We start from the raw sequence: 57,671 nt of genomic DNA on the forward strand, positions 1-57,671 counted from the left end.
GAAGTTAACCGTCAACGACTTGCCCATCTGTTCTGCTTCGAACGCCGCGTTATCCAGCACTTCACTCCACAACTGGTTGGCTTTGATGGTCTCACTCACCAGCGCGTTTTTCTGCTGATTACGTGACATCACCAACAGATCGTTAATCATGCTGTCCAGACGTTGCGCTTCGGTTTCAATACGCTCCAGTTCCTTGCTTTCACCGCTACGACGGCGCAGTAACGCCGTACCCAGTTGCAGACGCGTCAGCGGGGTGCGCAGCTCGTGAGAGATATCAGAAAGCAGACGCTGCTGAGAGGTCATCATGCGCTCCAGCGCGGTGACCATCTGGTTAAAACTGGCACCTGCGGCAAGGAATTCCTGTGGCCCCGCTTCCAGTTCCGGGTGCTGACGTAAGTTTCCCTGGGCAACTTCATCGGCCGCGTTTTTCAGCTTACGCGCCGGTTTTGCCAGACTCCAGGCCAACCACAACAGCAGCGGCGTACTGACCAGCATGGTGACAATCAGCAGTAATAGCGGGCGGTCAAACAGTAAGTTAATGAAATCGGATTGAGAACTGCTGGCCGGACGAATCAGATAAAGTTGGTAATTATCTTCGCCATCACGCACGGAGAACGGACCGACCAGTTCCACGCGGCCATACTTTTTCTTCTGCGGATGATCGGCGTTATCGGCCTGACCAATAAAGTTACGAATGATCTGCATTTCGCTGCGTTCAGCGCCGATCACGCGGCCCTCGGTGGTCACCAATAACAAACGCTGTCCTGGCGGTGCCCACTTATCAATCGCCCGGAACAGACGCCGCCACCACATTAAATCGTTGGGCGGATCGTTCGCCAGTTCCGCTTCAACATGCTGCTCAATCATCAGCCCCTGACGCTGTTCGCTATCCAGAAGCTCGGTCATCTGGCGTGAATCGAGCTTGGGTAACATCAAAACCAACATCAACACCAGCGCCAGCGTCAGCCAGAAGATGGCGAAGATGCGCGCGGTTAAGCTGCCTATCATGAAGCAGAAACCATCAGATAGCCGCGACCACGCAAGGTTTTAAACCACGGGTGACCATCTTTACGATCCGGCAGTTTACGACGCAGGTTGGAAATGTGCATATCGATAGCGCGGTCGAAAGGCGTCAGGCGTTTGCCCAGCACTTCCTGGCTTAAATGTTCACGGGAAACCACCTGACCCAGATGCTGTGCCAGCAAATAGAGCAGGGTAAACTCAGTACCGGTTAACTCCAGCGTTTGCCCGTCGAAGCTGGCTTCCTGACGGCCTGGATTCAGCACTAAGGCATCAACTTCCAGTGTCGGTGAACCGTTGTCGTTGTTTTGCTGTTGTTCGCTCCAGTGCGAACGGCGCAGGATCGCGCGAATACGTGCCACCAGCTCACGATCATTAAACGGTTTCGGGAGATAGTCATCTGCGCCCAGCTCAAGGCCGAGAACGCGATCAAGTTCACTGCCGCGCGCCGTCAACATAATGACAGGCGTCTGGTGTGTCTGGCGAAGTGCTTTTAATGTGTCGATACCATTTTTCTTCGGCATCATTACGTCAAGCAAAAGTAAATCAATGCTGTCGTCCAGAAGATCAAGCGCCTGTTCCCCATCGTGGGCAACAATCACGTTGAAGCCTTCCATCTCGAGCAGCTCCTTTAATAGGGAAGTCAGCTCTCGGTCATCATCAACTAACAGGATTTTATTCATTGTTTAAATACCTCCGAGGCAGAAATTACGTCATCAGACGTCGCTAATCCATGACTTTACGTTGTTTTACACCCCCTGACGCATGTTTGCAGCCTGAATCGTAAACTCTCTATCGTTGAATCGCGACAGAAAGATTTTGGGAGCAAATGATGCGCATAGTTACCGCTGCCGTCATGGCCTCAACGCTGGCAGTCAGTTCATTAAGCCACGCTGCTGAAGTCGGTTCAGGCGATAACTGGCATCCGGGTGAAGAACTTACGCAGCGCAGTACGCAGAGCCATATGTTCGACGGCATAAGTTTAACCGAACATCAGCGTCAGCAGATGCGAGATCTTATGCAACAGGCCCGGCACGAACAGCCTCCTGTTAATGTTAGCGAACTGGAGACAATGCATCGCCTTGTCACCGCAGAAAATTTTGATGAAAACGCTGTGCGCGCACAGGCAGAAAAAATGGCGAATGAGCAAATTGCTCGTCAGGTTGAGATGGCAAAAGTCCGCAACCAAATGTATCGCCTGTTAACGCCGGAGCAGCAAGCGGTTTTAAATGAGAAACATCAACAACGAATGGAGCAGTTGCGTGACGTGACGCAATGGCAAAAAAGTTCATCGTTGAAGCTATTGAGTAGTAGCAACTCACGTTCCCAGTAGTAAACCCTGTTTTCCTTGCCATAGACACCATCCCTGTCTTCCCCCACATGATGTGGGGGTTTTTTTTATCCTCAATTTGCTTGCTGCTTAATGCATTGCAGATGATTTGCTTCCGTTATACTAGCGTCAGTTGATAGCGGGAGTATTTATGAATCAATCTTATGGACGGCTGGTCAGTCGGGCGGCGATTGCTGCAACGGCGATGGCTTCACTGCTATTGCTGATTAAAATTTTTGCATGGTGGTATACCGGGTCGGTGAGTATTCTCGCCGCGCTGGTGGATTCGCTGGTGGATATCGGCGCGTCGTTGACGAATTTACTGGTGGTGCGATATTCCCTGCAACCTGCCGACGATAATCACTCGTTTGGTCACGGTAAAGCTGAGTCCCTCGCGGCGCTGGCGCAAAGTATGTTTATCTCCGGTTCAGCACTATTCCTGTTTTTGACGGGTATTCAACATCTGATATCTCCAACACCGATGACAGATCCAGGCGTCGGGGTTATCGTGACAATTGTGGCGCTAATTTGTACGATTATCCTTGTCTCGTTTCAGCGGTGGGTGGTGCGCCGGACGCAAAGCCAGGCGGTGCGGGCTGATATGCTACATTACCAGTCTGATGTTATGATGAACGGCGCAATTCTGCTGGCGCTGGGGTTGTCCTGGTACGGCTGGCATCGCGCCGATGCTCTGTTTGCATTGGGAATCGGCATCTATATTTTATATAGCGCGTTACGCATGGGATATGAGGCGGTACAGTCATTACTGGATCGCGCATTGCCTGATGAAGAACGGCAAGAAATTATTGATATCGTGACTTCCTGGCCGGGTGTTAGCGGCGCTCACGATCTTCGCACGCGGCAGTCAGGGCCGACCCGCTTTATTCAGATTCATTTGGAAATGGAAGACTCTCTGCCTTTGGTTCAGGCACATATGGTGGCGGATCAGGTAGAGCAGGCTATTTTACGGCGTTTTCCGGGATCGGATGTGATTATCCATCAGGACCCCTGTTCCGTCGTACCCAGGGAGGGTAAACGGTCTATGCTTTCATAATCAGTATAAAAGAGAGCCAGACCCGCATTTTGTGTATAAAATACCGCCATTTGGCCTGACCTGAATCAATTCAGCAGGAAGTGATTGTTATACTATTTGCACATTCGTTGGATCACTTCGATGTGCAAGAAGACTTCCGGCAACAGATTTCATTTTGCATTCCAAAGTTCAGAGGTAGTCATGATTAAGAAAATCGGTGTGTTGACAAGCGGCGGTGATGCGCCAGGCATGAACGCCGCAATTCGCGGGGTTGTTCGTTCTGCGCTGACAGAAGGTCTGGAAGTAATGGGCATTTATGACGGCTATCTGGGTCTGTATGAAGACCGTATGGTACAGCTAGACCGTTACAGCGTTTCTGACATGATCAACCGTGGTGGTACGTTCCTCGGTTCTGCGCGTTTCCCGGAATTCCGCGACGAGAACATCCGCGCCGTGGCTATCGAAAACCTGAAAAAACGTGGTATCGACGCGCTGGTGGTTATCGGCGGTGACGGTTCCTACATGGGTGCAATGCGTCTGACCGAAATGGGCTTCCCGTGCATCGGTCTGCCTGGCACTATCGACAACGACATCAAAGGCACTGACTACACTATCGGTTTCTTCACTGCGCTGAGCACCGTTGTAGAAGCGATCGACCGTCTGCGTGACACCTCTTCTTCTCACCAGCGTATTTCCGTGGTGGAAGTGATGGGCCGTTATTGTGGCGATCTGACGTTGGCTGCGGCCATTGCCGGTGGCTGTGAATTCGTTGTGGTTCCGGAAGTTGAATTCAGCCGTGAAGACCTGGTAAACGAAATCAAAGCGGGTATCGCGAAAGGTAAAAAACACGCGATCGTGGCGATTACCGAACATATGTGTGATGTTGACGAACTGGCACATTTCATCGAGAAAGAAACCGGTCGTGAAACCCGCGCAACAGTGCTGGGCCACATCCAGCGCGGTGGTTCTCCGATGCCTTACGACCGTATTCTGGCTTCCCGTATGGGCGCTTACGCTATCGATCTGCTGCTGGCAGGTTACGGCGGTCGTTGCGTAGGTATCCAGAACGAACAGCTGGTTCACCACGACATCATCGACGCTATCGAAAACATGAAGCGTCCGTTCAAAGGCGACTGGCTGGACTGCGCGAAAAAACTGTATTAATGATTTCGGAAAAAGGCAGATTCCTTTAGCCTGAAACCGATGACAGAAGCAAAAAGGCCTGATGCGCTTCGCTTATCAGGCCTACGTGAATTCTGCAATTTATTGAATTTGCAAACTTTTGTAGGCCGGATAAGGCGTTCGCGCCGCATCCGGCATGGACAAAGCGCACTTTGTCAGCAATATGAGGCGGATTTCTTCCGCCTTTTTAATCCCCCAACATATACCCGCAAGTTATAGCCAATCTTTTTTTATTCTTTAATGTTTGGTTAACCTTCTGGCACGCTTTGCTCATCACAACACAACATAAGAGAGTCGGGCGATGAACAAGTGGGGCGTAGGGTTAACATTTTTGCTGGCGGCAACCAGCGTTATGGCAAAGGATATTCAGCTTCTTAACGTTTCATATGATCCAACGCGCGAATTGTACGAACAGTACAACAAGGCATTCAGCGCCCACTGGAAACAGCAAACTGGCGATAACGTGGTGATTCGTCAGTCACACGGTGGTTCAGGCAAACAAGCGACGTCGGTAATCAATGGTATTGAAGCTGATGTTGTCACTCTGGCTCTGGCCTATGACGTGGACGCGATTGCGGAACGCGGGCGGATTGATAAAGAGTGGATCAAACGTCTGCCGGATAACTCCGCACCGTACACTTCCACCATTGTTTTCCTAGTGCGTAAGGGCAATCCGAAGCAGATCCATGACTGGAACGATCTGATTAAACCGGGTGTTTCGGTGATCACGCCTAATCCGAAAAGCTCTGGTGGCGCGCGCTGGAACTACCTGGCAGCCTGGGGCTACGCGCTGCATCACAACAACAACGATCAGGCAAAAGCACAGGATTTTGTTCGGGCACTGTATAAAAACGTCGAAGTTCTGGATTCTGGCGCGCGCGGCTCCACTAACACCTTTGTCGAGCGCGGGATTGGCGATGTACTGATTGCCTGGGAAAACGAAGCTCTGCTGGCAGCGAATGAACTGGGGAAAGATAAATTCGAAATTGTCACGCCGAGTGAGTCTATCCTCGCAGAGCCAACCGTGTCGGTGGTCGATAAAGTGGTTGAGAAAAAAGGTACTAAAGAGGTGGCGGAAGCCTACCTGAAATATCTCTACTCGCCAGAAGGTCAGGAAATTGCCGCGAAAAACTACTACCGTCCGCGCGACGCTGAGGTAGCGAAAAAGTACGAAAATGCGTTTCCAAAGCTGAAGTTATTCACCATTGATGAAGAGTTCGGCGGCTGGACGAAAGCGCAAAAAGAGCATTTTGCTAACGGCGGTACGTTCGATCAGATCAGCAAACGCTGATTTCTCCAGGATAATTATCAAACCCGGTGGTTTCTCGCGACCGGGTTTTTTATTTGTCACGATTTTGCGTTACCCTTGCATCTCTTTGAGGTACAGGGAAAAAAAGATGAAAAAAGCGGGTCTTCTTTTTTTGGTGATGATAGTTATCGCCGTTGTGGCTGCCGGTATTGGTTACTGGAAATTAACCGGTGAAGAGTCGGATACATTACGTAAGATTGTCCTTGAGGAATGTTTGCCCAATCAGCAGCAAAATCAAAATCCTTCGCCATGTGCGGAAGTCAAACCCAATGCCGGATACGTTGTTTTAAAAGATCTTAATGGCCCACTGCAATATCTGTTGATGCCAACGTATCGTATTAACGGAACTGAAAGTCCTTTGTTGACCGATCCTTCAACGCCGAACTTCTTTTGGTTGGCCTGGCAGGCGCGTGATTTTATGAGCAAAAAATACGGTCAGTCGGTTCCCGATCGCGCGGTTTCTTTGGCGATCAACTCCCGCACCGGGCGTACGCAAAACCATTTTCATATTCATATCTCTTGTATTCGTCCTGATGTGCGCGAACAACTGGATAAAAATCTGGCGAACATCAGCAGCCGCTGGTTGCCACTGCCAGGTGGTTTGCGCGGGCATGAATACCTGGCGCGTCGGGTAACGGAAAGCGAACTGGTACAACGCAGCCCATTTATGATGCTGGCAGAAGAAGTACCTGAGGCGCGGGAACATATGGGAAGCTACGGGCTGGCGATGGTGCGGCAGAGTGATAATTCGTTTGTTTTGCTGGCGACACAACGAAATCTACTGACGCTGAACCGTGCTTCAGCCGAGGAAATCCAGGATCATCAGTGTGAGATTTTGCGTTAAGGCGAGGAGTTAAGGAAAGTAAGTGCCGGATATGAAATCCGGCACCTGTCAGACTTAAGCCTGTTTAGCCGCTTCTGCAGCTTTAACGATCACTGCGAAAGCGTCAGCTTTCAGAGAAGCACCGCCAACCAGCGCGCCGTCGATGTCTGGCTGAGCAAACAGTTCTGCAGCGTTAGACGCGTTTACAGAGCCGCCGTACTGGATGATCACTTGTTCAGCGATGTTAGCGTCAACTTTAGCGATGTGGTCACGGATGAATTTGTGAACAGCCTGTGCCTGCGCCGGAGTTGCAGATTTGCCAGTACCGATTGCCCATACTGGTTCGTAAGCGATTACCGCACCTTCGAATGCTGCAGCACCCTGAGTTTTCAGTACCGCGTCGATCTGACGTGCACAAACTTCTTCAGTTTTGCCCGCTTCGTTTTCAGCTTCGGTTTCACCGATGCACAGAACCGGAGTCAGACCCTGCTCTTTCAGCACCGCGAATTTTTTCGCGATCAGTTCGTCAGACTCTTTGTGGTAAGTACGACGTTCAGAGTGGCCGATGATGATGTACTGTGCGCCGATGTCTTTCAGCATAGCAGCAGAGGTTTCACCGGTGAATGCGCCGGACAGGTTCAGGTCCACGTTTTGCGCACCCAGCATGATGTGGCTGCCTTCAGCTTCGCGCTTCGCCATATCGATGTACATTTCCGGTGGTGCGATTGCAACCGCACAGCCAGCAACACCTGCCAGCTCTTTACGCAGGTTAGAAACCAGCTCGTGAACCATGTGGCGGCTGCCGTTCAGTTTCCAGTTACCCATCACTAAAGGATGTCGCATTTTAATTCTCCACGCTTATAAGCGAATAAAGGAAGATGGCCGCCCCGCAGGGCAGCAGGTCTGTGAAACAGTATAGAGATTCATCGGCACAAAGGCTTTGCTTTTTGTCATTTATTCAAACCTTCAAGCGATTCAGATAGCGCCAGCTTAATCGGTTCAACAGCGAAGGTCAGCCCCTTTTCGCCGTTGTCCGCGACAACATAACGCAGTGCACCTTCTGTCTCGGTGTAATAACGTTTGTTTTTCCCGGCCGTTAGTAGCGACTGCAGTTTTTTCTGGCTTTGTGTTTTGGTCATTAATGGGGTGAGTGTGCGGATCACCGCTGCCATGTATTCCTGAGCTTTCGCTTTCGCGGCTTTTTGCTCTGGCCCCTGGATGGGTAGCCAGGTCATTTGAATGCTTTTGATTTTTAAGGTACCGCGCTCCAGCGCTGTAGAAGCATACAAGTTCTCGTTAATTTTACTGGCAGCACGAGTGAGATTGGCTTTGTCGGGACTGCTGTCGATGGCACGAAATTCGTTCAGTGGCAGGCTGGGATTCTGGCTGTTAAAGTCTTCTCGAAACTGGCTGATGGAGAGATCGAAAGTAGGGGCTCCAGCCAGCAGATAAGGCGCGGTCGTTGCCGTATCTGGTGTTTGTGCATGCGCCGTTGTTGTAACGGTTAATGCAGAACATAAGAGAAAAAACAGCGTACACCCTGGCTTCATTGACAGTACCTTTTGTTATGACTGGCTCCGATTAAAACGATATCTGTCGCCCTTGTCAAAAGGGTAGAATCCTGGAAAAGACAACCATCAAGGAACTTACATGACCATACAGCAATGGTTATTCTCATTTAAAGGGCGTATTGGACGCCGTGATTTCTGGATTTGGATAGGCCTGTGGTTCGCAGGCATGCTGGTGCTTTTCTCACTGGCGGGTAAAAATTTACTCGATATTCAGACCGCGGCGTTTTGCCTTGTGTGCTTGTTTTGGCCAACAGCGGCAGTAACCGTTAAGCGCTTGCATGATCGCGGGCGTTCCGGCGCATGGGCATTTCTGATGATTGTGGCGTGGATGCTGCTGGCGGGTAACTGGGCGATTTTACCGGGTGTCTGGCAATGGGCGGTGGGGCGTTTTGTCCCGACGTTGATTCTGGTGATGATGCTTATCGATCTTGGTGCGTTTGTTGGCACACAAGGCGAAAATAAATATGGTAAAGATACCCAGGATGTGAAGTATAAAGCCGACAATAAATCAAGTAATTAACCTTTAATATATCTCTTACTGCTATTTTTTTCCGGGATTGTTATTTCCACGATGCAAATGACAATGCCCGGAAAATCCTTCTGAGCTCTTCACCTTAAGCAATATCAAAAAAAATGGTAATCCATAAGATCATTACTTGTTTGTTCTTCCCTTAACGGCGCATTATTCTTAAGTCGTAATCGACAGAGAGGCGAATATACAGAGGTGCCCTATGAAAGATGTCGTAGATAAATGCAGTACTAAAGGATGTGCGATTGATATCGGTACGGTGATTGATAACGACAACTGTACCAGTAAGTTTTCGCGCTTTTTTGCCACCCGCGAAGAAGCAGAGTCCTTTATGACCAAACTGAAAGAGCTTGCCGCCGCTGCATCCTCTGCAGATGAAGGGGCCAGCGTGGCCTATAAGATTAAGGATCTGGAAGGGCAAGTTGAGCTTGATGCGGCCTTCACCTTCTCATGCCAGGCCGAGATGATTATTTTTGAGTTATCACTGCGTTCGTTAGCTTGATGGAGTTGCTTTAGAAGGAGTTAAACATGGCTTATAAACACATTGGCGTGGCAATTTCCGGGAATGAAGAAGATGCCTTACTGGTGAATAAAGCCCTGGAGCTCGCCAGACATAATGACGCTCATCTGACGTTAATTCATATTGATGATGGCTTAAGCGAGTTGTATCCGGGTATCTACTTCCCTGCAACAGAAGATATTCTTCAATTGTTGAAGAATAAGTCGGATAACAAGCTGTATAAACTGACGAAAAATATTCAATGGCCGAAGACAAAACTGCGTATTGAACGCGGAGAAATGCCGGAAACACTGCTGGAAATTATGCAAAAAGAGCAGTGCGACCTCCTTGTCTGTGGTCATCACCACTCATTTATCAACCGTTTGATGCCGGCATATCGCGGGATGATCAATAAGTTGAGTGCGGATTTGCTCATCGTGCCGTTTATCGATAAGTAACCGCTTACCAGTAATGCTCCGCTGTCATATGGCCCGGTCGGCGACGTAAATGTTTCGTCATCTGCCGGGTCTCTTTCAGTAACTGTTGCGTATCGCGCACCATCTGTGGATTGCCGCACAGCATCACATGGCTGGTTTCTTTATTCATCGGCAGGCCAACCGCGCTTTCCAGTTCACCACTTTCAATTAACGCTGGTATCCGTCCGGTGAGCGACCCCGCTGCCGTTTCCCGACTGACCACCGTCTGAATGCGCAGTTTGCCTTCGTAGCGTTTTTCCAGTTCTTGCATCAGTGGCAAATAGCTTAAGTCGGCGGCATAACGTGCGGCGTGAACCAGGACCAGATTTTTGAAGCGATCTAAATCTTTGCCCAGTTGCAGAATCGATAAATAAGGGCCAATCGCTGTACCGGTTGCCAGCATCCATAGCGTTTCGCAATCTGGTACTTCATCCAGAACAAAGAAGCCAGCTGCTTCGCTAACCACCTGCACTTCATCGCCCGGTTTCAGTGCCGCCAATCGTGGGCTTAATTTGCCATCGGGGACGGTGACCAGGTAAAACTCCAGATCGGGATTATCGGGCGAGTTAACATAGGAGTAGGCGCGCTGGACGCGTTCACCGTCGATTTCAAGGCCAAGCTTGGTAAATTGCCCGGCGGTAAACGGAAGCACGGGGGCGTGAACGGTGAGACTAAACAGGGCGTCGGTCCAGTTCTGCACTTTAGTGACTTTGCCTGTTACCCAATCAGCCATGTTTTTCTCCTGTTTTGATTGACTTGCCTTATCTTCGTTCTCCGAACAAAAAAATTCCAGTCCCGAAGGACTGGAAGGCTCAATCGATCAAATCACTCAGAGAATGTGCACCTGCATTTCCGGGTCTTTGCGATCCAGATAGTGGATGGACTGAATGCGGCGAATAGTGCGTGACTTGCCGCGGATCAGCAGCGTTTCGGTAGTCGCGATATTGCCTTTGCGGCTAATGCCTTCCAGCAGATCGCCTTTGGTAATACCGGTGGCAGAAAAGATGACGTTATCGCTGCGTGCCATATCGCCCAGACGTAATACTTTACCGGCTTCGATGCCCATTGCTTTGCAGCGTGCCAGCTCCTGCTCGCCAATGCGACGATTCTCTTCGTTGTCGCCTTTGACGTCATGACGCGCCAGCAGACGACCGTTCATGTCACCATCTAATGCGCGGATCACCGCCGCAGAAACCACGCCTTCCGGCGCGCCACCAATACCGTACAGCACGTCAACTTCGCTGTCTGGCATACAGGTGAGAATTGAGGCCGCAACGTCGCCATCCGGAATAGCAAATACGCGTACGCCGAGTTGCTGCATTTCAGCGATAACGGCATCGTGGCGTGGTTTAGCCAGAATCGTTACCGTCAGTTCGCTCAACGGTTTGCCGAGCGCCGCCGCTACATTGCGCAGGTTATCCGCCAGCGGCAGGTTCAGATCAATGGTGCCTTTGGCTCCCGGTCCGACGATCAGCTTCTCCATATACATATCTGGCGCGTTGAGGAAACAGCCTTTATCGCCTACTGCCAGCACCGCCAGCGCGTTAGCCTGGCCCATCGCCGTCATGCGCGTGCCTTCAATCGGATCAACAGCAATATCTACCGCGTCGCCGCGACCAGTACCGACTTTTTCACCAATGTAGAGCATCGGTGCTTCGTCGATTTCACCTTCACCAATGACGATGGTGCCGTCAATGTTGACCTGGTTGAGCATAATACGCATGGCGTTTACCGCCGCGCCGTCCGCGGTGTTTTTATCGCCGCGTCCTAACCATTTGTAGCCAGCCAGCGCCGCAGATTCGGTGACGCGGGAAAATTCGATGGCAAGTTCTCGTCTCATAGCAAACTCTAAGCAGTAAGGAATGGCGCGAAGTGTAGCACAGGGGAAGGGCGGGATTATTGATGTGTGCGGGGTTGCCCCCGCACGATTCAGGACTACCGGATGCGGCATAAACGCTTCATCCGGCATTTACATTACTCGTCGTGTTCTTCCCACGCCATCGCGCGTTTGACCGCTTTTTTCCAGCCTGCGTAACGGTAATTACGCTCAGTGGTTTCGATGCCTGGACGGAACTCGCGCTCAATCACCGCTTTCTCTTGCAGCTCGTCGAGGTTCTGCCAGAAGCCAACCGCCAGACCAGCAAGATAGGCCGCACCCAATGCGGTGACTTCGCGCACTTCCGGGCGCTCAACGCGCGTACCGAGAATATCGGACTGGAACTGCATCAGGAAATTGTTCGCTACTGCGCCGCCATCCACGCGCAGCGCGTGCAGACGAATACCGGAGTCGGCCTGCATTGCTTCCAGTACGTCACGCGTCTGATAAGCAATAGACTCCAGCGTCGCGCGGATAATGTGGTTAGCGTTCACTCCACGCGTTAAGCCGAAAATCGCCCCGCGCGCATACGGATCCCAGTATGGCGCACCCAGCCCGGTAAATGCCGGAACCACATATACACCATTGGTGTTTTGCACTTTGGTGGCGAAATATTCGGAATCGTACGCGTCGTTAATCAACTTCATCTCATCGCGCAGCCACTGAATGGATGCGCCCGCCATAAACACCGCACCTTCCAGCGCATAGTTCACTTCGCCAGTCGGGCCGCAGGCGATGGTGGTCAGCAGGCCGTTTTCTGATTTCACCGCTTTCTCGCCAGTGTTCATCAGCATAAAGCAGCCAGTGCCGTAGGTATTTTTCGCCATCCCTTCTTTCACGCACAACTGACCAAACAGCGCCGCCTGCTGGTCACCGGCGATCCCGGAGATTGGAATACGCGTGCCGCCTTTGCCGCCAATGTTAGTCTGACCGTATACTTCGGAAGAACGACGCACTTCTGGCAGCATCTCACGCGGAATATCCAGCACCTCCAGCATTTTGTCGTCCCAGTCCAGGGTATGGATGTTGAACAACATGGTACGAGAGGCGTTGGTGTAATCGGTCACATGGACACGGCCCTGAGTCATTTTCCAGATAAGCCACGTATCAACCGTACCAAACAGCAATTCACCACGACGCGCACGCTCGCGAGAGCCTTCCACATGGTCGAGGATCCACTTCACTTTGGTGCCAGAGAAGTACGGGTCAATCACCAGACCGGTATTGCTGCGGATATAATCTTCTAAACCGTCACGTTTTAAATGCTCGCAGATTTCTGCGGTACGACGGCACTGCCAGACAATGGCGTTATAGATAGGCTTGCCGGTTTCTTTTTCCCAGACAATAGTGGTTTCACGCTGGTTCGTAATACCGATAGCTGCAATTTGATCGGAACTGATATCGGCTTTCGCCAGCACTTCTACCAGCGTGGAGCTTTGGGTGGCCCAGATTTCCATTGGGTCGTGTTCTACCCAGCCTGGTTTTGGGTAGATTTGCTCAAATTCGCGCTGCGACACGCTAATGATATTGGCATCGTGATCCATTACGACCGCGCGGGAGCTGGTGGTGCCCTGGTCGAGCGCAACGATATATTTTTTTTCAGTCATGTTTAATTGTCCCGTAGTCATATTACAGCGAAGCTTTTTGTTCTGAAGGAGTTGTGGTCTCCTTTTCTTCCACAACACAGATATCGCAAGGCAAATGGCGACCAATCAGTTTGCGGTAGGCAAATGCACCTACAATCGCGCCAACGATAGGGCCAAAAAGCGGCACCAGGAAGTAAGGAATATCTCTGCCGCCGGTAAAGGCGACATTGCCCCAGCCCGCCAGCCAGGCAAAGACTTTCGGACCGAAGTCACGCGCTGGGTTCATGGCAAAACCCGTCAATGGGCCCATAGATGCGCCAATGACCGCAATCAGTAGACCAATCAGCAAGGGAGCCAAAGGGCCGCGTGGTACACCGTTGCCATCGTCCGTTAACGCCAGGATCAGCCCCATCAGAATAGCGGTAATCACCATCTCAACTGCGAAAGCCTGCACAAAATTGATATGAGGATTCGGGTAAGTAGAGAAAGTGCCAGCCAGATCAACACTTTCAACGCTGCCGCGAACAATGTGATGAGTCTGTTCGAAGTCGAAAAATAAATTGTAGTAAAGCCCGTAAACTAAAGCCGCAGCGCAGAAAGCGCCGGCAACTTGTGAAACGATAAAAGGAATAACTTTGCGCTTGTCGAAACAGGCAAACAGCCACAATGCAATGGTAACAGCGGGGTTAAGATGCGCGCCGGAAACCCCTGCGGTCAGGTAGATGGCCATTGCCACCCCCAGTCCCCAAATGACACTGATTTCCCACTGACCAAAAGACGCACCAGCGACTTTTAGTGCTGCAACGCAACCCACCCCGAAAAAAATCAACAACCCGGTACCGAGGAATTCAGCAATGCACTGGCCTTTCAAGGTTGATGTTTGACTCATAATCGGATCCTGAAGAGTTAATGTTTGTTGTATGCGTGAAAGTCACGGACCTCCACGATGCTTGTAGGCATGCTGTAAACTTATCGTTAACGAGCAAAAACGAGAAATATCGAACTTAAAATGTGTGTGCTTCGTCATAAAATGAGCGTTATCGCGCCATTTATTCCATCTGATTGTACATGATGCATGTTTGTTAGATCATTCGCGCAACAAATTTATTAACATTTTCGATTGATGTGGATTATGTCACCAGGAGAAGGATGAAAAGTGTGGCAAACCGTAATCTGCAAGGCGTGCCGCTGGACAGCGATGGCGCGGCTTCATACAATCGGAGCTAACTAAAGTGCGCTCGTATTTATTAAGGCGTCACCGGTAATCGGGACGAGGATTTTTATCCATCAACGCCTTGCAATTCAGGAGAGGTATGACAATGTCATTAGAAGTGTTTGAGAAACTGGAAGCAAAAGTACAGCAGGCGATTGATACCATCACTCTGTTGCAGATGGAAATCGAAGAGCTGAAAGAAAAAAACAACTCACTGTCGCAGGAAGTTCAAAATGCCCAGCATCAGCGCGAAGAGCTGGAGCGTGAGAACAACCATCTGAAAGAACAGCAGAACGGCTGGCAGGAACGTCTGCAGGCCCTGCTGGGTCGCATGGAAGAGGTCTGATTACGCTTCATCTTCCGCGTAATTTCTTTACTGTGTAGGCCAACAGGTAACGCAGAAAAAAGGCACCTTGCGGTGCCTTTTCTATCATTCAATATCCAACGGATCTTCAGAAAGAATAATCCCGGTATTGTCGGCATAAAGATGGTCGCCGGAGAAGAAGGTGACACCGCCAAAATTGACGCGGACATCGCTTTCGCCAATGCCTTCGCCAGCGGCACCAACCGGAATTGCCGCCATCGCCTGGATGCCGATATCCAACTCTTCCAGGTCATCTACCTGACGCACCGCGCCGTAAATGACCAGACCTTCCCATTCATTTTGTACTGCCAGACGCGCCAGTTCAGCATCGACCAGTGCGCGACGAACAGAACCACCGCCATCGACGACAAGAACACGACCACGGCCATTCTGTTCGAGCAGATCGTACAGCAACCCGTTGTCCTCGAAACATTTTACCGTGATTATTTGTCCGCCAAACGACGCCCGTCCGCCAAAGTTGGAGAACAGCGGTTCCACGACGTTAACATCTTCTTGATAGATGTCACAAAGCTCGGAAGTATCGTATTTCATAGGCTTAACATTCAGTTGCTGCGAGAATTTTCAGTATATCGCGCTATGTGGGCTGTTGGCAAAATCATCAATTGTTAATTGATATTTGTCAGTTATGCTGCCCACTGGCTTAGGAATATCCCTAAAACAAACAGCAGGTTAGTCAGTAACGCTCCCTTGACAGTGCGTTCCAGCATCGGTCGCATCGCCACCGGGTCCATTTCCCGCATCACATAACGGGCTTGCTTCACCAGCAACGGTGCCGCCAGCAGAAACAGCCAGCCCCACAGGCTATGCAGCGAAAAGAGATTAAACAGCGCCAGGCACACCAGAGAGCCCATCAGCAGGCAGGCATGATAACGACGCGCGTTCACTTCACCTAAGCGCACCACCAGCGTGTTTTTGCCATTTTCGCGGTCGCTATTGATATCACGCAGGTTATTAATGTTCAGTACTGCCGTTGCCAGCAGGCCGCATGCGGTCGCCGGAAGGATCAGCGCCGGAATCAATGTATGAGCCTGTAAATACCAGCTGCCCATGACGCTCAACCAGCCAAAGAAAACCAGTACGGAAATATCACCCAGACCGATATAACCATAAGGACGATTGCCCACGGTGTAGGTGATAGCGGCAATGATCGACAACCCACCAAGAATCAGGAAACCGACAAAATCGGCCAACGTATGGCACGCCACTGCAACCAGTGCCAGCCCGGAGAGACAGATGAGCACGACGGTAATAATGAGCGCCCGTTTCATCTCTTGCTGGGTAATGACCCCTTTTTGCATGCCGCGTAGCGGTCCGATACGGTCAGGTTTATCGCTGCCTTTTACCGCATCGCCGTAATCATTGGCGAGGTTAGAAAGGATCTGTAATAGCCCGGCGGTAATCAGTGCCAGCAGGGCGACCAGCGGATCGAAGTGACCTTGCCACCATGCCAGCGCCGTCCCGACGATAATTGCAGCAAAGGCGAGGGGGAGGGTTTTAGGTCGTAAACTTTCCAGCCACGCCTGAGTTCGGCTAATTTGTTGTTCAGTCATAATACGCGCCAATAAAAATGGGGCCTTTCAGCCCCATCAAACAATGATGAAAATGATTGAACGCGATTATAGGATAAAACGGCTCAGATCTTCATCTGCCACCAACGCATCCAGATGTTTGCTCACATAATCTGCGTCAATAGTGATGGTTTGACCGCTTAAATCGCTGGCGTCGTAGGAAATCTCTTCCATTAAACGCTCCAGAACGGTATGTAAACGACGAGCACCGATGTTTTCGGTAGATTCGTTCACCTGCCATGCCGCTTCCGCGATGCGCTTAATACCGGAGTCGGTAAACTCGATATTTACGCCTTCAGTCGCCATCAGTGCTTTGTACTGCACGGTAATAGAGGCATTCGGCTCGGTCAGAATACGCTCGAAGTCGCTGGTGGTCAGTGCCTGCAGCTCAACGCGGATTGGCAGACGACCTTGCAGTTCCGGGATCAGGTCAGACGGTTTCGCAATCTGGAACGCGCCAGAAGCGATAAACAGAATGTGGTCAGTTTTGACCATCCCGTGTTTGGTGGAAACGGTGCAACCTTCTACCAGCGGCAGCAGGTCACGCTGAACACCTTCACGAGAAACATCCGGACCGGAAGACTCGCCGCGCTTACAGATTTTGTCGATTTCGTCGATAAACACGATCCCGTGCTGCTCAACAGCGTCGATAGCGTCTTGCTTCAGCTCTTCCGGATTCACCAGTTTCGCCGCTTCTTCTTCAATCAGCAGCTTCATGGCGTCTTTGATTTTCAGCTTACGTGCTTTTTGCTTCTGGCCGCCCAGGTTCTGGAACATGGACTGCAGCTGGCTGGTCATCTCTTCCATGCCCGGAGGAGCCATAATTTCAACGCCCATCGGTGCTGCGGCAAGATCGATCTCGATTTCTTTGTCATCAAGCTGGCCTTCACGCAGTTTCTTGCGGAATGCCTGACGAGCAGCGGACGGTTCCTGCTGCTGTTCGGTCTGTCCCCAGTTGTTTTTAGCAGGTGGGATCAGCACGTCGAGAATACGTTCTTCTGCCAGTTCTTCAGCGCGATAACGGTTTTTCTCGATAGCCTGGACGCGTACCATTTTCACGGCGGCATCGGTCAGATCGCGAATAATAGAATCCACTTCCTTACCGACATAGCCCACTTCGGTGAATTTGGTCGCTTCAACTTTGATGAACGGCGCATTCGCCAGCTTAGCCAGACGACGGGCGATTTCAGTTTTACCGACACCGGTCGGGCCGATCATCAGGATATTTTTCGGGGTCACTTCATGGCGCAGCTCTTCGTTGAGCTGCATGCGACGCCAGCGGTTACGCAGAGCAATCGCCACGGAACGCTTGGCGTTGTCCTGGCCGATGATGTGCTTATCCAGTTCGCTGACGATTTCGCGTGGGGTCATTTCAGACATGGGAGATCCTTACGCTTTGTAGCTTAATTCTTCGATGGTGTGGAAATGGTTGGTATAGATGCAAATGTCGCCTGCAATATCCAACGCCTTTTCAGCAATTTCACGGGCGCTAAGTTCAGTGTTTTCTAACAGCGCGCGCGCCGCAGCCTGGGCGTAAGGGCCGCCGGAGCCGATAGCAATAAGATCGTTTTCTGGCTGCACCACGTCACCGTTACCGGTGATGATAAGCGATGCAGTTTCATCCGCGACTGCCAGCAGTGCTTCAAGTTTGCGCAGCATGCGATCGGTACGCCAGTCTTTCGCCAGCTCAACGGCGGCTTTGACCAGATGGCCCTGATGCATTTCCAGTTTACGTTCAAACAGTTCGAACAGCGTAAAAGCATCCGCAGTACCGCCCGCAAAGCCCGCGATGACTTTGTCGTTGTACAGACGGCGGACCTTTTTCACGTTGCCTTTCATTACGGTATTGCCCAACGTGGCCTGACCATCACCAGCGATGACCACATGGCCGTTACGGCGTACGCTTACTATAGTTGTCACGAGCTGACCCCTTGGTTACGAATACAGAGTACAAACCCCGTACAAAAGTACGGGGCATAATGCAATTATAGATGGGGGGGATTTTGAGGGTTTCAACCCCCGGCGGCGAGCCGAATGCAGTTTGTATGACCCGCCATCTTCAAGCGATTGAGGGTGCTGTCTGCGTTCTCTTTGCCTTTCACCGGGCCAATGACCACACGATTCCAGCCATTGTTGGTGGTGATCTTCGAGTCAAAGCCTTCAAACGCCAGCTGAGCACGTACCGTCTCTGCCTGTTCCGCGCCTCTGAACGAACCGCACTGCACCATCCAGCGGCGTTCGTCTTTTTTCTCCGCCGTCGGTTTTGGCGCGTCAGCGGCACGAGCAACCGGCGCAGCTTGCTGCGGCTTCGACTGCGCGGTCGTGTGCGCAGGAGTTTGCAGCAGATCCTGGTACGGCTGCTGAGTAGAAGCCGGTTTAGACTGGCGCGGTTGCGCCTGTACCGGTGCGGCTTGCGACGTACGCGTCTGCTGCTGCCAGCTTTGTTCAGTCGTACGCGACTGCTGAGCCAGGCGTTGCTGCTCCGCTAATTGCTGCGCCTGACGCTGGCGCTGTAGCGTTTGCTGACGCTGTTCCGGCGTCTGCTCATTCCACGGAACTTCAACCAGCTGCGTTGGCTGCTGGCGCATATCAGCCTGCATTTGCTCAAGGAGCTGGCGTTGCTCTGGTGTTAGTTGCTCCGGCGTTTTCACTTCACCACCGGCAGAAGGTTCTGTAGGCGCACGCACACCCGGCTGGCGACTTTCCAGCTCTTTGATGTAGCGCCAGCGTTCTTCTGGTTTTGGTGGTAGTCCGTTTCCGGTCACTTTCTGGCTTTGCAGCGTCTCGGACTCTTCTTTCTTGTGATGCGTAATGAAGTACAGACCACCGATAAAGGTCACAAGAACGGCGGCAGCAATAGCGACCATAGCGGGAGAAACCGCAGGCAGATTTCGTTGCTTTTTCCGTGAGGTGCTCTTTTTTCGCCGCGAAGGTGCCGGTTGGCTGCGGCGTACATAATCTCGTTGTGCCACTATCGTTTCGCTGTATTTATTCGTTCGTCAGCCCGCCATGTTACTTAAGCGGCGGGCCTTTGACCAGTCACGGCAGTCTTAAAGGTTTACTTTAAGGTAACGCGCGTGTTGATCCCCGGATGATAAGTTCGCAGTCCATTAAACGAGAGCCACTGCCAACGTGTTGCCCCTGCATTTGATCAAGCAATAACAGCATAGCTTCCCGACCGATTTCGTAACGCGGCTGCGCGATGGTTGTCAGCGGCGGATCACAAAATTGCGTCAGGTCGATGTTATCAAAACCGATTATGGAAAGGTCTTCCGGGACTTTCAGCCCCTGGCGTTTTGCCTGAGAAAGAGCGCCGAGCGCCATCACATCGCTATGGCAGAAGACAGCAGTAGGCGGTTGTGGAAGATCAAGCAGCTGTTGCATTGCTTTGCTTCCGGCTTCGAAGGTGAAGTCGCCACGGGCGATGTATTGCGGATCAACCATAATGCCGCAGCGACGCAGCGCCTGAACGTAGCCTTGCAGGCGGTAGTGACACAGCGGCATCTCTTCGGGACCGGCTATACAGCCAATCCGTTTATGCCCTTGCTCATATAAATAATTTACTGCATCAAATGCGGCGGTCAGATTGTCGATATGAACTGTAGGCAGCTCCAGTTCCGGTGCAAATTCGTTCGCCATCACTATCGGCGGCAGATTACGCTGTTCCTCAATGCTGGCATCAAACGGCAGCCTTGAACCCAGCAGCAACATGCCATCAATTTGCTTGGTGATGATCAAATCGATAAAGGTTTTTTCCTGCTGATTTTGATGCGCACAGTCGCCAATCAGCACCAGATATCCGTGATTTGCCGCCGTAACTTCGATACCGCGAATAATTTCGCTAAAGAAGGGATCGCAGATATCCGGGACAATCACCAGAATGGTGCGGGATTCATTACGCTTGACGTTGCGCCCCATAGGCTGCGGTAAATAACCCACTTCCCGGGCCGCTTTTTCAACCCGATTACGGGTGGCCTGGGAGACTTTATCGGGATTCATTAATGCTCGGGAGACAGTCGCTGTAGAGACTTTTGCCTTGAGGGCAACGTCTTTCATGGTCGCGGCAGTTTCCTGCTTCTTCGCTTTCACACTCACTCCTCGCCTGGCACGTCAGGCGTACTACATCCATGTTTACTTCACATCGGCAACATTTTTAGCAGATAGCGCGTGAAAACGGTTACAGAATTTTCATGAAAAGTGTGATGAATATTGAATTTTTCGATCCGCCTCGCATCGTTTGCGCATTAGCCCTCGATGGGATCGACATCCAGCACCCATTTCACCTTACGGGAATCCGGTATTGTATTAATAAGCGCCAGCGTACCATTGATGATGTGCTGTAATCGCACGCGGGAAGGGTGCTGCAACAAAATTTGCCAGCGCCAGCGACCACCACGCTTAGGGGCCAGTGCCGGAACCGGACCGAGAACCCACAGTTTGTCGTCTGCCAGCGGACTGGAGAGGATCAGATTACGCAGTTGTTGCAGGAACAGCGGCGCATGCTGATTGTTATGATCTTCCGCACGCACAATCACATGGCTGGTCCACGGCGGCAGCTGCATCATCCGTCGCTCAGCCAGCGCCTGTTCGGCAAAGGCGTCGTAGCCTTTATAGAGCAACGTTTGCAACAGAGGATGTTCCGGATGGTGCGTTTGCAGCACAACTTCGCCCTGTTTACCCGCACGCCCGGCACGACCGGCGACCTGGGTGTAAAGCTGGGCAAAACGCTCTGCCGAGCGAAAATCGGCAGAAAACAGCGCGCCGTCCACATCCAGTAACGCTACCAGCGTCACATCCGGAAAGTGGTGACCTTTCGCCAGCATTTGCGTGCCGATCAAGATCCTCGCGCCGCCGCGATGCACTTCCGCCAGTTGTTGTTCCAGCGCTCCTTTGCGGCTGGTGGTATCGCGGTCGATACGAGAAATGGGCACACCAGGGAATAACGGCGCGAGCGTCTGTTCAAGCTGTTCGGTGCCCAGCCCCACGGGTACCAGGTGCGTGGAACCGCAGGAAGGGCACTGGCGCGGCACCGGGCGTTGGCTGTCACAGTGGTGACAGCGCAAATGCTGTTGCGCCTGATGCAGCGTGTAGTAGTGATCGCAACGTGGACATTCGGCAATCCAGCCGCAGTCGTGGCACAGCAAGGCAGGCGCAAAGCCACGGCGGTTAAGAAAGAGGATAACCTGGTTGTCGGCCTGTAAATGCTGGCGCATACGGGTGATTAACGCCGGAGCCAGCCCCGCCTGCACCTTCTGACCTTTTAAATCCAGCACGTGTTGAATTGCCGGACGCGCATTCCCCGCCCGACGCGTCAGGCGCAGCAGGCGGTATTTTTTCTGCTGGACGTTGCATAACGTTTCCAGTGCGGGTGTTGCGGAGCCAAGAATAATCGGGATTTGCTCGCTGTGCGCACGATAAACCGCCAGGTCGCGGGCATGATAGCGCCAGCCTTCCTGCTGCTTGTAGGAACTGTCGTGCTCTTCATCAATGACAATCACACCGAGATTTTTAAACGGCGTAAACAGCGCGGAGCGGGTGCCGATGACAATCGCCGCCTCGCCATTTTTCGCTTTCAACCACGCCGAAAGACGCTCGCTGTCGTTCAGGCCGGAATGCAGAACTTCCACCGGGGCATTAAAACGTTCACGAAAACGGGCGATAGTTTGCGGTGTCAGGCCGATTTCCGGCACCATCACCAGCGCCTGTTTGCCCTGAGCGAGCACGTTTTCCAGTACACTGAGATAAACCTCCGTTTTACCGGAACCGGTAACGCCCGCCAGCAGCCAGGCAGAAAAAGTATCTGCCGCGCTATGAATTGCGCCAACGGCGGTGGCCTGTTCGGTATTCAACCGCAACCGCTCACCAGAAACGGCATAGTTCGTTCGCCAGTCGCTAAACTCTGGTGTTTCACTTGCTAAATCACACAGACCTTTTTTGCGCAGTGCCTGCAATGCGGCATCATTAAATTCGAGCGTGGCAACCTGATCGCGCCAGATTTTGCCTTGCCGTAACGCTGCCAGCGCCTGTTGTTGCTTTGGCGAGCGTTTCAGGCTGTTCAGATCCACCGCCTGGCCTTGTTCAGTGGTAAACCAGTACCACATCGGCGCGTTCGCCGCAGGCCGCCCCTGGCGTAGTAAAATCGGCAAGGCATGAAACAGCACATCGCCAATTGGATGATGATAGTAATCTGCCGCCCAGAGCAGTAATCGCCAGACGGAGTGAGTAAATACCGGCTCAACGTCCAGCACTTCAACTACCGCTTTCAGCTCGTTAAGCGGCAGCTCGCTGACATTGCTAACTGACACCACAACCCCGATGCGCTCCTGCTGTTTGCCAAACGGCACGCGCACGCGACACCCGGCTTTGACCGTCATGCCTTCTGGCAGCAGATAGTCAAAGGTACGAGGAAGCGGAACGGGCAAGGCAACGTGGGCAACGGGCATAGCATCATCCTGACTTGAAATTCGGTGGGTTAGTATACACATTGCCGTAGAAGAGTGCGGATCAGTTTGCATACGCTGGTTAATTTCTGTATGATTTCGCGCCTTCGTACGAAATGATCGTATTGAAGCTATACTTTTAACATCGCGTGGTGTCTGGCGTTAGGGCTGGAAGAGCGACGCGGCCTTAAACCGAGGTTTTCCCATGAAAAAAGATATTCACCCGAAATACGAAGAAATTACTGCTAGCTGCTCTTGCGGTAACGTAATGAAAATCCGCTCCACCGTTGGTCATGACCTGAACCTCGACGTGTGCAGCAAGTGCCACCCGTTCTTCACTGGCAAACAGCGTGATGTTGCTACCGGTGGCCGTGTTGACCGCTTCAACAAGCGTTTCAACATCCCGGGCAGCAAATAAGACCGGATTTCCGAAAAAAGCGCCGCACGGCGCTTTTTTTGTGCCTGAATTTTGGTCGTATTACCACGAAAACAGCGGCCACTCTTTGGCGACCGTGGTGAGTTGTGGCGCATCGAAAACGGCTTGTGGTGAAACTACCGTTTCCTCAAGCGGAATATTCTTGCCGTAACGTTCTTTGAGCTTTGCCTGAACTTGTGGGCTGCTCAGGTCGAACTCTTTCAGCTTCTGCTGTTCGCCCACGCGCATTCCCAGCGCATTCTGGTAAACCTTCCACACCACTTCCGAACAGTACTGGCGATCGTCGCTCCACGAGAAGCTGAAATCGTACGGTTTGCCGAGATAACGTTTTGCCGTTTGCGCCAGTTTTTGCTGTTGTTTAACACTCAGTCCGCCTTCAACGCGGCGAACAACGTATTTGCCCTTTTCACCATGGGCAATCCACTGCTTGAGCGGGGTGTATTTCACCGGGCCGACCGCTTCAAAAACGTAGGGCTTTTTGTTACGCATCACCAGCATACCGGTGTGGCTGTAATCGGAATGGGTCGCCAGTTGGATCGCTTTACTTTGCGATGAGCGAGAGATTTGAAAGATGATGTCGCCAGTTTGCGGCTGCCAGGCAAAGGCAGGCACAGAAACCAGCAGGCTGAGGATCAGTAGCCTGATTTTCATCGTTAAACGTCCTTGTATGAAAAAAGCGGCTGGTTAACTCCGCGCCGCTCTTTTCCGCTTTAGTATTCCCACGTCTCCGGGTTAATCCCCATCTCACGCATGATCTCTTTTGCCGCTTCCGGGATTTCGTCGCTGCGCTCTTTACGCAGATCGGCATCATCCGGCAATGGTTGCCCGGTAAAGGCATGCAGAAACGCTTCGCACAGCAGCTCGCTGTTGGTAGCGTGACGCAGGTTGTTCACCTGACGACGCGTGCGTTCATCGGTGAGGATTTTTAACACCTTAAGAGGAATGGAAACCGTAATCTTTTTGACTTGTTCACTCTTCTTGCCGTGCTCAGCGTATGGGCTGATATATTCGCCGCTCCATTCAGCCATGAGATACTTAATCCTCTTCGTCAATAAATTGAGACCAGACCACACAATTTATGTGGGTACTGACCGTAAACCCGCATAGTTTACCGTACAGGCGTTACCGTGACATCGTGTAATGCACCTGTCGGCGTGATAATGCATATAATTTTAACGGCTATTTGGGATTTGCTCAATCTATACGCAAAGAAGTTTAGATGTCCAGATGTATTGACGTCTATTAACACAATGTTTACTCTGGTGCCTGACATTTCACCGACCAAGCCCAGGGAACTTCATCACATGACGCGTAAACAGGCCACCATCGCAGTGCGTAGCGGGTTAAATGACGACGAACAGTATGGTTGCGTTGTCCCTCCCATCCATCTTTCCAGCACCTATAACTTTACCGGATTTAATGAACCGCGCGCGCATGATTACTCGCGGCGCGGCAACCCAACGCGCGATGTGGTTCAGCGTGCGCTGGCAGAACTGGAAGGTGGTGCCGGTGCCGTACTTACTAATACCGGCATGTCCGCGATTCACCTGGTAACGACCGTCTTTTTGAAACCTGGCGATCTGCTGGTTGCGCCACACGACTGCTACGGAGGTAGCTATCGCCTGTTCGACAGTCTGGCGAAACGCGGTTGCTATCGCGTGTTGTTTGTTGATCAAGGCGATGAACAGGCATTACGGGCAGCGCTGGCAGAAAAACCCAAACTGGTACTGGTAGAAAGCCCAAGTAATCCATTGTTACGCGTCGTGGATATTGCGAAAATCTGCCATCTGGCAAGGGAAGTCGGGGCGGTGAGTGTAGTGGATAACACCTTCTTAAGCCCGGCATTACAAAATCCGCTGGCATTAGGTGCCGATCTGGTGTTGCATTCATGCACGAAATATCTGAACGGTCACTCAGACGTGGTGGCCGGCGTGGTGATTGCTAAAGATCCGGACGTTGTCACTGAACTTGCCTGGTGGGCAAACAATATTGGCGTGACGGGCGGCGCGTTTGACAGCTATCTGCTGCTACGCGGTTTGCGAACGCTGGTGCCGCGTATGGAGCTGGCCCAGCGCAACGCGCAGGCGATTGTGAAATATCTGCAAACCCAGCCGTTGGTGAAAAAACTGTATCACCCGTCGCTGCCGGAAAATCAGGGGCATGAAATTGCCGCGCGCCAGCAAAAAGGCTTTGGCGCAATGTTGAGTTTTGAACTGGATGGCGATGAGCAGACGCTGCGTCGTTTCCTGGGCGGGCTGTCGTTGTTTACGCTGGCGGAATCATTAGGGGGAGTGGAAAGTTTAATCTCTCACGCCGCAACCATGACACATGCAGGCATGGCACCAGAAGCGCGTGCTGCCGCCGGGATCTCCAAGACGCTGCTGCGTATCTCCACCGGTATTGAAGATGGCGAAGATTTAATTGCCGACCTGGAAAATGGCTTCCGGGCTGCAAACAAGGGGTAAAAATGAGTGTGATTGCGCAGGCAGGGGCGAAAGGTCGTCAACTGCATAAATTTGGTGGCAGTAGTCTGGCTGATGTGAAGTGTTATTTGCGTGTCGCGGGCATTATGGCGGAGTACTCTCAGCCTGACGATATGATGGTGGTTTCCGCCGCCGGTAGCACCACTAACCAGTTGATTAACTGGTTGAAACTAAGCCAGACCGATCGTCTCTCTGCGCATCAGGTTCAACAAACGCTGCGTCGCTATCAGTGCGATCTGATTAGCGGCCTGTTACCCGCCGAAGAAGCCGATAGCCTCATTAGCGCTTTTGTCAGCGATCTGGAACGCCTGGCGGCGCTGCTCGACAGCGGTATTAACGACGCGGTGTATGCGGAAGTGGTGGGCCACGGCGAAGTGTGGTCGGCGCGCCTGATGTCTGCGGTACTTAATCAACAAGGGCTGCCAGCGGCCTGGCTTGATGCCCGCGAGTTTTTACGCGCTGAACGCGCTGCGCAACCGCAGGTTGATGAAGGACTTTCTTACCCGTTGCTGCAACAGCTACTGGTACAACATCCGGGCAAACGTCTGGTGGTGACCGGGTTTATCAGCCGTAACAACGCCAGTGAAACGGTGCTGCTGGGGCGTAACGGTTCCGACTATTCCGCGACACAAATCGGTGCGCTGGCGGGAGTTTCCCGCGTAACCATCTGGAGCGACGTCGCCGGGGTATACAGCGCCGACCCGCGTAAAGTGAAAGATGCCTGCCTGCTGCCGTTGCTGCGTCTGGATGAGGCCAGCGAACTGGCGCGTCTGGCGGCTCCCGTTCTTCACGCCCGTACTTTACAGCCAGTTTCTGGCAGCGAAATCGACCTGCAACTGCGCTGTAGCTACACGCCGGATCAAGGTTCCACGCGCATTGAACGCGTGCTGGCCTCCGGTACTGGTGCGCGTATTGTCACCAGCCATGATGATGTCTGCTTGATTGAGTTTCAGGTGCCCGCCAGCCAGGATTTCAAACTGGCGCATAAAGAGATCGACCAGATCCTGAAACGTGCTCAGGTGCGCCCACTGGCGGTTGGCGTACATAACGATCGCCAGTTGCTGCAATTTTGCTACACCTCAGAAGTGGCCGACAGTGCGCTGAAAATCCTCGACGAAGCGGGATTACCTGGCGAACTGCGCCTGCGTCAGGGGCTGGCGCTGGTGGCGATGGTTGGGGCGGGCGTAACCCGTAACCCGCTGCATTGCCACCGCTTCTGGCAGCAACTGAAAGGCCAGCCGGTCGAATTTACCTGGCAGTCGGATGACGGCATCAGCCTGGTGGCAGTACTGCGCACCGGACCGACCGAAAGCCTGATTCAGGGGCTGCATCAGTCCGTCTTCCGCGCAGAAAAACGCATCGGCCTGGTATTGTTCGGCAAGGGCAATATCGGTTCCCGCTGGCTGGAACTGTTCGCCCGTGAGCAGAGCACGCTTTCGGCGCGTACCGGCTTTGAATTTGTGCTGGCAGGCGTGGTGGACAGCCGCCGCAGCCTGTTGAGCTATGACGGGCTGGACGCCAGCCGCGCGTTAGCCTTCTTCAACGATGAAGCGGTCGAGCAGGATGAAGAGTCGCTGTTCCTGTGGATGCGCGCCCATCCGTATGATGATTTAGTGGTGTTGGACGTTACCGCCAGCCAGCAGCTTGCTGATCAGTATCTCGATTTTGCCAGCCACGGTTTCCACGTCATCAGTGCCAACAAACTGGCAGGAGCCAGCGACAGCAATAAATATCGCCAGATCCACGACGCCTTCGAAAAAACCGGGCGTCACTGGCTGTACAATGCCACTGTCGGTGCGGGCTTGCCGATCAACCACACCGTGCGCGATCTGATCGACAGCGGCGATACTATTTTGTCGATCAGCGGGATCTTCTCTGGCACGCTCTCCTGGCTGTTCCTGCAATTCGACGGTAGCGTGCCGTTTACCGAGCTGGTGGATCAGGCGTGGCAGCAGGGCTTAACCGAGCCTGATCCGCGTGATGACCTTTCCGGCAAAGACGTGATGCGCAAGCTGGTGATTCTGGCGCGTGAAGCGGGTTACGACATCGAACCGGACCAGGTACGTGTTGAATCGCTGGTGCCCGCCCATTGCGAAGGCGGCAGCATCGACCATTTCTTTGAAAATGGCGATGAACTGAACGAGCAGATGGTGCAACGACTGGAAGCGGCCCGCGAAATGGGGCTGGTGCTGCGCTACGTGGCGCGTTTCGATGCCAATGGCAAAGCGCGTGTGGGCGTGGAAGCGGTGCGTGAAGACCATCCGCTGGCATCACTGCTGCCGTGCGATAACGTCTTTGCCATCGAAAGCCGCTGGTATCGCGATAACCCTCTGGTGATCCGTGGGCCTGGCGCGGGGCGCGACGTCACCGCAGGGGCGATTCAGTCGGATATTAACCGCCTGGCGCAGTTGTTGTAATTTCAGGAAACTAATAATGTCCGGTACGCATGTCTTCGGGTCTATGGGTTATAATGTAATTTATTGAATTATCATAGGGTTATAGGCCGGATGAAGCGTTTACGCCGTATCCGGCAAGAAGCAATAAGTACGTTGTTAGCCTACATCTGCAATCCGGTCTGTTTTGCATACCGGATTTTCTTTTTCTTACCATCCTGAATTTTTTTCAACTTCCCTGATTTTTCCTCACCATCATTGGTCATTTTTCGGTTGACGCCCTTCAGCTTTTCCTTCATCTTTACATCTGGACGTCTAAACGGATAGATGTGCACAACACAACATATAACTACAAGCGATTGATGAGGTAAGGTATGAGCTTTTTTCACGCCAGCCAGCGGGATGCCCTGAATCAGAGTCTGGCAGAAGTCCAGGGGCAGATTAACGTTTCGTTCGAGTTTTTCCCGCCGCGTACCAGTGAAATGGAGCAGACCCTGTGGAACTCCATCGATCGCCTTAGCAACCTGAAACCGAAGTTTGTGTCGGTGACCTATGGCGCGAACTCCGGCGAGCGCGACCGTACGCACAGCATTATTAAAGGCATTAAAGATCGCACTGGTCTGGAAGCGGCACCGCATCTTACTTGCATTGATGCGACGCCCGACGAGCTGCGCACCATTGCACGCGACTACTGGAATAACGGTATTCGCCATATCGTGGCGCTGCGTGGCGACCTGCCGCCGGGAAGTGGTAAGCCAGAAATGTATGCTTCTGACCTGGTGACGCTGTTAAAAGAAGTGGCAGATTTCGATATCTCCGTGGCGGCGTATCCGGAAGTACATCCAGAAGCGAAAAGTGCCCAGGCCGATTTACTCAACCTGAGACGAAAAGTGGATGCCGGAGCCAACCGCGCGATTACTCAGTTCTTCTTCGATGTCGAAAGCTACCTGCGTTTTCGCGATCGCTGCGTCTCGGCAGGCATTGATGTGGAAATCATTCCGGGAATTTTGCCGGTTTCGAACTTTAAACAGGCGAAGAAATTTGCCGACATGACCAACGTGCGTATTCCGGCGTGGATGGCACAAATGTTCGACGGGCTGGATGATGATGCTGAAACCCGCAAGCTGGTGGGCGCGAATATCGCCATGGATATGGTGAAGATTTTAAGCCGTGAAGGAGTGAAAGATTTCCACTTCTATACGCTTAACCGCGCTGAAATGAGTTACGCGATTTGCCATACGCTGGGTGTTCGACCTGGTTTATAAGTATTGTGGCTTTTGTAAAAATCACACAGTGATCACAAATTTTAAACAGAGCACAAAATGCTGCCTCGAAATGAGGGCGGGAAAATAAGGTTATCAGCCTTGTTTTCTCCCTCATTACTTGAAGGATACCAAGCTAAAACCTTTTTTATAAAGCATTTGTCCGAAATCAGACATACTCATAAGGGCTTAATTACGATCAATTTGATCTACATCTCTTTAACCAACAATATGTAAGATCTCAACTATCGCATCCGTGGATTAATTCAATTATAACTTCTCTCTAACGCTGTGTATCGTAACGGTAACACTGTAGAGGGGAGCACATTGATGAGCACGTCAGACGATATCCATAACACGACAGCCACTGGCAAATGCCCGTTCCATCAGGGCGGTCACGACCAGAGCGCAGGTGGGGGCACAACCACGCGCGACTGGTGGCCAAATCAACTCCGTGTTGACCTGTTAAACCAACATTCTAATCGTTCTAACCCACTGGGTGAGGACTTTGACTACCGCAAAGAATTCAGCAAATTAGATTACTACGGTCTGAAAAAAGATCTGAAAGCCCTGCTGACAGAATCTCAGCCGTGGTGGCCTGCCGACTGGGGCAGCTACGCCGGTCTGTTTATTCGTATGGCCTGGCACGGCGCGGGTACTTACCGTTCAATCGACGGGCGCGGCGGCGCGGGTCGTGGTCAGCAACGTTTTGCACCGCTGAACTCCTGGCCGGATAACGTAAGCCTCGATAAAGCGCGTCGCCTGTTGTGGCCAATCAAACAGAAATATGGTCAGAAAATCTCCTGGGCCGACCTGTTTATCCTCGCGGGTAACGTGGCGCTGGAAAACTCCGGCTTCCGTACCTTCGGTTTTGGTGCCGGTCGTGAAGACGTCTGGGAACCGGATCTGGATGTTAACTGGGGTGATGAAAAAGCCTGGCTGACCCACCGTCATCCGGAAGCACTGGCGAAAGCGCCGCTGGGCGCAACCGAGATGGGCCTGATTTACGTTAACCCGGAAGGCCCGGATCACAGCGGCGAACCGCTTTCTGCGGCAGCAGCTATCCGCGCGACCTTCGGCAACATGGGCATGAACGACGAAGAAACCGTGGCGCTGATTGCGGGTGGTCATACGCTGGGTAAAACTCACGGTGCCGGTCCGACATCAAATGTAGGTCCTGATCCAGAAGCTGCACCGATTGAAGAACAAGGTTTAGGCTGGGCGAGCACTTACGGCAGCGGCGTTGGCGCAGATGCCATTACCTCTGGTCTGGAAGTAGTCTGGACCCAGACGCCGACCCAGTGGAGCAACTACTTCTTCGAAAACCTGTTCAAGTATGAGTGGGTACAGACCCGCAGTCCGGCTGGCGCAATCCAGTTCGAAGCGGTAGACGCACCGGAAATTATCCCGGATCCGTTCGATCCGTCGAAGAAACGTAAACCGACGATGCTGGTGACCGACCTGACGCTGCGTTTTGATCCGGAGTTCGAGAAGATCTCTCGTCGTTTTCTCAACGATCCGCAGGCGTTCAATGAAGCCTTTGCCCGTGCCTGGTTCAAACTGACGCACAGGGATATGGGGCCGAAATCTCGCTACATCGGACCGGAAGTACCGAAAGAAGATCTGATCTGGCAAGATCCGCTGCCGCAGCCGATCTACAACCCGACCGAGCAGGACATTATCGATCTGAAATTCGCGATTGCGGATTCTGGTCTGTCTGTCAGCGAGCTGGTATCGGTAGCCTGGGCGTCTGCTTCTACCTTCCGTGGTGGCGACAAACGCGGTGGTGCCAACGGTGCGCGTCTGGCATTAATGCCGCAGCGCGACTGGGATGTGAACGCCGCAGCCGTTCGTGCTCTGCCTGTTCTGGAGAAAATCCAGAAAGAGTCTGGTAAAGCCTCGCTTGCGGATATCATCGTGCTGGCAGGTGTGGTTGGCGTAGAGAAAGCCGCAAGCGCCGCAGGTTTGAGCATTCATGTACCGTTTGCACCGGGTCGCGTTGATGCGCGTCAGGATCAGACTGACATTGAAATGTTCGAACTGCTGGAGCCAATTGCTGACGGTTTCCGTAACTATCGCGCTCGTCTGGACGTTTCCACCACCGAGTCACTGCTGATTGATAAAGCACAGCAACTGACGCTGACCGCGCCGGAAATGACCGCGCTGGTGGGCGGGATGCGTGTACTGGGTGCCAACTTCGATGGCAGCAAAAACGGCGTCTTCACTGACCGCGTTGGTGTATTGAGTAATGACTTCTTCGTGAACTTGCTGGATATGCGTTACGAGTGGAAAGCGACCGACGAATCGAAAGAGCTGTTCGAAGGCCGTGACCGTGAAACCGGCGAAGTGAAATACACAGCCAGCCGTGCGGATCTGGTCTTTGGCTCTAACTCTGTCTTGCGTGCGGTGGCGGAAGTTTACGCCAGCAGCGATGCCCACGAGAAGTTTGTTAAAGACTTCGTGGCGGCATGGGTGAAAGTGATGAACCTCGACCGTTTCGACCTGCTGTAATCTGACCTTCTTCAGCGACTGTCTTTCAGGCAGTCGCTGAAGTTTCTTTACCGGCGTATAGTGTCCACAGGAAAACTACACACTGGATCTCTCATGTCTGCCGCAGGAAAGAGCAACCCACTGGCAATCAGTGGCCTGGTTGTGCTCACACTTATCTGGAGTTATAGCTGGATTTTCATGAAGCAAGTCACCAGCTACATCGGTGCCTTCGACTTTACCGCCTTACGCTGCATTTTCGGCGCTCTCGTTTTATTCATCGTCCTTTTATTACGTGGTCGCGGAATGCGCCCGACACCGTTTAAATACACCTTAGCCATTGCCCTGTTACAAACCTGTGGGATGGTTGGCCTGGCGCAGTGGGCGCTGGTCAGTGGAGGAGCGGGGAAGGTGGCGATCCTGAGCTATACCATGCCGTTCTGGGTGGTGATTTTCGCCGCGTTGTTTCTCGGTGAACGCCTGCGACGTGGGCAATATTTTGTGATTCTGATTGCCGCCGTTGGCTTACTGCTGGTGTTACAACCGTGGCAGCTCGATTTCTCTTCGATGAAAAGTGCCATGCTGGCAATCCTCTCCGGTGTTAGTTGGGGGGCGAGCGCGATTGTCGCGAAACGCCTATACGCCCGCCATCCGCGCGTGGATTTATTGTCGTTAACATCCTGGCAGATGCTTTATGCGGCGCTGGTGATGAGTGCGGTCGCTTTACTGGTGCCGCAACGTGAAATTGACTGGCAACCCACCGTGTTCTGGGCTCTGGCCTACAGTGCGATTCTGGCGACGGCGCTGGCGTGGAGCTTATGGTTGTTTGTATTGAAAAACTTGCCTGCCAGTATTGCCAGCTTAAGCACACTGGCCGTTCCCGTTTGCGGCGTACTCTTTTCCTGGTGGCTGCTCGGTGAGAATCCGGGGGCCGTTGAAGGTAGCGGTATTGTGCTGATTGTGCTGGCACTGGCGCTGGTGAGCCGTAAGAAAAAAGAAGCTGTCAGTGTAAAAAACATCTGAATTTTTTCTTCATGTGGGGCGATCGCTTATTTAACAAAATACCGATAGTGCCCCACCATCCGCCAGCTAAACAGCACGTCTTCTTCCTGCGCGCCTGCGCCAATGTTATGTATCACCAGCGGCGTACCGTCGCGGGCGAAGCCATCTGACACCACCCCAATATGCGCCAGCCCGTTATCTAATCGCCAGGAGACAATATCGCCCGCTTGATAATCACCGGGGTTCTTGCTGGTGGGGCGTGTTTTATCGTGGCGGGTAAACCAGGTTTCCAGATTAGGCACCCGACGGTGATCGATGTTGCTGTCCGGGCGCTTTAACTGCCATTTTTGCGGGTACTCAGCAAAATTCTTCGCCATATCTTCGTGAACCAGTTTCTGCAAATCGACCTTCTGGCTGCGCAAGGCGCGGATCACCACATCGGAACATACGCCGCGTTCTTGCGGGACATCACCGCCAGGATAGGTAAGCTGCACATACGCCGGATCGTAAAATAGCGTGCCGTCGATTTGCTGTCTGGCACCGTCTGCGATGGCAAGGTTGGTGTTGGCCTGGATTTGTACCACGGTTGGTGGAACGGCCGGAGATTTTAAGGAGTTGCTGGTAAATGCCGTTAGCAGGCTGACCAGCGCCAGTGAAGCTTTCATCTGTTCCGTCCGTGAAAATAAGAGTCACAGATTCGACCTTCCGGGCTAACGATTGTTCTGTAGAGAAAATGTCCAGAAGCGGATAAAAAATTCCTGAACAACGTGGGAGTTTCAGACGGGTGATAACGTATAAAAAGTGCTCGAACAGTCCCCTCTCCCCTTTGGGGAGAGGGTTAGGGTGAGGGGAACAGGCCAGCTCCGGGGCGAATATTTACCCTCACCCCGACCCTCTCCCTGAAAGGGCGAGGGGGAAAAACATGCCCGCAGTGACGAGTGAGCCACTTTGCCTGCACTCTCAAACTCCCGGACAAGCCGGGAGTTTGGAGTAGGTTATTCCCACTCTTGCAGGAAACGCTGACCGTACTGGTCGGCTACCAGCAGTGCGGCGTAAACCTGATCTGGCGTCGCGCCGCCAGGCATGTTGTGAATGGTTTCACCTTCTGCACATGCCGCTTCTGCCACAATTCGCATTTTCGCCGGGACATCTTCTTTAATATCCAGTTGAGCGAGAGTTATTGGCAAACCTACCGCATGGCTAAGGGCAGCTACGGTTTCGATTTCCTCCACCGGCGCATTTTCCAGAACCAGCTGCGTCAGCGTACCAAATGCCACTTTTTCACCGTGGTAATAGTGATGCGCGTCCGGGATAGCGGTCAGGCCGTTATGCACCGCGTGAGCCGCCGCCAGCCCGCCGCTTTCAAAACCAACGCCGCTCAAATAGGTGTTCGCTTCAATCACGCGCTCCAGCGCCGGAGTCACTACATGCTGTTCGGCGGCAAGCATCGCTTTTTCGCCTTCTTCCAGCAGAGTGTTGTAGCACAGTTCTGCCAGTGCCAGCGCCGCCTGGGTACACTTGCCGCCCGCCATAGTGGTAGCGCCGCTACGGGAACAGGCGCGTGCTTCAAACCAGGTTGCCAGCGCATCGCCGATACCCGCCGCTAACAGACGTGCAGGTGCGCCAGCGACGATTTTGGTGTCGACAATGACCATATTCGGGTTATTTGGCAACATCAGATAGCGGTCAAATTCACCATCATCGGTGTAGATAACAGACAATGCGCTGCACGGTGCGTCGGTAGAGGCGATAGTCGGTGCGATCGCTACCGGAACACCCATGAAATGTGCCAGTGCTTTGGCAGTATCGAGAGTTTTTCCGCCACCGATACCGAGAATTGCGCCACACTGCGCAGTCTCCGCGATGCCACGCAGACGGTCGATCTCATTTTGCGAACATTCACCGCCAAACGGCGCAATTTCTACTACCAGTCCAGCATCTTTAAAGCTTTTCTCGACAGTGGATTGAGCAAAACCTAAAACAAATTTGTCACCCACCACTAACCAGCGTTCTGCCAGCGGCTTCAGGTATTCGCCCAGACGATTAATCACATCAGCGCCCTGGATGTATTTACCCGGTGATTGAATAATGCGGTCCATAATTGCTCCTTTAGAGATGAGTAGTGCCAAATGCGGCATTCCAGTCGTGTTCGAACTTCTCTATAGCTGACTCTACCGCAGGGGTGTTGAGCATTTGTTGCGCTACATCTAAGGGCAGGGTGATGGATTCACATCCTGCCAGTAAACAGTCCAGCGCCTGACGCGGCGTTTTAAAGCTGGCCGCCAGCACCATGCTTTCTGGTGCGTGCATTTCTAACAGCGCTTGCAGCTCCTGAACCGTACGAATGCCGTCTCCGCCCTGGGCATCTACGCGGTTAACATACGGAGCAACGTATTTTGCCCCTGCCAGTGCGGCTAATAACCCTTGTGCGGCGCTATATACAGCGGTGCCAAGTGTAGTAATACCCTCTTTTTTCAGTATTTTAATTGCTGCCAGACCTTCGGAAGTCACCGGGATTTTCACCACAATACCCGGAATGGCGTCGCGCAGGCGTTTCGCTTCTTTCACCATACCCTGCGCGTCGCGGCTCATGGTCTGAGCAAACAGAATTCCCTCATCACCGATCGCTTTTTGAAGGCGCGGCAGCACTTCCCAGATGGACTCCTTGCTGGCAGCGATAATGCTCGGGTTAGTTGTCACCCCGGCAATCGGGAATATGCGTGCCAGACGTTCGACTTCTGCGACGTTAGCGGTGTCCAGATACAGTTCCATGATGTTTCCTTTTACAGTTCCAGTTCATGTTGCAGCAGGCTGGCGATAGCGTCGGCAGAGGCGGCGTTAACCAGCGCATTACGGAATTCTTCGTGCATGATGCGACGAGCGAGGCGCGAGAAAATGCGCATATGTTGATCGCCCGTGGCGTGTTTGTTCAGGGTTAACATAATGATGAATTGCGCTTCATCATCGCCCCAGCGCACCGGCGCTTGCAAACGCGCTACGCTGATGGTGGATTGCTCAATGTGTTCTGATTTGCTGTGGGGAATGGCAAAACTAAAGCCCAGACCGGTAGAGAAAACGGCCTCGCGCGCCCACAAGTCGGCTTCCAGTTTACGCGGATAGCGACAGCGGCCCGCCAGCAGCAGGTTATCGGTCATGCCTTTGAGCACTTCTTCTTTGCTGCGCCAGTCGCTTTCCAGTGTGATGCACTCGGCGGTGACCAGCGGTGCGTCTTGTTGGGTCATGCGGAATTGCGCCAGCAGGTGTTCCACTTCCAGCGAAGTACGGCAGGCCATTGCCTGGTTGAGCAACTTGCGGCACTCACGGCTATCAAGTTGCGCCATCCGCGCTTTCGCCGCCGGAATTGATGGTGCGCTCATGCTGAGTTCATCCAGCCCTAAACCGACCAGCAACGGCAGCACGGAACCTTTCGCTCCCAGTTCACCGCACAGACCAATCCATTTGCCCTGGCGATGCACCGCCTGCACGGCGTAATCGAGCGCCCGCAAGAAGGCCGGATTCAGGCTGTTGTAGTGACGAGTCACCTTAGCGTTATCGCGATCCACTGCCAGTAGATATTGCGTCAGGTCATTACTACCAATACTAAAGAAATCAATCTCTTCGCAGCATTGATCGATGATGAACATCACCGACGGCACTTCCAGCATAATGCCGAGCTGGATCTTCTCATCAAACGGAATGTGTTCGTTACGTAGTTGCTGTTTGGCTTCTGCCAGTTTTTCTTTTACCCATAAGATCTCTTCCATTGAGGAGATCATCGGGATCATGATTTTCAGGCTGCCGTGAGCAGAGGCGCGCAGGATCGACCGTAGTTGTGTGGTAAACAACGACGCGTATTCTTCATAAATACGCACCGCGCGATAACCGAGGAACGGGTTTGCCTCTGCGGGAATATTCAGATAATCAACGGGTTTGTCACCGCCAATATCCATAGTGCGCACAATAATGCTGCGTCCGTTGGCGGACTCCAGCGCCTGACAAAAAATGTTGTACAGCTCGCTTTCGCCCGGTGCACTGGTGCGATCCATATAGAGCATTTCAGTGCGGAATAAACCAACGCCTTCCGCACCATTGCCGAATGCGGCCTGCGCTTCCACGGAGTGAGCGATGTTAGCGGCAATTTCAATGCGGATACCGTCTGCGGTACGGGCTTGTTGGGTCAGCCAGACACGCTGTTGCTCACGCAGGGCGTCCTGTACGCGGGCTTCCTGCTGATAATAACGAGCTACGGCTTCCCCTGGCTCAACCACAATCGCCCCAGCGTTGCCGTCGATATAAATCGTTTGATGCTGCCACGGAGTGAGGGCATCAATATCCACACCAACCAGCGTCGGAATGTTGAACGAACGGGCAAGGATCACCGTATGTGAGGTGGTGCCGCCGCTTTTGAGCAACAATCCTTTGAGGTGATTTTTATCCAGTTCGAGGAACTGGCTGGGGGTCAGTTCATCCGCCATACAAATGGCGGGCTGCGTCAGTTTGCCCGGTGCCGGGAAGCGTTGCTCACCGTAGATTTGCTGGAGTAACTGGAAGCAGACGTCGCGTACGTCCAGGGCGCGTTCTTGCAGGTAGCTGCTGCTGGAACGGGAAAACTCTTCGCAGAAGTGGTGTGCACTGGCGACAATCGCTTCGGCACAGCTTAATCCGGCGCTGACACCTGCCAGTAAATGTTCGCGCAGGGAAGTATCGCCAGCCAGGGATCGGTGCGCTTCCAGAATCGCGCTGGTAGCACCGTCGCTATCCAGCAGACGAAACTCTATGTTTTTCAGTACCAGCGTCAGACCGTTTTCCAGTGCGGATTGTTCGGCGTCAACGCCTTTGGCTGCGGGAAGATTACCCAGCGCATTGAGATCTAAAGAAGAGATCGGCGTCAGAATGCCGCCTGCGCTACCGCTGCACACGGTGCGGGCACGGATAATTTGCGGATTCAGATTGGTCAGTGAAACCGGCAGTGGTTCCAGTTCGTCAGATTTTACTTCCGCCAGCGGTGCGTCGCAGTGGGGGAATTCATCGCGCAGCCATTGGCTTAAACGCTGGTGCGCTTCCTGTTCGTCGGCCCCGGAAATCAGTAACTGGCAGTTATCGCCCACCAGCGTATCGGTGCCAATCAGCGCAAGGGCGCTTTTGGCGTTGCCCTTGCGGTCAGTGCGCAGGTTATGCCACTCAATTTGTGATGAAAAAGTATTACACAGCGTTTCAACGTGGCTTGCCGGACGCGCATGGACGCCGTTAGGTAGCTCACAAATAAATTCCACAATCAGGGCCATTGCCTTTCTCCCGGTACGGTTTTCTGTTTACAGGATAAGAGCGCACGGCAACGGCCTACCATGTGACAAATCTGCCAAAAGCTGGACAAATGTAATGTAACCGTCAATTTGCGACGCGTCTCACAAGACGCCGTTTTGCGGTGTACTTCCGGATTATCGCAAGTTATGAGGCGGATCGCATTTTTGTACTGATATTACAAAAGTCCAGTAAATGGCCTTTTTATCCACTGTTTGCTCCGCCTGCGATTGCCTATTGTTTCTTCCATCAAAAATATGGACATGGGCTTTCGCAAGCCCGGGAGCAGCTTATGAATGAGTTGGTGCAGATCCTGAAAAATACCCGTCAGCATTTAATGACGGGCGTTTCACACATGATTCCCTTCGTGGTATCGGGCGGTATTTTGCTGGCGGTTTCCGTCATGTTGTATGGCAAAGGCGCAGTGCCGGATGCCGTAGCCGATCCGAATCTGAAAAAACTGTTTGATATCGGCGTTGCAGGTTTGACGCTGATGGTGCCTTTCCTCGCCGCTTACATCGGTTATTCCATTGCAGAACGTTCTGCGCTGGCTCCATGCGCTATCGGTGCCTGGGTTGGTAACAGCTTTGGCGCGGGCTTCTTTGGTGCGCTGATCGCCGGGATTATCGGCGGCATCGTGGTGCATTACCTGAAGAAAATTCCGGTGCATAAAGTTCTGCGCTCGGTGATGCCAATCTTCATCATTCCAATCGTCGGCACACTGATTACCGCTGGCGTCATGATGTGGGGGCTGGGCGAGCCGGTGGGGGCGTTGACCAACAGCCTGACCCAGTGGCTTCAGGGGATGCAGCAGGGCAGCATTGTTATGCTGGCGGTGATCATGGGTCTGATGCTGGCGTTCGATATGGGCGGCCCGGTTAACAAAGTGGCCTATGCCTTCATGCTGATTTGCGTTGCTCAGGGTGTTTATACCGTGGTGGCTATTGCTGCCGTGGGGATTTGTGTTCCACCGCTGGGGATGGGGCTGGCGACGCTGATTGGTCGTAAAAATTTCTCCGCAGAAGAGCGCGAAACCGGCAAGGCGGCACTGGTGATGGGCTGTGTTGGGGTTACTGAAGGGGCGATTCCTTTCGCCGCTGCCGATCCGCTGCGTGTCATTCCTTCCATCATGGTCGGTTCAGTTTGTGGTGCGGTAACTGCGGCGCTGGTCGGTGCGCAGTGCTATGCAGGCTGGGGTGGTCTGATTGTGCTGCCGGTGGTTGAAGGTAAGTTGGGTTACATCGCGGCAGTGGCTGTCGGGGCGGTTGTGACGGCAGTCTGCGTGAACGTGCTGAAAAGCCTGGCGCGTAAAAATGGGTCTTCAACTGAAGAGAAGGAAGACGACCTGGATCTGGATTTTGAAATTAATTAATTGAGGAACGAGCCATGACGAAAATTATCGCAGTAACCGCATGTCCTTCAGGTGTTGCCCATACTTATATGGCGGCAGAGGCGCTGGAAAGCGCCGCGAAAGCGAAAGGCTGGGAAGTGAAAGTAGAAACCCAGGGGTCGATTGGTCTGGAAAATGAACTGACTGCGGAAGACGTGGCAAGCGCCGATATGGTGATTTTGACCAAAGATATCGGCATCAAATTTGAAGAGCGTTTTGCTGGCAAGACTATCGTGCGTGTCAACATCAGCGACGCGGTAAAGCGTGCTGACGCCATTATGAGCAAAATTGAAGCTCACCTGGCACAAACCGCTTAAGTTCTTATCCCGCCCGCAAGGGCGGGTTCGCTTTCCCACAGGAGTTCCTCATGACGAATCGTATCTCTCGCCTCAAAACTGCACTGTTTGCCAATACCCGTGAAATCTCGCTGGAGCGGGCGTTGCTTTATACCGCCAGCCATCGGCAAACCGAAGGGGAGCCGGTGATAATGCGTCGGGCGAAAGCAACAGCGTATATCCTTGAACACGTTGAAATTTCGATTCGTGATGAAGAACTGATTGCCGGTAACCGCACCGTAAAACCACGCGCCGGGATTATGTCGCCGGAAATGGACCCTTACTGGCTGCTGAAAGAGCTGGATCAATTCCCGACGCGTCCGCAGGACCGCTTTGCTATCAGCGAAGAAGATAAACGTATCTACCGCGAAGAGTTGTTCCCGTACTGGGAAAAACGTTCGATGAAAGATTTCATCAACGGGCAGATGACGGATGAAGTAAAAGCCGCGACCAGCACGCAGATTTTCAGCATCAACCAGACGGATAAAGGCCAGGGGCACATTATTATTGATTACCCGCGCCTGCTGAATCACGGGCTGGGGGAGCTGGTGGCACAGATGCAGCAACATTGTCAGCAACAGCCGGAGAATCACTTTTATCAGGCAGCGCTGTTACTGCTGGAAGCCTCGCAGAAACATATTTTGCGTTACGCCGAACTGGCGGAAACGATGGCGGCAAGCTGCACTGATGGCCCGCGTCGCGAAGAACTGCTGACCATTGCGGAGATCTCCCGCCATAACGCCGAACATAAGCCGCAGACGTTCTGGCAGGCGTGCCAGTTATTCTGGTACATGAACATCATTCTGCAATACGAATCCAACGCCAGTTCGCTATCGTTGGGGCGCTTCGACCAGTATATGTTGCCGTTCTATCAGGCATCATTAACCCAGGGCGAAGATCCGGCATTCCTGAAAGAACTGCTCGAATCTTTATGGGTGAAATGCAACGACATCGTGCTGTTGCGCTCCACCAGTAGCGCGCGTTATTTCGCAGGTTTCCCTACCGGCTATACCGCACTGCTCGGCGGGTTAACCGAGAACGGACGTAGCGCGGTGAACGTGCTTTCGTTCCTTTGCCTTGACGCTTATCAAAGCGTGCAATTACCGCAACCGAACCTCGGCGTGCGCACTAACGCCTTGATCGACACGCCGTTCCTGATGAAAACCGCAGAAACCATTCGCCTCGGCACCGGTATTCCGCAAATCTTTAACGATGAAGTGGTGGTGCCAGCGTTCCTCAACCGTGGCGTTTCGCTGGAAGATGCGCGCGACTATTCCGTAGTGGGCTGTGTGGAATTATCTATTCCCGGCAGAACCTACGGCTTGCATGACATCGCGATGTTTAACCTGCTGAAAGTGATGGAAATCTGCCTGCATAAAAATGAAGGCAACGCTGCGCTGACTTATGAAGGTTTACTGGAACAGATCCGCGCCAAGATCAGCCACTACATCACCCTGATGGTTGAGGGCAGCAATATTTGTGATATCGGCCATCGCGACTGGGCACCTGTACCGCTACTCTCGTCTTTTATCAGCGATTGTCTGGAAAAAGGCCGCGATATTACTGACGGCGGCGCGCGTTATAACTTCTCCGGCGTACAGGGGATCGGTATCGCCAACCTGAGCGATTCTCTCCATGCGTTGAAAGGGATGATTTTTGATCAACAGCGTTTAAGTTTTGACGAATTGCTGTCGGTATTAAAAGCCAACTTCGCAACGCCAGAAGGCGAAAAAGTCCGCGCTCGCTTAATTAACCGCTTCGAGAAATACGGTAACGATATCGACGAGGTGGATAACATCAGCGCCGAACTGTTACGCCACTACTGCAAAGAAGTGGAAAAATACCAGAACCCGCGCGGCGGCTACTTCACGCCAGGATCGTATACCGTTTCTGCTCACGTCCCGTTGGGATCGGTGGTTGGCGCGACGCCAGACGGTCGTTTTGCCGGGGAACAACTGGCAGACGGTGGCTTGTCACCCATGCTGGGTCAGGATGCACAAGGGCCAACGGCGGTACTGAAATCAGTCAGTAAGCTCGATAATACGCTGCTGTCTAACGGTACGTTGCTGAACGTGAAATTCACTCCGGCGACCCTGGAAGGTGAAGCGGGATTACGCAAACTGGCTGACTTCTTACGGGCATTTACCCAGCTTAAGTTGCAGCATATTCAGTTTAACGTGGTGAACGCCGACACGTTACGGGAAGCGCAACAGCGCCCACAAGATTATGCCGGGCTGGTGGTGCGCGTTGCCGGATACAGCGCCTTCTTTGTCGAATTGTCGAAGGAGATCCAGGATGACATCATCCGCCGGACAGCGCATCAGCTGTAACGTTGTGGAAATGCGCCGCGATGATGTGGCGCGCATTTTCAACATTCAGCGTTATTCACTGAATGACGGCGAGGGCATTCGTACGGTGGTCTTTTTTAAAGGCTGTCCGCATCTTTGCCCATGGTGTGCTAATCCGGAGTCGATCTCCGGCAAAATCCAGACGGTGCGCAGAGAGGCGAAATGTCTGCACTGCGCGAAATGTTTGCGTGATGCGGATGAATGCCCCTCCGGGGCATTTGAACGGATTGGCCGCGATATCAGCCTTGACGCTCTGGAACGGGAAGTGATGAAAGATGACATTTTTTTTCGCACGTCCGGCGGTGGCGTCACGCTTTCTGGCGGCGAAGTGTTAATGCAGGCGGAGTTTGCGACCCGTTTTTTACAGCGACTGCGGCTATGGGGTGTGTCATGCGCCATCGAAACTGCCGGAGACGCGCCAGCCAGCAAGCTGTTACCGCTGGCGAAATTGTGCGATGAAGTGTTGTTCGATTTAAAAATTATGGATGCGGCTCAGGCTCGGGATGTGGTGAAGATGAACCTGCAACGCGTGCTGGAGAATCTGCGTTTGCTGGTGAGTGAGGGTGTCAACGTGATCCCGCGTTTACCGCTGATCCCTGGTTTCACACTCAGCCGGGAGAATATGCAGCAGGCGCTGGATGTACTGATCCCGCTGAATATCAGGCAGATCCATCTGTTACCGTTTCATCAGTACGGCGAACCGAAATACCGCCTGCTGGGGAAAACATGGTCGATGAAAGATGTTGCTGCGCCGTCGTCAGCCGATGTGACAACGATGCGCGAAATGGCAGAACGGGCCGGATTTCAGGTTACCGTGGGAGGTTAAAATGGCATACCTGGTGGCAGTAACCGCCTGCGTAAGCGGCGTGGCGCATACATATATGGCGGCGGAACGGCTGGAAAAGTTGTGCCAGTTAGAGAAGTGGGGCGTCAGCATTGAAACCCAGGGCGCGTTGGGAACGGAGAATCGTTTAGCGGACGAGGATATCCGCCGGGCGGATGTTGCGCTGTTAATTACGGATATCGAGCTTGCCGGTGCTGAGCGATTTGAACATTGCCGCTATGTGCAATGCAGCATCTACGCTTTCCTGCGTGAGCCGCAGCGGGTGATGAGCGCGGTGCGCAAAGTGCTTTCTGCGCCGCAGCAAACCCATCTTATTCTGGAGTAGTCGGTTTTTCTGTCAGTTGGCTGTGGTACTGCCGACGATATTCCGACGGTGAGCGTTCGGTATTTTTACGAAACAGACGGCAGAAGTAGTTGCTGTCGACAAAGCCGCAGGCGTGCGCCACTTCTTTTACCTTCAGGTCATAGCCTTTCAATAACGTCTTAGCGTGCTCCAGTCGCGTGTAATTCAGGTATTCGTTAAAACCAATGGCCCCCGTTTTTTGAAACAGGTGCGAGAGATAGTTTGGTGAAATATAGAACGCCTGTGCGACAGATTCGCGGGTAAGCGCGGAGGCATAGCGTTCGTCGATATAATCGCGAATAGCTTCGAATAGTGCCTGGCTACGTGAGGCGGTCTGGATTTGGCTGCCGAGCAAATCGCGGCAGTGGCTAAGCAGGCTGGCGACGATAAGCCTTGCCGTTTGCTGCTCCTGCGGCTGCATTTGCATTTCATTGAGCGTTTGTAGCAGAAAAGAACCAATGCGCGGGCCGCGTCGGGCGACGTGTTGCTTCGCCAGATTTTGATATTGTTTGCCATCCCATTGCACGACGCTGAAGCCGAGTTGCTGTTTGCCAAACAGCACGCTAAAGGTAGTGGCGGGGGCTTGCCATTGTGGAAAATTCCAGCCACCAGCGGGAACGTACAGCACATCGCCGGGAACTAACGTTGCTCCAGCGCCGGTATCAACAAACTCACCTTCCAGCACAATTTCCAGCCGTGGAAAATCGACCTGATACGCGAGATCGGGCACCGGACCGTTGCTGCTGGCAAAGTAAATCTGGCGCAGGGACAGCGGGCCGTTGATCAGGCGGGAGAGCAGATAGCTGACGTCGTGATACATGTTATTCCCTTAGCTATGTAGACGGGAAAACAGTAACTGGCATTATGAAAAAAGGCCACCTGAAAAGTGTGGCCTGATGGGAGTGCGATGTAAACATTGCGGCAGTATCGCATCCGGCAAATAGCGCCAGACGCGATACAAAGGTCATTTACTGATTACCTACCTGATCGCCATACGGCAGAGTGTCGTAATCGATCAGCGCATTTTTCTTGTACGGGTTACCAATCCAGCGGGTGGTTTCTTTGAACTGCGGATTCACCACTGAACGGGTTGGATCGTAACCGTCGTAAGATAAGCCCGCCAAATCTGACCAGGTGTGGATCAGTTCCGCCAGGCTGTATTTACGATCAACATCCTGTGAGAAATCACGCGGATGAGTCGCTTGCCATTTTTCTGACGTCCACAGCAGGAACGGAATGGTGTACATATGACGCGTCGGGTTGTCTTCATTACGCCCCTGAGTTTTGTGCGGCGGCGTGTCGTAAACCTCTTCACCGTGGTCAGAGAAATAAACCAGGAAACCGTTCGGGTCTGCTGCTTTAAAGTCTTTAATCAGGCTGGCAACCACGTGATCGTTGTACAGGTTAGCGTTGTCATAATCGTTATATGACTCCAGTTCTTCTGCGCTTAATCCCGGCGGAACATGATCGGTATTGCCATCAAACTTGCCCTGATTTTCCGGGTAACGGTATTTGTATTTGATATGCGTACCCAGCAGATGAACGATGATCAGTTTCTTCGGCGCAGGGTCCTTCAGCACTTCCTGGAACGGCTTCAGCACGTTGGTGTCGTATTCACGCGCACTCTGCGTACGTTGCTGGTTCATGTAGTACTGCTTGTCGGTCTGGCGCGAAAATACCGTCAGCATGGTGTTGCGGGCAGTCATCGTCTGCTGGTTGGTGATCCAGAAGGTTTTATAACCCGCCTGTTTCATCATGTTCATCAGCGACGGCTGCGTCAGATACAGATCCGGGTTCTTTTCATTGGCAAAGGTCAGCGCCTGTTGCAGGATTTCAATGGTGTACGGACGAGACGTCACCACGTTATTAAACACGGTCAGATTCGGATCGGTTTTATGCAGCGCATCCAGCTCCGGCGTGGTTTCACGCGGATAACCGTACAGACTCATGCGTCCACGCTGGGTCGACTCGCCAATCACCAGCACTAAAGTGCGCGGTTCGTTACCCGATTCATCTTTGAAATTCGCCAGCGGCGGCAAGGCATTATTTTCATTCAGTAGCTTTGTTAGCGAGTTTAGTTGCTGACGATACTGATAATAGCCGGTCAGGAATTGCCACGGTGCGGCAGGCTCCATACGCGATGCCAGGTTATCCAACGTTTTCTCAAACGGCTTGTTTTTGATAAACGTATTCATGGCGATCGGATGCAGAATCAAGCCATAAAGTAGGGCAAAAGAGACAACATAACGCCACGGCTTTGGAATATAGACCGGGCGCAGGCGTGTCCACAGCAGAACTGCCACCGCCGTATAGGCCAGCGCGATAAGCACAATTTTCAGGCTGAAATACTGGCTTAAATACTCGCTGGCTTCGTTGGTGTTGGTTTCGAACATCACAAACAGAACGCTCTGCGAGAACTCCTGACCGTAGATGATGTAGTAGCACAGCGCCGCCAGAGAGGCCGCCCATAGCACTACGCCGATTACTGCGGCAATAATTTTAATCCGCTTCGGAAAGAGGAATACCGGGATCAACCACAGCGAACTGAATAACAGCGAGTCGCGAATGCCGTTAGTGCCACTATAACCACTGATGTAAATAATGGCCTGTAGCAGAGTAGAGAAAAACCAAAAGTAGAGCAGTGCCCAACCCAGGGCTTTCCAGCTAAAAAGAGGTTTAGCCTGGACTTCTGTGGAATGCATAGTAAGAACCTGTCTTGAAAAAAATATCGCCGAATGTACCGACAATTCCTTAAGGATATCTGAAGGGATATCCAGAATTTGAATAAAATGCAGACAGAAATATATTGAAAACGAGGGTGTTAGAACAGAAGTATTTCAGAAAACCCTCGCGCAAAAGCACGAGGGTTTGCAGGAGAGGAAGATTAGCCGGTATTACGCATACCTGCCGCAATCCCGGCAATAGTGACCATTAACGCCTGCTCGACGCGAGGATCCGGCTCATGGCCTTCTTTTTCTGCCTGGCGGGAGCGGTGCAGCAACTCGGCCTGCAATACGTTCAGCGGGTCGGTGTAAATATTCCGTAGCTGAATAGACTCTGCAATCCACGGCAGATCGGCCATCAGATGGGAATCGTTGGCAATCGCCAGCACCACTTTGATGTCTTCTTCTTGCAGATTGCGTAACTCTTTACCTAACGGCCACAGTGCTTTGTCTACCAGACGTTGGTCATAGTATTCCGCCAGCCACAGGTCTGCTTTGGCGAAGACCATCTCCAGCATGCCGAGACGCGTCGAGAAGAATGGCCAATCGCGGCACATAGCCTCCAGCTCGCTCTGTTTGCCATCTTCGACCACTTTTTGCAGCGCCGTACCTGCACCCAGCCAGGCGGGGAGCATCAGGCGGTTTTGCGTCCATGCAAAAATCCACGGAATGGCGCGCAGCGACTCGACGCCACCGGTCGGGCGACGTTTGGCCGGACGTGAACCCAGCGGCAGTTTGCCCAGTTCTTGTTCCGGCGTAGCGGAGCGGAAGTAAGGCACAAAATCTTTGTTTTCACGTACGTAGCCACGGTAGAGATCGCAGGAGATGACTGACAGTTCATCCATAATGCGACGCCAGCTCTCTTTCGGCTCAGGTGGTGGCAGCAGGTTGGCTTCCAAAATCGCCCCGGTGTACAGCGACAGGCTGCTGACGGTGATTTCTGGCAGACCATATTTAAAGCGGATCATCTCGCCCTGTTCAGTCACGCGCAGGCCGCCTTTCAGGCTTCCTGGCGGTTGTGACAGCAGCGCCGCATGAGCAGGTGCGCCGCCGCGACCAATGGAACCGCCGCGACCGTGGAACAACGTCAGTTCAATACCCGCTTTTTCGCAGGTTTTGATTAATGCATCCTGTGCCTGATATTGCGCCCAGGAAGCCGCCATCACGCCCGCATCTTTTGCTGAGTCGGAATAGCCAATCATCACCATCTGTTTGCCCTGAATCAGGCCGCGATACCAGTCGATATTCAGCAGCTGGGTCATGACATCGTTGGCGTTGTTCAGGTCATCGAGGGTTTCAAACAGCGGAGCAACCGGCATTGCAAACCCGATACCCGCTTCTTTCAGCAGCAGGTGGACAGCCAGCACGTCGGACGGCGTTTTCGCCATCGAGATCACGTAGGCGGCAATGGAGCCTTGCGGCGCTTCGGCAATCACCTGGCAGGTATCGAGCACTTCGCGCGTTTCGGCGCTTGGTTGCCAGTTGCGCGGCAGAAGCGGACGTTTGGAGTTCAGTTCGCGGATCAGGAACGCCTGTTTGTCGGCCTCTGACCAGCTTTCGTAGTCGCCGATACCGAGGTAGCGGGTCAGCTCGCCCAGCGCTTCGGTATGGCGGGTGCTCTCCTGACGGATATCAATACGGACCAGCGGTACGCCGAAACATTTCACGCGGCGCAGGGTGTCGAGCAGATCGCCGTTGGCGATAATACCCATGCCACACGCCTGAAGTGACTGGTAGCAAGCGTAGAGCGGTTCCCACAGTTCTTCGTTTTGTGTCAGCAGGCCTTCTGGTTTTGGCAGTTCTTCGCCTTTCAGGCGCGCTTCCAGCCATGCCTGTGTCGCCATCAGGCGAGAACGCAGGTTTTTCATCAGATAGCGATACGGTTCTGCGGCACCTTCTTCGCCAACCAGCGCCAGCAGTTCAGGGGTCGCTTCAACCATCGACAGTTCAGAAACCAGCACCTGAATATCTTTCAGGAACAGATCGGTGGCTTTCCAGCGACTGAGCAGCAGGACGTGGCGGGTGATATCGGCAGTGACGTTCGGGTTGCCGTCGCGGTCACCGCCCATCCACGAGGTAAAACGGACCGGAACAAATTCGACGGGCAGTTTGTAGCCGAGATTCTCTTCCAGTTGTTCGTTCAATTCGCGCAGGTAATTCGGTACGCCTTGCCACAGGCTGTTTTCTACTACGGCAAAGCCCCATTTGGCTTCATCTACCGGGCTTGGACGCAGTTTACGGATTTCATCGGTATGCCATGACTGGGCGATCAACTGGCGCAGGCGGCGCATCAGCTGGTTGTGTTCGTAGTCGGCGATATCTTTGTTATCGAGCTGTTTTAAACAGGCGTTCACTTCCACCATTTTGTGGATCAGTGTACGACGGGTAATTTCGGTTGGGTGAGCCGTGAGGACCAGTTCCAGCGACAGCGATTCCACTGCTTTTTTGATGGTGTCTTCGCTCAGTTCCGGCTGGTTTTTCAGTTTACGCAGGGTGCGGGCGATCACTTCCGGGTTGCTGGCAGCTTCGCCTTTCGGCGAAATGCTGTGGTATTGCTCAGCGGTGTTGGCCAGGTTCAGGAACTGACTAAACGCACGCGCAACGGGCAGCAGCTCGTCGTTCGACAAATTTTGTAAGGTGGTGAGCAACTCCTGGCGGTTAGCATCATTGCCAGCGCGTGAAGATTTCGACAACTTACGGATAGTTTCTACGCGTTCAAGAATGTGTTCTCCCAACGCATCCTTGATGGTTTCTCCCAGCACTTTGCCGAGCATACTGACATTACTACGCAATGCGGAATATTGTTCGTTCATATTACCCCAGACACCCCATCTTATCGTTTGATAGCCCTGTATCCTTCACGTCGCATTGGCGCGAATATGCTCGGGCTTTGCTTTTCGTCGTCTTTTATAAAGCCACGTAAAAGCGGTGACGTCAAATGCTGCGAAATCGCTTCAGCAAACGAATAAATAGCAGGAATTTACGCCATTAAATTCACGACGCTTTAAATAAGCGTAACTTATGGGAATGTTAAAAAATCGCCTCAATTAACACCAAAGAGTTATGAGTTGTAGTTACCATTTGGGCATCATTTGAGATTGCTGACAAACTCGCTTACGGGTCAGTATGGGCACGGTTTTCCCCTCACCCTAACCCTCTCCCCGAAGGGGCGAGGGGACTGTCCGTGCGCTTGCATGGCTTTGTCATCAGCCTGATTTGCTTTTTTAATGCCAGCAAAAATGGTGAATTACCTGGGTTATCAGTTCGCGGGTGGGCTTGATAAACCGCGTCTCCAGATATTCATCAGGCTGATGAGCCTGATTAATTGAGCCAGGGCCCAGAACCAGCGTCGGGCATAACGTTTGAATAAACGGCGCTTCGGTACAGTAATTCACCACTTCGGTCTTTGCTCCGAGCAATTTCTCAACTACTTCAACCAGTTGATGATTTGGCGGGCATTCATAGCCAGGGATCGGCGGATGCAGCTCGTCGACCGTCAGACGACCCGGCCAGCGTTCGCTCACCGGAGCCAGCGCATCGTTGAGTAGGCCATTAAGTTCATTGAGTGTCATGCCCGGCAGCGGACGAATATCCATATGCAACTCACAGCAAGCGCAAATACGGTTAGAAGCGTCGCCACCGTGAATATGCCCGAGGTTGAGCGTGGGGTATGGCACGGTAAACGCTTCGTAGTGATAACGTTCTTTCAGCTTATCGCGCAATTGCAAAATATGCCCGATGGCGTCGTGCATCAGTTCGATAGCGTTAACTCCGCGTGCAGGATCGCTGGAGTGGCCCGACTGGCCCTGAATACGGATGGCGTTAGAGATATGACCTTTATGTGCGCGTACCGGTTGTAGTGACGTCGGTTCGCCAATGATGGCGCAATCCGGGCGCAGGGCGGTAGTTTCGGCAAAATAACGCGCTCCGGCCATACTGGTTTCTTCATCGGCAGTCGCCAGAATGTAGAGCGGTTTTTTCAGTTTCGTGACGTCGACATCGCGTAGCGCATCAAGGATAAACGCAAAAAAGCCTTTCATGTCGGCGGTGCCTAAGCCGTAAAGCTTGCCGTCATGCTCCGTCAGTGTAAACGGATCGCGCGTCCAGCGTCCGTCATCAAATGGCACCGTATCGGTATGCCCCGCCAGCAACAAACCGCCAGCCCCCTGTCCGGTACTTGCCAGCATATTAAATTTGTTGCGAGTTCCTGGCACAGGCTGCACTTCCACATTGAAGCCTAAATCTTTAAACCAGTCCGCCAGCAGAGTGATTAAATCTGCATTGCTTTGATCGAGTGCCTCTTCCGTGGCGCTTATTGAAGGTGTGGCAATCAGAGCACGGTAAATCTCGATAAATGGCGGTAATTTGTTTTTCATTGTTGACACACCTCTGGTCATGATAGTATCAATATTCATGCAGTATTTATGAATAAAAATACACTAACGTTGAGCGTAATAAAACCCACCAGCCGTAAGGTGAATGTTTTACGTTTAACCTGGCAACCAGACATAAGAAGGTGAATAGCCCCGATGTTGAATACGCTGATTGTGGGTGCCAGCGGCTACGCTGGCGCAGAGCTAGTGACCTATGTAAATCGCCATCCGCATATGAACATAACCGCTTTGACTGTTTCAGCGCAAAGCAATGATGCGGGAAAGTTAATCTCCGATTTGCATCCGCAGCTAAAAGGCATCGTTGATCTGCCGTTGCAGCCGATGTCGGATATCAGCGAGTTTAGCCCAGGGGTGGACGTGGTGTTTCTCGCCACCGCCCATGAAGTTAGCCACGATTTAGCGCCGCAATTTCTTGAAGCCGGCTGCGTGGTGTTCGACCTTTCCGGCGCGTTTCGTGTTAACGACGCCACCTTCTATGAAAAATATTACGGCTTTACCCATCAGTATCCGGAACTGCTGGAACAGGCAGCCTACGGTCTGGCCGAGTGGTGCGGTAATAAATTAAAAGAAGCGAACTTGATTGCCGTGCCAGGCTGTTATCCGACGGCGGCACAGCTGGCGCTGAAACCGTTGATTGATGCCGATCTTCTTGACCTCAATCAGTGGCCGGTGATCAACGCCACCAGCGGCGTGAGCGGTGCAGGACGTAAGGCAGCGATTTCAAATAGTTTTTGTGAAGTTAGCCTGCAACCGTATGGCGTCTTTACTCATCGCCATCAACCAGAGATCGCCACACACCTCGGTGCTGACGTTATCTTCACCCCGCATCTGGGCAATTTCCCGCGCGGCATTCTCGAAACCATTACCTGCCGCCTGAAACCGGGTGTGACCCAGGTGCAAGTCGCGCAAGTGTTACAGCAGGCGTATGCCCATAAACCGCTGGTGCGACTGTATGACAAAGGCGTTCCGGCGCTGAAAAATGTCGTTGGGCTGCCATTTTGCGATATCGGGTTTGCCGTTCAGGGCGAGCATCTGATTATTGTGGCGACCGAAGACAACTTACTGAAAGGCGCGGCGGCACAAGCGGTACAGTGCGCCAATATACGTTTCGGCTATGCGGAAACGCAGTCTCTTATTTAAGGGTGCAATGATGAATCCATTAATTATCAAACTGGGCGGCGTACTGCTGGATAGTGAAGAGGCGCTGGAACGTCTGTTTAGCGCCCTGGTGAATTATCGTGAGTCACATCAGCGTCCGCTGGTGATTGTCCACGGTGGCGGCTGCGTGGTAGATGAGTTGATGAAAGGGCTGAATCTGCCGGTGAAAAAGAAAAATGGCCTGCGGGTGACGCCAGCGGATCAGATAAACATTATCACCGGAGCACTGGCGGGAACGGCAAATAAAACCCTGCTGGCATGGGCGAAGAAACATCAGATTGCGGCCGTAGGTTTGTTTCTCGGTGACGGCGACAGCGTCAAAGTGACCCAGCTTGATGAAGAGTTAGGCCATGTTGGACTGGCGCAGCCAGGTTCGCCTAAGCTTATCAACACCTTGCTGGAGAACGGTTATCTGCCGGTGGTCAGCTCCATTGGCGTAACAGACGAAGGGCAACTGATGAACGTCAATGCTGACCAGGCAGCGACGGCGCTGGCGGCAACGCTGGGCGCGGATCTGATTTTGCTCTCCGACGTCAGCGGCATTCTCGACGGCAAAGGGCAACGTATTGCCGAAATGACCGCCGCGAAAGCAGAACAACTGATTGAGCAGGGCATTATTACTGATGGCATGATAGTGAAAGTGAACGCGGCGCTGGATGCTGCGCGCACGCTGGGCCGCCCGGTGGATATCGCTTCCTGGCGTCATGCGGAACAGCTTCCGGCACTGTTTAACGGTATGCCGATGGGTACGCGGATTTTAGCTTAAGTTTTGTTGGCCGGAAGCGCAGCTTTCCGGCATTGAATTTCAAAATAAGGAAACAGAGTTATGGCACTTTGGGGCGGGCGTTTTACCCAGGCAGCAGATCAACGGTTCAAACAATTTAACGACTCACTGCGCTTTGATTACCGTCTGGCGGAGCAGGATATTGTTGGCTCTGTGGCCTGGTCCAAAGCCCTGGTAACGGTCGGTGTGCTGACCGCAGAAGAACAGGCGCAACTGGAAGAGGCGTTGAACGTGCTGCTGGAAGATGTTCGCGCCAGGCCACAACAAATCCTTGAAAGCGACGCCGAAGATATCCATAGCTGGGTGGAAGGCAAACTGATCGACAAAGTGGGCCAGTTAGGCAAAAAGCTGCATACCGGGCGTAGTCGTAATGATCAGGTAGCGACTGACCTGAAACTGTGGTGCAAAGATACCGTTAGCGAGTTACTGACGGCTAACCGGCAGTTACAATCCGCTCTGGTCGAGACCGCACAAAACAATCAGGACGCGGTGATGCCGGGTTACACCCACCTGCAACGCGCTCAACCGGTGACTTTCGCGCACTGGTGCCTGGCCTACGTTGAGATGCTGGCGCGTGATGAAAGCCGTTTGCAGGATGCGCTTAAGCGTCTGGATGTCAGCCCGTTAGGCTGTGGCGCACTGGCGGGAACGGCCTATGAAATCGACCGTGAACAGTTAGCAGGCTGGCTGGGATTTGCCTCAGCGACCCGTAACAGTCTCGACAGCGTTTCTGACCGTGACTACGTGCTGGAACTGCTGTCTGCTGCCGCTATCGGCATGGTGCATCTGTCGCGTTTTGCTGAAGATCTGATTTTCTTTAACACCGGCGAAGCGGGGTTTGTCGAGCTTTCGGACCGCGTGACTTCCGGTTCATCATTAATGCCGCAGAAGAAAAACCCGGATGCGCTGGAGCTGATTCGCGGTAAATGCGGTCGGGTGCAGGGGGCGTTAACCGGCATGATGATGACGCTGAAAGGTTTGCCGCTGGCTTACAACAAAGATATGCAGGAAGACAAAGAAGGTCTGTTCGACGCGCTCGATACCTGGCTGGACTGCCTGCATATGGCGGCGCTGGTGCTGGACGGCATTCAGGTGAAACGTCCGCGTTGCCAGGAAGCGGCTCAGCAGGGTTACGCCAACGCCACTGAACTGGCGGATTACCTGGTGGCGAAAGGCGTACCGTTCCGCGAGGCGCACCATATTGTTGGTGAAGCGGTGGTGGAAGCCATTCGTCAGGGCAAACCGCTGGAAGAACTACCGCTCAGTGAGTTGCAGAAATTCAGTCAGGTGATTGGCGAAGATGTCTATCCGATTCTGTCGCTACAATCGTGCCTCGACAAGCGTGCGGCAAAAGGCGGCGTCTCACCGCAGCAGGTGGCGCAGGCGATTGCTTTTGCGCAGGCGCGGTTGGGGTAAGAACATTTATATGTACAAATTTGAGCCTGGCTTATCGCCGGGCTTTTTTATGGCAAAAAAAAGCGGATCCTGGAGATCCGCAAAAGTTCACGTTGGCTTTAGTTATTCGAGTTGAGAAACTCTCGAAACGGGCAGTGACTTCAAGGGTTAAAAGAGGTGCCGCTCCGTTTCTGTGAGCAATTATCAGTCAGAATGCTTGATAGGGATAATCGTTCGTTGCTATGCTACCTATCGCCGCGAACTATCGTGGCAATGGAGGATGGATAATGAATATTCGTGATCTTGAGTACCTGGTGGCATTGGCCGAACACCGCCATTTTCGGCGTGCGGCAGATTCCTGCCACGTTAGCCAGCCGACGCTTAGCGGGCAAATTCGTAAGCTGGAAGATGAGTTGGGCGTGATGTTGCTGGAGCGGACCAGCCGTAAAGTGTTGTTCACCCAGGCGGGAATGCTGCTGGTGGATCAGGCGCGTACCGTGCTGCGTGAGGTGAAAGTCCTTAAAGAGATGGCAAGCCAGCAGGGCGAGACGATGTCCGGACCGCTGCATATTGGTTTGATTCCCACGGTTGGACCGTACCTGCTACCGCATATTATCCCGATGCTGCACCAGACCTTTCCAAAGCTGGAAATGTATCTGCATGAAGCACAGACCCACCAGTTACTGGCGCAACTGGACAGCGGCAAGCTCGATTGCGTGATCCTCGCGCTGGTGAAAGAGAGCGAAGCATTCATTGAAGTGCCGTTGTTTGATGAGCCAATGTTGCTGGCTATCTATGAAGATCACCCGTGGGCGAACCGCGAATGCGTACCGATGGCCGATCTGGCAGGAGAAAAACTGCTGATGCTGGAAGATGGTCATTGTTTGCGCGATCAGGCAATGGGTTTCTGTTTTGAAGCCGGGGCGGATGAAGATACACACTTCCGCGCGACCAGCCTGGAGACGCTGCGCAACATGGTGGCGGCAGGTAGCGGGATCACTTTACTGCCAGCGCTGGCTGTGCCGCCGGAGCGCAAACGCGATGGAGTTGTTTATCTGCCGTGCATTAAGCCGGAGCCTCGCCGCACTATTGGGCTGGTTTATCGTCCGGGCTCACCGCTGCGCAGCCGCTATGAGCAGCTGGCAGAGGCCATCCGCGCAAGAATGGATGGCCATTTCGATAAAGTGTTAAAACAGGCGGTTTAAACCGTTTAACGCAGCTACCCGATAGGCTTCCGCCATCGTCGGGTAGTTAAAGGTGGTGTTGACGAAGTACTCAATAGTGTTGCCGCCACCTTTCTGTTCCATAATCGCCTGACCGATATGAATAATTTCGGCAGCGCGCTCGCCAAAGCAGTGAATACCCAGAATCTCTTTTGTTTCCCGATGGAACAAAATTTTCAGCGTGCCCACGTTCATGCCGACGATTTGTGCGCGTGCCAGATGTTTGAACTGGGCGCGGCCCACTTCATACGGCACTTTCATCGCGGTCAGCTGCTGTTCGGTTTTGCCCACAGAGCTGATTTCCGGGATGGTGTAAATGCCGGTAGGGATATCTTCAATCAGATGTGCGGTGGCTTCGCCTTTCACCAGCGCCTGCGCGGCAATGCGCCCCTGGTCATAGGCCGCCGACGCTAGGCTCGGATAACCAATCACGTCGCCCACCGCGTAAACGTGTGGCTGTGCGGTCTGATACATGCTGTTGACCTTCAGCTGTCCGCGACTGTCAGTTTCCAGCCCAATGTTCTGTAACGCCAGCGAATCGGTATTACCGGTGCGACCGTTGGCATAGAGCAGACAGTCAGCTTTCAGTTTTTTACCCGACTTCAGATGCATGATCACACCGTCGTCACAGCCTTCGATCTTCTCGTACTCTTCGTTGTGACGAATCACTACGCCACTGTTCCAGAAGTGATAGGAGAGAGAATCTGACATCTCTTGATCGAGAAATGCCAGCAGGCGATCGCGGGTATTGATCAGATCCACTTTTACATCCATACCGCGGAAGATCGACGCATATTCACAGCCGATCACTCCAGCACCGTAAATCAGCACATGGCGCGGTTCGTGGTGCATGCTAAGAATTGAGTCGCTGTCGTAAATGCGTGGATGGGTGAAATCAACATCTGTTGGATGATATGGACGAGAGCCACAGGCAATAACAAATTTTTCAGCGGTTAGTGTTTCGACGCTGCCGTCCGGGCAATCCAGCGCCAGCGTATGCTCGTCAACAAAGCGAGCGTTTCCCTGCAATATTTCACAGTGATTACGTTCGTAAAATCCCTGACGCATGCGCGTTTGTTGATTAATCACGTTATCGGCATGGTTAAGGATATCGGCAAAAGAAGAGCGGAGCAGTCGCGAATGGTCGCTGTATAGTGGGTTTTGATTGAATTCTATAATGCGGCTGACGGCGTGACGGAGAGCTTTCGACGGGATGGTGCCCCAGTGGGTGCAACCGCCGCCAACATTTTGATAACGCTCGATAACTGCGACGCGCGCACCTTGCTTAACCAGGCCCATTGCAGCGCCTTCGCCGCCGGGGCCGGAACCTATTACTATGGCATCGTAATCGTAGGAATGTGGCATGGTAGGGCTTACCTGTTCTTATACATAAAAGCAACAGAATGGTAACATTTTATCGCGGGTAAGCCAATTGATCCCCGTCATTTATCTGGCTATAACTTGAGCGGGCTTTGCTTTATCTGCCCCTTCTTATTTCATTAATTCACTATTAATCGCTTTTTCTTATGGCTGATAGTTTTATCTTGCCGAAGCGTTCTTTTTTGTTATTGTCTTTATGAAATCTTCTTATAAAACAAATATATAAATATTTTATATTGATGAGTTATTTGTATTTATACCATCAATAAGATCCGTTAATTAGCCTGTTTATAAGTGAATAAAGGAATAGCCGATGATCGAACACTATATTCGAGGGTTTGAGGAAGAACTGCGCGAGATCCGCCATCAGATCCACGAAAACCCGGAACTGGGATTACAAGAATTTAAAACCAGTGCTTTGGTGGCGGAAAAGCTGCGCCAGTGGGGCTATGAGGTTGAGCAAGGGCTGGCGACAACCGGCGTGGTAGCCACGTTAAAAGTGGGCGACGGAGAGAAAAGTATTGGCCTGCGGGCGGATATGGATGCATTGCCAATTTATGAAAATAGTGGCAAGCCCTGGGCCAGTAAACATCCTGGTTTAATGCACGCCTGCGGGCATGACGGGCATACCACCATACTGCTGGGTGCCGCGCGTTATTTTGCCGAAACCCGCCTTTTTAACGGCACGTTACGTCTCATCTTCCAGCCTGCGGAAGAGATGATTAACGGCGGTGAGATCATGGTTAAAGAGGGGCTTTTTGACCGTTTCCCCTGCGATGTCATTTTCGGCATGCATAACATGCCCGGTCTGCCGGTGGGTAAGTTTTATTTCCAGCCTGGGGCGCTAATGGCGTCAATGGATCAGTTCCATATTACGGTTCGTGGTTGTGGTGGACACGGTGCGATCCCGCACAAAGCCATCGATCCGGTGCTGGTTGCTGCACATATCACCACCGCATTACAAAGCATTGTGTCGCGCAATGTCGATCCGCTGGAAGCGGCGGTAATTACCGTCGGCAGCATTGTTGCAGGGGAGGCGGCTAACGTCATTCCTGACAGTGCTGAGATGAAAATCAGCGTCCGCTCTCTTAGCCGCGATACCCGACAACTTCTTCTGACCCGTATTCCTGCTCTGGCACAAGCCCAGGCT

Annotated in this window: 52 protein-coding genes (2 of these 52 cut by a window edge); 25 read left to right on the forward strand and 27 right to left on the reverse strand. The window is 52.7% G+C overall.

Going from position 1 to position 57,671, the window contains the following annotated elements; translation table 11 throughout:
* Both cpxA and cpxR read right to left on the reverse strand, forming a co-directional pair.
* Positions 1-1,008: the 5' portion of an envelope stress sensor histidine kinase CpxA gene (cpxA, locus tag ACJHX3_RS17040; protein ID WP_000580417.1), read on the reverse strand. 366 nt of this gene lie to the left of the window's left edge; the window shows 1,008 of its 1,374 coding nt (coding positions 1-1,008); its start codon is at positions 1,006-1,008; its stop codon lies beyond the left edge, outside the window.
* The gene (cpxR, locus tag ACJHX3_RS17045) at positions 1,005-1,703 is read right to left on the reverse strand and encodes an envelope stress response regulator transcription factor CpxR (protein WP_001033722.1); all 699 of its coding nucleotides are present in this window, start codon (positions 1,701-1,703) and stop codon (positions 1,005-1,007) included. The genes cpxA and cpxR overlap by 4 nt, the downstream gene beginning before the upstream one ends.
* A 149-nt stretch (positions 1,704-1,852) precedes the next feature.
* Between cpxR and cpxP the strand changes: the two genes are divergently transcribed.
* From cpxP to cdh, 5 genes are all read left to right on the forward strand, one after another.
* Positions 1,853-2,353: a cell-envelope stress modulator CpxP gene (gene cpxP, locus ACJHX3_RS17050; RefSeq protein ID WP_001223800.1), complete on the forward strand. Its 501-nt coding sequence runs from the start codon at positions 1,853-1,855 to the stop codon at positions 2,351-2,353.
* Positions 2,354-2,501: 148 nt separating this feature from the next.
* A complete protein-coding gene (fieF, locus tag ACJHX3_RS17055) occupies positions 2,502-3,404 on the forward strand; it encodes a CDF family cation-efflux transporter FieF (protein ID WP_001076742.1) in 903 nt (300 codons plus the stop codon).
* 180 nt (positions 3,405-3,584) lie between these two features.
* The gene (gene pfkA / locus ACJHX3_RS17060; protein WP_094321786.1) at positions 3,585-4,547 is read left to right on the forward strand and encodes a 6-phosphofructokinase; all 963 of its coding nucleotides are present in this window, start codon (positions 3,585-3,587) and stop codon (positions 4,545-4,547) included.
* Between the two features lie 319 nt (positions 4,548-4,866).
* The gene (sbp, locus tag ACJHX3_RS17065) at positions 4,867-5,856 is read left to right on the forward strand and encodes a sulfate/thiosulfate ABC transporter substrate-binding protein Sbp (protein ID WP_001045689.1); all 990 of its coding nucleotides are present in this window, start codon (positions 4,867-4,869) and stop codon (positions 5,854-5,856) included.
* Positions 5,857-5,962: 106 nt separating this feature from the next.
* On the forward strand, positions 5,963-6,718 hold the full coding sequence (cdh, locus tag ACJHX3_RS17070) for a CDP-diacylglycerol diphosphatase (RefSeq protein WP_001469196.1): 756 nt from the start codon (positions 5,963-5,965) through the stop codon (positions 6,716-6,718).
* Positions 6,719-6,772: 54 nt separating this feature from the next.
* On the opposite strand, the gene tpiA is transcribed toward cdh, so the two are convergent.
* Complete coding sequence (tpiA, locus tag ACJHX3_RS17075; RefSeq protein ID WP_001216325.1) at positions 6,773-7,540, reverse strand: triose-phosphate isomerase; 768 nt, start codon at positions 7,538-7,540, stop codon at positions 6,773-6,775.
* 107 nt (positions 7,541-7,647) lie between these two features.
* Complete coding sequence (locus ACJHX3_RS17080; protein ID WP_000802226.1) at positions 7,648-8,247, reverse strand: YiiQ family protein; 600 nt, start codon at positions 8,245-8,247, stop codon at positions 7,648-7,650.
* A gap of 100 nt (positions 8,248-8,347) precedes the next feature.
* Here ACJHX3_RS17080 and ACJHX3_RS17085 point away from each other — a divergent pair, with 100 nt between their 5' ends.
* From ACJHX3_RS17085 to uspD, 3 genes are all read left to right on the forward strand, one after another.
* Positions 8,348-8,788 (forward strand): DUF805 domain-containing protein, encoded by a 441-nt coding sequence (locus ACJHX3_RS17085; RefSeq protein ID WP_000155244.1) that lies wholly within the window; start codon positions 8,348-8,350, stop codon positions 8,786-8,788.
* A gap of 211 nt (positions 8,789-8,999) precedes the next feature.
* Positions 9,000-9,299, forward strand: a complete 300-nt coding sequence (locus ACJHX3_RS17090; protein WP_000655986.1) for a DUF406 domain-containing protein — start codon at positions 9,000-9,002, stop codon at positions 9,297-9,299.
* Positions 9,300-9,325: 26 nt separating this feature from the next.
* Positions 9,326-9,754 (forward strand): universal stress protein UspD, encoded by a 429-nt coding sequence (gene uspD / locus ACJHX3_RS17095; RefSeq protein ID WP_000323555.1) that lies wholly within the window; start codon positions 9,326-9,328, stop codon positions 9,752-9,754.
* Positions 9,755-9,758: 4 nt separating this feature from the next.
* Here the strand turns inward: uspD and fpr are convergent, their stop codons facing one another.
* From fpr to glpF, 4 genes are all read right to left on the reverse strand, one after another.
* Positions 9,759-10,505 carry a ferredoxin--NADP(+) reductase gene (fpr, locus tag ACJHX3_RS17100; protein ID WP_000796322.1) on the reverse strand — a complete coding sequence of 249 codons (747 nt, stop codon included), beginning with the start codon at positions 10,503-10,505 and terminating at the stop codon, positions 9,759-9,761.
* 96 nt (positions 10,506-10,601) lie between these two features.
* Positions 10,602-11,612, reverse strand: coding sequence for a class II fructose-bisphosphatase (gene glpX, locus ACJHX3_RS17105; protein ID WP_001250644.1), 1,011 nt, complete (start codon positions 11,610-11,612; stop codon positions 10,602-10,604).
* A gap of 134 nt (positions 11,613-11,746) precedes the next feature.
* Positions 11,747-13,255 (reverse strand): glycerol kinase GlpK, encoded by a 1,509-nt coding sequence (glpK, locus tag ACJHX3_RS17110; protein ID WP_000136788.1) that lies wholly within the window; start codon positions 13,253-13,255, stop codon positions 11,747-11,749.
* A gap of 22 nt (positions 13,256-13,277) precedes the next feature.
* The gene (gene glpF / locus ACJHX3_RS17115; protein ID WP_000084268.1) at positions 13,278-14,123 is read right to left on the reverse strand and encodes a glycerol uptake facilitator protein GlpF; all 846 of its coding nucleotides are present in this window, start codon (positions 14,121-14,123) and stop codon (positions 13,278-13,280) included.
* Between the two features lie 424 nt (positions 14,124-14,547).
* On the opposite strand from glpF, the gene zapB reads away from it, so the two are divergent.
* Positions 14,548-14,793 carry a septal ring assembly protein ZapB gene (zapB, locus tag ACJHX3_RS17120; protein WP_001296623.1) on the forward strand — a complete coding sequence of 82 codons (246 nt, stop codon included), beginning with the start codon at positions 14,548-14,550 and terminating at the stop codon, positions 14,791-14,793.
* 84 nt (positions 14,794-14,877) lie between these two features.
* On the opposite strand, the gene rraA is transcribed toward zapB, so the two are convergent.
* The 7 genes from rraA to priA all read right to left on the reverse strand — a co-directional run bounded on the left by rraA (position 14,878) and on the right by priA (position 22,843).
* Positions 14,878-15,363: a ribonuclease E activity regulator RraA gene (gene rraA / locus ACJHX3_RS17125; RefSeq protein ID WP_000872908.1), complete on the reverse strand. Its 486-nt coding sequence runs from the start codon at positions 15,361-15,363 to the stop codon at positions 14,878-14,880.
* 92 nt (positions 15,364-15,455) lie between these two features.
* Positions 15,456-16,382 (reverse strand): 1,4-dihydroxy-2-naphthoate polyprenyltransferase, encoded by a 927-nt coding sequence (gene menA, locus ACJHX3_RS17130; protein WP_000139496.1) that lies wholly within the window; start codon positions 16,380-16,382, stop codon positions 15,456-15,458.
* Between the two features lie 66 nt (positions 16,383-16,448).
* Positions 16,449-17,780: an HslU--HslV peptidase ATPase subunit gene (gene hslU, locus ACJHX3_RS17135; protein ID WP_001293344.1), complete on the reverse strand. Its 1,332-nt coding sequence runs from the start codon at positions 17,778-17,780 to the stop codon at positions 16,449-16,451.
* 9 nt (positions 17,781-17,789) lie between these two features.
* Positions 17,790-18,320: an ATP-dependent protease subunit HslV gene (gene hslV / locus ACJHX3_RS17140; protein ID WP_000208242.1), complete on the reverse strand. Its 531-nt coding sequence runs from the start codon at positions 18,318-18,320 to the stop codon at positions 17,790-17,792.
* Positions 18,321-18,412: 92 nt separating this feature from the next.
* Entirely contained in the window at positions 18,413-19,372 is a 960-nt protein-coding gene (ftsN, locus tag ACJHX3_RS17145; RefSeq protein WP_000068834.1) for a cell division protein FtsN, read from the reverse strand.
* 91 nt (positions 19,373-19,463) lie between these two features.
* A complete protein-coding gene (cytR, locus tag ACJHX3_RS17150) occupies positions 19,464-20,489 on the reverse strand; it encodes a DNA-binding transcriptional regulator CytR (RefSeq protein ID WP_094308644.1) in 1,026 nt (341 codons plus the stop codon).
* A 155-nt stretch (positions 20,490-20,644) separates the two neighbouring features.
* Positions 20,645-22,843, reverse strand: coding sequence for a primosomal protein N' (priA, locus tag ACJHX3_RS17155; protein WP_410236184.1), 2,199 nt, complete (start codon positions 22,841-22,843; stop codon positions 20,645-20,647).
* Between the two features lie 202 nt (positions 22,844-23,045).
* Here priA and rpmE point away from each other — a divergent pair, with 202 nt between their 5' ends.
* Entirely contained in the window at positions 23,046-23,258 is a 213-nt protein-coding gene (gene rpmE / locus ACJHX3_RS17160; protein ID WP_000710769.1) for a 50S ribosomal protein L31, read from the forward strand.
* 60 nt (positions 23,259-23,318) lie between these two features.
* Here the strand turns inward: rpmE and ACJHX3_RS17165 are convergent, their stop codons facing one another.
* Positions 23,319-23,927, reverse strand: a complete 609-nt coding sequence (locus tag ACJHX3_RS17165) for a YiiX family permuted papain-like enzyme (RefSeq protein WP_000702311.1) — start codon at positions 23,925-23,927, stop codon at positions 23,319-23,321.
* A gap of 59 nt (positions 23,928-23,986) precedes the next feature.
* Positions 23,987-24,304 (reverse strand): met regulon transcriptional regulator MetJ, encoded by a 318-nt coding sequence (gene metJ / locus ACJHX3_RS17170; RefSeq protein ID WP_000852812.1) that lies wholly within the window; start codon positions 24,302-24,304, stop codon positions 23,987-23,989.
* A 276-nt stretch (positions 24,305-24,580) separates the two neighbouring features.
* Here metJ and metB point away from each other — a divergent pair, with 276 nt between their 5' ends.
* Complete coding sequence (gene metB / locus ACJHX3_RS17175) at positions 24,581-25,741, forward strand: cystathionine gamma-synthase (protein ID WP_001366757.1); 1,161 nt, start codon at positions 24,581-24,583, stop codon at positions 25,739-25,741.
* A gap of 2 nt (positions 25,742-25,743) precedes the next feature.
* Positions 25,744-28,176, forward strand: a complete 2,433-nt coding sequence (gene metL / locus ACJHX3_RS17180) for a bifunctional aspartate kinase/homoserine dehydrogenase II (protein WP_000110789.1) — start codon at positions 25,744-25,746, stop codon at positions 28,174-28,176.
* Between the two features lie 140 nt (positions 28,177-28,316).
* Here the strand turns inward: metL and ACJHX3_RS17185 are convergent, their stop codons facing one another.
* Positions 28,317-28,451, reverse strand: coding sequence for a hypothetical protein (locus ACJHX3_RS17185; RefSeq protein ID WP_000660165.1), 135 nt, complete (start codon positions 28,449-28,451; stop codon positions 28,317-28,319).
* A gap of 75 nt (positions 28,452-28,526) precedes the next feature.
* Between ACJHX3_RS17185 and metF the strand changes: the two genes are divergently transcribed.
* The 3 genes from metF to yijE all read left to right on the forward strand — a co-directional run bounded on the left by metF (position 28,527) and on the right by yijE (position 32,924).
* On the forward strand, positions 28,527-29,417 hold the full coding sequence (metF, locus tag ACJHX3_RS17190) for a methylenetetrahydrofolate reductase (protein ID WP_000007513.1): 891 nt from the start codon (positions 28,527-28,529) through the stop codon (positions 29,415-29,417).
* Between the two features lie 327 nt (positions 29,418-29,744).
* A complete protein-coding gene (gene katG, locus ACJHX3_RS17195) occupies positions 29,745-31,925 on the forward strand; it encodes a catalase/peroxidase HPI (protein WP_001296626.1) in 2,181 nt (726 codons plus the stop codon).
* Between the two features lie 93 nt (positions 31,926-32,018).
* Complete coding sequence (yijE, locus tag ACJHX3_RS17200) at positions 32,019-32,924, forward strand: cystine transporter YijE (RefSeq protein ID WP_001366770.1); 906 nt, start codon at positions 32,019-32,021, stop codon at positions 32,922-32,924.
* Positions 32,925-32,950: 26 nt separating this feature from the next.
* Here the strand turns inward: yijE and ACJHX3_RS17205 are convergent, their stop codons facing one another.
* From ACJHX3_RS17205 to ptsP, 4 genes are all read right to left on the reverse strand, one after another.
* Positions 32,951-33,568 (reverse strand): DUF1287 domain-containing protein, encoded by a 618-nt coding sequence (locus tag ACJHX3_RS17205; protein WP_094308642.1) that lies wholly within the window; start codon positions 33,566-33,568, stop codon positions 32,951-32,953.
* 330 nt (positions 33,569-33,898) lie between these two features.
* Positions 33,899-35,002 (reverse strand): bifunctional L-1,2-propanediol dehydrogenase/glycerol dehydrogenase, encoded by a 1,104-nt coding sequence (gene gldA / locus ACJHX3_RS17210; protein WP_000373992.1) that lies wholly within the window; start codon positions 35,000-35,002, stop codon positions 33,899-33,901.
* Positions 35,003-35,012: 10 nt separating this feature from the next.
* A complete protein-coding gene (gene fsa / locus ACJHX3_RS17215) occupies positions 35,013-35,675 on the reverse strand; it encodes a fructose-6-phosphate aldolase (RefSeq protein ID WP_000424856.1) in 663 nt (220 codons plus the stop codon).
* Positions 35,676-35,686: 11 nt separating this feature from the next.
* On the reverse strand, positions 35,687-38,188 hold the full coding sequence (gene ptsP / locus ACJHX3_RS17220) for a phosphoenolpyruvate--protein phosphotransferase (protein WP_094321785.1): 2,502 nt from the start codon (positions 38,186-38,188) through the stop codon (positions 35,687-35,689).
* A 308-nt stretch (positions 38,189-38,496) separates the two neighbouring features.
* Between ptsP and ACJHX3_RS17225 the strand changes: the two genes are divergently transcribed.
* Genes ACJHX3_RS17225 through ACJHX3_RS17245 form a run of 5 tightly spaced genes read left to right on the forward strand, consistent with a single transcriptional unit; the run spans position 38,497 to position 43,446 of the window.
* Positions 38,497-39,576, forward strand: coding sequence for a PTS fructose transporter subunit EIIC (locus ACJHX3_RS17225; RefSeq protein ID WP_001004469.1), 1,080 nt, complete (start codon positions 38,497-38,499; stop codon positions 39,574-39,576).
* A 14-nt stretch (positions 39,577-39,590) separates the two neighbouring features.
* On the forward strand, positions 39,591-39,911 hold the full coding sequence (locus ACJHX3_RS17230) for a PTS fructose-like transporter subunit IIB (RefSeq protein WP_000161265.1): 321 nt from the start codon (positions 39,591-39,593) through the stop codon (positions 39,909-39,911).
* 50 nt (positions 39,912-39,961) lie between these two features.
* Positions 39,962-42,259, forward strand: coding sequence for a formate C-acetyltransferase (locus ACJHX3_RS17235; RefSeq protein WP_094321784.1), 2,298 nt, complete (start codon positions 39,962-39,964; stop codon positions 42,257-42,259).
* A complete protein-coding gene (locus ACJHX3_RS17240) occupies positions 42,225-43,103 on the forward strand; it encodes a [formate-C-acetyltransferase]-activating enzyme (RefSeq protein WP_000204085.1) in 879 nt (292 codons plus the stop codon). Before ACJHX3_RS17235 ends, ACJHX3_RS17240 begins: the two co-directional genes overlap by 35 nt.
* Position 43,104: 1 nt before the next feature.
* Entirely contained in the window at positions 43,105-43,446 is a 342-nt protein-coding gene (locus ACJHX3_RS17245; protein WP_000323849.1) for a PTS fructose-like transporter subunit IIB, read from the forward strand.
* Here ACJHX3_RS17245 and ACJHX3_RS17250 read toward each other — a convergent pair.
* From ACJHX3_RS17250 to argE, 4 genes are all read right to left on the reverse strand, one after another.
* Complete coding sequence (locus ACJHX3_RS17250) at positions 43,433-44,284, reverse strand: AraC family transcriptional regulator (protein WP_000274638.1); 852 nt, start codon at positions 44,282-44,284, stop codon at positions 43,433-43,435. The two genes, ACJHX3_RS17245 and ACJHX3_RS17250, sit on opposite strands and share 14 nt — an antisense overlap.
* A gap of 148 nt (positions 44,285-44,432) precedes the next feature.
* A complete protein-coding gene (locus ACJHX3_RS17255) occupies positions 44,433-46,166 on the reverse strand; it encodes a phosphoethanolamine transferase CptA (RefSeq protein ID WP_000556274.1) in 1,734 nt (577 codons plus the stop codon).
* A 182-nt stretch (positions 46,167-46,348) separates the two neighbouring features.
* Positions 46,349-49,000: a phosphoenolpyruvate carboxylase gene (ppc, locus tag ACJHX3_RS17260; protein WP_001005578.1), complete on the reverse strand. Its 2,652-nt coding sequence runs from the start codon at positions 48,998-49,000 to the stop codon at positions 46,349-46,351.
* A gap of 411 nt (positions 49,001-49,411) precedes the next feature.
* Positions 49,412-50,563 carry an acetylornithine deacetylase gene (gene argE / locus ACJHX3_RS17265; RefSeq protein WP_001309115.1) on the reverse strand — a complete coding sequence of 384 codons (1,152 nt, stop codon included), beginning with the start codon at positions 50,561-50,563 and terminating at the stop codon, positions 49,412-49,414.
* 153 nt (positions 50,564-50,716) lie between these two features.
* Here argE and argC point away from each other — a divergent pair, with 153 nt between their 5' ends.
* The 4 genes from argC (at position 50,717) to oxyR (ending at position 55,123) form a co-directional block, all read left to right on the forward strand.
* The gene (argC, locus tag ACJHX3_RS17270; RefSeq protein ID WP_000935366.1) at positions 50,717-51,721 is read left to right on the forward strand and encodes an N-acetyl-gamma-glutamyl-phosphate reductase; all 1,005 of its coding nucleotides are present in this window, start codon (positions 50,717-50,719) and stop codon (positions 51,719-51,721) included.
* A gap of 7 nt (positions 51,722-51,728) precedes the next feature.
* Positions 51,729-52,505: an acetylglutamate kinase gene (gene argB, locus ACJHX3_RS17275; RefSeq protein ID WP_001605002.1), complete on the forward strand. Its 777-nt coding sequence runs from the start codon at positions 51,729-51,731 to the stop codon at positions 52,503-52,505.
* A 60-nt stretch (positions 52,506-52,565) separates the two neighbouring features.
* Positions 52,566-53,939 carry an argininosuccinate lyase gene (argH, locus tag ACJHX3_RS17280; protein ID WP_094321783.1) on the forward strand — a complete coding sequence of 458 codons (1,374 nt, stop codon included), beginning with the start codon at positions 52,566-52,568 and terminating at the stop codon, positions 53,937-53,939.
* Between the two features lie 266 nt (positions 53,940-54,205).
* On the forward strand, positions 54,206-55,123 hold the full coding sequence (gene oxyR, locus ACJHX3_RS17285; RefSeq protein ID WP_001025939.1) for a DNA-binding transcriptional regulator OxyR: 918 nt from the start codon (positions 54,206-54,208) through the stop codon (positions 55,121-55,123).
* Here oxyR and sthA read toward each other — a convergent pair.
* Positions 55,106-56,506, reverse strand: coding sequence for a Si-specific NAD(P)(+) transhydrogenase (sthA, locus tag ACJHX3_RS17290; protein WP_001120810.1), 1,401 nt, complete (start codon positions 56,504-56,506; stop codon positions 55,106-55,108). The genes oxyR and sthA overlap by 18 nt on opposite strands.
* A gap of 328 nt (positions 56,507-56,834) precedes the next feature.
* On the opposite strand from sthA, the gene ACJHX3_RS17295 reads away from it, so the two are divergent.
* Positions 56,835-57,671, forward strand: partial view of a M20 aminoacylase family protein gene (locus tag ACJHX3_RS17295; protein WP_000569565.1) — the 5' portion only. It continues 330 nt past the right edge of the window; the window shows 837 of its 1,167 coding nt (coding positions 1-837); its start codon is at positions 56,835-56,837; its stop codon lies beyond the right edge, outside the window.

This window comes from Escherichia sp. WS1265 (assembly GCF_046487585.1).
Lineage (GTDB): Bacteria > Pseudomonadota > Gammaproteobacteria > Enterobacterales > Enterobacteriaceae > Escherichia > Escherichia coli.

What these genes read in the sequence shown, in the direction of transcription:
- cpxR (WP_001033722.1), bottom strand. Translation starts at nt 1,703, where the DNA reads ATGAATAAAATCCTGTTAGTTGATGATGACCGAGAGCTGACTTCCCTA.
- cpxP (WP_001223800.1), top strand. Translation starts at nt 1,853, where the DNA reads ATGCGCATAGTTACCGCTGCCGTCATGGCCTCAACGCTGGCAGTCAGT.
- fieF (WP_001076742.1), top strand. Translation starts at nt 2,502, where the DNA reads ATGAATCAATCTTATGGACGGCTGGTCAGTCGGGCGGCGATTGCTGCA.
- pfkA (WP_094321786.1), top strand. Translation starts at nt 3,585, where the DNA reads ATGATTAAGAAAATCGGTGTGTTGACAAGCGGCGGTGATGCGCCAGGC.
- sbp (WP_001045689.1), top strand. Translation starts at nt 4,867, where the DNA reads ATGAACAAGTGGGGCGTAGGGTTAACATTTTTGCTGGCGGCAACCAGC.
- cdh (WP_001469196.1), top strand. Translation starts at nt 5,963, where the DNA reads ATGAAAAAAGCGGGTCTTCTTTTTTTGGTGATGATAGTTATCGCCGTT.
- tpiA (WP_001216325.1), bottom strand. Translation starts at nt 7,540, where the DNA reads ATGCGACATCCTTTAGTGATGGGTAACTGGAAACTGAACGGCAGCCGC.
- ACJHX3_RS17080 (WP_000802226.1), bottom strand. Translation starts at nt 8,247, where the DNA reads ATGAAGCCAGGGTGTACGCTGTTTTTTCTCTTATGTTCTGCATTAACC.
- ACJHX3_RS17085 (WP_000155244.1), top strand. Translation starts at nt 8,348, where the DNA reads ATGACCATACAGCAATGGTTATTCTCATTTAAAGGGCGTATTGGACGC.
- ACJHX3_RS17090 (WP_000655986.1), top strand. Translation starts at nt 9,000, where the DNA reads ATGAAAGATGTCGTAGATAAATGCAGTACTAAAGGATGTGCGATTGAT.
- uspD (WP_000323555.1), top strand. Translation starts at nt 9,326, where the DNA reads ATGGCTTATAAACACATTGGCGTGGCAATTTCCGGGAATGAAGAAGAT.
- fpr (WP_000796322.1), bottom strand. Translation starts at nt 10,505, where the DNA reads ATGGCTGATTGGGTAACAGGCAAAGTCACTAAAGTGCAGAACTGGACC.
- glpX (WP_001250644.1), bottom strand. Translation starts at nt 11,612, where the DNA reads ATGAGACGAGAACTTGCCATCGAATTTTCCCGCGTCACCGAATCTGCG.
- glpK (WP_000136788.1), bottom strand. Translation starts at nt 13,255, where the DNA reads ATGACTGAAAAAAAATATATCGTTGCGCTCGACCAGGGCACCACCAGC.
- glpF (WP_000084268.1), bottom strand. Translation starts at nt 14,123, where the DNA reads ATGAGTCAAACATCAACCTTGAAAGGCCAGTGCATTGCTGAATTCCTC.
- zapB (WP_001296623.1), top strand. Translation starts at nt 14,548, where the DNA reads ATGACAATGTCATTAGAAGTGTTTGAGAAACTGGAAGCAAAAGTACAG.
- rraA (WP_000872908.1), bottom strand. Translation starts at nt 15,363, where the DNA reads ATGAAATACGATACTTCCGAGCTTTGTGACATCTATCAAGAAGATGTT.
- menA (WP_000139496.1), bottom strand. Translation starts at nt 16,382, where the DNA reads ATGACTGAACAACAAATTAGCCGAACTCAGGCGTGGCTGGAAAGTTTA.
- hslU (WP_001293344.1), bottom strand. Translation starts at nt 17,780, where the DNA reads ATGTCTGAAATGACCCCACGCGAAATCGTCAGCGAACTGGATAAGCAC.
- priA (WP_410236184.1), bottom strand. Translation starts at nt 22,843, where the DNA reads ATGCCCGTTGCCCACGTTGCCTTGCCCGTTCCGCTTCCTCGTACCTTT.
- rpmE (WP_000710769.1), top strand. Translation starts at nt 23,046, where the DNA reads ATGAAAAAAGATATTCACCCGAAATACGAAGAAATTACTGCTAGCTGC.
- ACJHX3_RS17165 (WP_000702311.1), bottom strand. Translation starts at nt 23,927, where the DNA reads ATGAAAATCAGGCTACTGATCCTCAGCCTGCTGGTTTCTGTGCCTGCC.
- metJ (WP_000852812.1), bottom strand. Translation starts at nt 24,304, where the DNA reads ATGGCTGAATGGAGCGGCGAATATATCAGCCCATACGCTGAGCACGGC.
- metB (WP_001366757.1), top strand. Translation starts at nt 24,581, where the DNA reads ATGACGCGTAAACAGGCCACCATCGCAGTGCGTAGCGGGTTAAATGAC.
- metL (WP_000110789.1), top strand. Translation starts at nt 25,744, where the DNA reads ATGAGTGTGATTGCGCAGGCAGGGGCGAAAGGTCGTCAACTGCATAAA.
- ACJHX3_RS17185 (WP_000660165.1), bottom strand. Translation starts at nt 28,451, where the DNA reads ATGAAGGAAAAGCTGAAGGGCGTCAACCGAAAAATGACCAATGATGGT.
- metF (WP_000007513.1), top strand. Translation starts at nt 28,527, where the DNA reads ATGAGCTTTTTTCACGCCAGCCAGCGGGATGCCCTGAATCAGAGTCTG.
- katG (WP_001296626.1), top strand. Translation starts at nt 29,745, where the DNA reads ATGAGCACGTCAGACGATATCCATAACACGACAGCCACTGGCAAATGC.
- yijE (WP_001366770.1), top strand. Translation starts at nt 32,019, where the DNA reads ATGTCTGCCGCAGGAAAGAGCAACCCACTGGCAATCAGTGGCCTGGTT.
- ACJHX3_RS17205 (WP_094308642.1), bottom strand. Translation starts at nt 33,568, where the DNA reads ATGAAAGCTTCACTGGCGCTGGTCAGCCTGCTAACGGCATTTACCAGC.
- gldA (WP_000373992.1), bottom strand. Translation starts at nt 35,002, where the DNA reads ATGGACCGCATTATTCAATCACCGGGTAAATACATCCAGGGCGCTGAT.
- fsa (WP_000424856.1), bottom strand. Translation starts at nt 35,675, where the DNA reads ATGGAACTGTATCTGGACACCGCTAACGTCGCAGAAGTCGAACGTCTG.
- ptsP (WP_094321785.1), bottom strand. Translation starts at nt 38,188, where the DNA reads ATGGCCCTGATTGTGGAATTTATTTGTGAGCTACCTAACGGCGTCCAT.
- ACJHX3_RS17225 (WP_001004469.1), top strand. Translation starts at nt 38,497, where the DNA reads ATGAATGAGTTGGTGCAGATCCTGAAAAATACCCGTCAGCATTTAATG.
- ACJHX3_RS17230 (WP_000161265.1), top strand. Translation starts at nt 39,591, where the DNA reads ATGACGAAAATTATCGCAGTAACCGCATGTCCTTCAGGTGTTGCCCAT.
- ACJHX3_RS17235 (WP_094321784.1), top strand. Translation starts at nt 39,962, where the DNA reads ATGACGAATCGTATCTCTCGCCTCAAAACTGCACTGTTTGCCAATACC.
- ACJHX3_RS17240 (WP_000204085.1), top strand. Translation starts at nt 42,225, where the DNA reads ATGACATCATCCGCCGGACAGCGCATCAGCTGTAACGTTGTGGAAATG.
- ACJHX3_RS17245 (WP_000323849.1), top strand. Translation starts at nt 43,105, where the DNA reads ATGGCATACCTGGTGGCAGTAACCGCCTGCGTAAGCGGCGTGGCGCAT.
- ACJHX3_RS17250 (WP_000274638.1), bottom strand. Translation starts at nt 44,284, where the DNA reads ATGTATCACGACGTCAGCTATCTGCTCTCCCGCCTGATCAACGGCCCG.
- ACJHX3_RS17255 (WP_000556274.1), bottom strand. Translation starts at nt 46,166, where the DNA reads ATGCATTCCACAGAAGTCCAGGCTAAACCTCTTTTTAGCTGGAAAGCC.
- ppc (WP_001005578.1), bottom strand. Translation starts at nt 49,000, where the DNA reads ATGAACGAACAATATTCCGCATTGCGTAGTAATGTCAGTATGCTCGGC.
- argE (WP_001309115.1), bottom strand. Translation starts at nt 50,563, where the DNA reads ATGAAAAACAAATTACCGCCATTTATCGAGATTTACCGTGCTCTGATT.
- argC (WP_000935366.1), top strand. Translation starts at nt 50,717, where the DNA reads ATGTTGAATACGCTGATTGTGGGTGCCAGCGGCTACGCTGGCGCAGAG.
- argB (WP_001605002.1), top strand. Translation starts at nt 51,729, where the DNA reads ATGATGAATCCATTAATTATCAAACTGGGCGGCGTACTGCTGGATAGT.
- argH (WP_094321783.1), top strand. Translation starts at nt 52,566, where the DNA reads ATGGCACTTTGGGGCGGGCGTTTTACCCAGGCAGCAGATCAACGGTTC.
- oxyR (WP_001025939.1), top strand. Translation starts at nt 54,206, where the DNA reads ATGAATATTCGTGATCTTGAGTACCTGGTGGCATTGGCCGAACACCGC.
- sthA (WP_001120810.1), bottom strand. Translation starts at nt 56,506, where the DNA reads ATGCCACATTCCTACGATTACGATGCCATAGTAATAGGTTCCGGCCCC.